Origin of the sequence: Vibrio sp. 10N.261.46.E11 (assembly GCF_041472735.1) — a bacterium.
Classification (GTDB): Bacteria; Pseudomonadota; Gammaproteobacteria; order Enterobacterales; family Vibrionaceae; genus Vibrio.
In genome coordinates, this window is record NZ_JBFRQW010000016.1 from 1 (window position 1) to 57,671 (window position 57,671).

Sequence of the window (57,671 nt, forward strand, 5' to 3'; positions counted from 1 at the left end):
TCTTAAGTGAACGGCATTAGCCCGAAGGCGGTTTTTTATTTCTAGATTGGGTTATCTAATGACTTTTCTAAAGGCTTAGGTGCTTGGGTGACTGCTGGTTGTTTCTCTATCCAGTGTTTCAGCCATTTTTTTCGTTTTGTGTCGTCGTACTGTTTCCACGTTTCTGACGCTGACTTATCCACACCGTTTTTTGTTGGCTCTTTAAAGATAAGCCATGGCATACCACTAAAGAAATTACCGGCAAGAGCTTTATCTGAGCTTAAAGATGGCAATGACACAACAGCATCTCTCCCTTTGTCATAATCATGTGTGCCATCCACTTCAACTTGGTTTAAGTGAGTAACAGATAGTTCAAGGTTTGCTTTGCCTCCTATGACTCCTCCAAACGGTCTTAAACCTTTAAGTTGTGCACCCGTTGGTGCAACATAACCTAAATCAAATTTCATGCAATAAACGGTATAGTCTTTGCTTTTTTGCAAATCATTCTTTTTCTCTAGGCTAGCCACAGCTTGATCAATAAAGGTTTTCATCGCATTGATCTCACTGCGATTTTTTTCTGACGATGATTTCTTCAACTCCCAAGAACCATTATCACAAGAAAACTCACCAATATGGTACATGTCTGAAAAATACCTAGGGCCCTTAACCAACTTACCTTTATTACCTTCTAGTCCAAGCTGAATAGACATATTCACTGAACCCCAGTTCATTCGTGTCGATTCGTACGCTTCTTTATTATGGGTATCACCCAATAGCAAAACATAAATGCTCGCTGGGTCTTCTTGTCCTTTATTACCCCATGAAAACCCGTCGCGTCGAATATTACGAGCAGAATTCAACCATTCCTTACTTTGGAAGAAATTTAGACCTGATGACTGGGTTTCGATAGCGACGACTTGTTGCTTTATGCCTTTGATGACTGGAATGGAGTTCTTCTTACTCTTAGCATTCATTAAGGTAAAGCTCTCGACCATAAGATCTTTCTCACGCAAAAGTAGCGCCTTCTCACCGAGATAAGTATCAAGTAGCACTAACTTTGTTTCGGTACTCAATACTCCAACTTTTAACTCATCTGGCAAGTCGTCAAAGTCTTTACCTTGTGTGTAATCCGCAGGCAGGTAGAAATTGACATCCCCTTTCTTTTTTCTAATCGATAGACTGTAACGCATGTTTTGAAAGCCGCCGCCCTTTACATAGCGCTTAAATGAATCGGTTTCAGAAAAATAATCACTTGGGTTCCCAGCTTTTGCACTTCCAGCAGCAGCAAGACTAAAAATCGCGTCGGCAAACAGTAGCTTAGATTTTGATGTCATAGGCTTCATACCATCAATCATCGCACTCCCGAACCGATAGGATGGGCAATGGTCGATTGCAATCAATGTTGAGTCTTCATTGACACCTTGTTGTTTATAAAACTTAGCAATTTCACCATTTGGATCAACTTCAAAATCAGCGGCCTTTTTAGGTAACATCCAATCTCTGAAAGCGGGACCATTTATGTTTTCAAGACCGTCTACTCGGTTGTAACCTATGGTCACTTCCTGAGCATACTTATGCTCTTTGGTGAGCACTATTTGAACTTTAACTTTATCGTACGGCCCTATATGACCATTATCGGATTGTTTGATCCAATTATCATAAGGTAGCCAATCGGGCTTATCTGATTCTTGAAAGCGCGCCGATTTGACTAAGATTCGACAGAACCCTATCGCCTCTTTTTTTAGTTCACTGTCTTGTGGGTTGAATGCCTGAGTAAAGTTTTCAAACATGCTTTCTTCTGGGTGTTCAAAAAGCATCGTTTGAACAGGAAAAACTCGATTAAAAGCCCCTGAAGCTTTATTTTTATCTCCAACTTGATACCAAGAGTAAGCATTCATCCTGCTGTTCTCAGAGATTGGTGCCGGCCAATATTGTGAAGCCGCAGGCATTTTTTCAGCCAACGCGTCATAAAATTGATTTTCACACTGGTTCTTCCAATTGGCAGCCATAGTATTTCCTTTAATCGTATGAACTGACCAATCATCTCCTAGAATGTAACGCTCAATATAGTCTTTTACTTTATAACGCTTCACCAAAGACTCAAATGACACCAATGAATCAGCATGCGCTTTAACACCAAGATCGGCGAGTAGTAAAACCAAACCATTGATTGCCAAAGCTCTAAGCTGGTAGCGCTTTAGCAATTCCTTTCTAGATTCTTCACTCTCGAAGTGAGCAACAAGCTCTTTGTAGGAATTGATTTCCTTCCTTTCTAAAGCAATATTACTTTTACGTAGTTCTTTAAGTAACTCAATATGAATATTGGATAATCGTTCCAATTCTCGCTTCACATTATGCTTTTCATTCAGCTCATTCAACAAGGAGTCCAGTAGCGCATGGTCGATCATTTTGACAGCTGAAATGGCAGCTTTTTTTCCTTCTTTAGCGACAATTACCCCGCGAGCAACCGGAGCAACAACAGGCACATAAGAAGCAACATCAACCAAACTATCGAATACCGCCATCCGTAATTCGGCTTCAAGTTTGTCTTCTGTATTCATTGCGATTTCAAGAGCTAAACGTGAGCGCTCCATCGCTTGTGAGCCATAACGGCTAGGATGAAAATACACATCGAAAGATTGCATATATATACGTATGACGACTCGTCGGTTCTGTTTTAAGTTTGGATTATTACGGTCAATTTTTTCGCCTTCCACAGGTACATAGATAGGTCGACTTTCCCCAAACGCCTCAACTGAAATTCGGTCTTTAAAAACAGAAGATACCTTTAAGAGCAGAGCTTTCGCATTTTCCGCTCTATCTGCCGCCACCTGCATGTTTTTTTCAGCGGTATCGACTTGGCATGCATGCCCTTCAACGTCCACCCTTAAATTTGATTCCGCTTCTAGCACCTCCGCAAGTGCGGAACCTAGCTCCATAAACACAGCTTCGTTTTCTTTTAGTTCAGTTTCTTTAGAATTAAATTCGAACTTAATTCCAATACCTGCACCGCGAGAATCATTCACCATGTAGGCTGTGATTTGTTCTTTAGACTTCTCGCGCGCTTTTTCTAGAGCCTGATCAATCTTTTCCTCTTGGGCGGTGTTTCTGGTTTTCCAAACAGGGATATGTTTTAAGTAATCATCAGCGACCTCACCAGTCGCCTTGTCTGCCGTTTTTGCTTTTTTGCCCTGTTTTATTACCGCCTTCGCTTTTTTAACCAAGTCGATGCCACTGGTCACGGTACCAAACGCATTAACCCCAATCGATGCTCCCCCAGTAAGCCACGCTTCAGCGACTCGCCCTGCCACCACTTTTCGATTACCCATGGCGGCATCCATTGCCGTGGAAAATGCATTCGCTCGTAGCTCCGGAGTATTAAGCACTTTTGCATGGAGCCATGCATTCCACCCTAAACTTACCGTTTGAGGAGAATGTAATTCACGCAGTGTATCCAAGGCAGCTTTAGTGCTATAAATACCATAGTAAAGTTCTCCAGCGGCTTTCATCGCCGGTGGCATATCTGTTTTCACGGCATCCCAATAGAGTTTCGAGACATTATTAAACACCGCTTGCCTGCCATCACTATCGAGGGTGTCTTGCAGGCTACCACTCATCAGCCCTGCACCTAATTGTGCAGACACATCTCGGATATTCTTAAGTAACGTCAAGCTTCGAGATGCAGGTGTATTGGCTGCTGCTCCTTGTGCATTACCATGAAGATAGTGCTTCATGTTGCTGAAATACTGCGGGTATTGATAAATCAAAGATTCTTCTAGGGAAATCATATCGCCACTGACAATGGCGAGTTTACCTAACGGCGTGCTAGAAGAAAATGAGATATGTTCGCGTAATTCGTATGTGTAAGCAGTATCTAAACCATCAGCATATTGATCGATATGAGCTTCTTTAATGAACTTAGGAATACGATTTGGCATTTTACTGGGTATAAACTCAACACGAATGCTATACAGACCCTCTTTGAACTCAGTTGGGTTCATATGGAACAATGCGCATGGATATTGCTTTTCATCCTCACAATCAGTGTTTGCTGGCAGTTCGGCTTGAACAGCTTGCTTTGTAATAGACTTATATTCTCCAACTCTTACTTGTGCTTCATCTTTTTTATCTAGTTCGAACTTCAACAAGCTAACTGTCGCACCTGCATAGTCCTTGTCTGAAAATACTACTGCGCAACTCGCTACAATTGGTAAAACGAAGCCTTTCAACGGTTGCTTAAGCTCACAAACTTCCTCATACCACTTGTTGTATTGTGCTTGTTCCTCGGTAAGTTGCCCATTTTCAGCTGGTTCATAAGGTTTAGCCAACTGTTCAAGACTTATTTCAGTCAATGTTAGCTGAGTTTCCTCGTCCTCTTTATTTTCTTTATTCTCCAGATTGCCACTCAGTTCAGCGATTTTTGCAGCTAACGCTTTGGGCTCTAACTCAGCAAGTGAAGCAATTAAGGGCAGTGGCGGAAAACGGAAAGTAAAAGTCTGTTCCCCTCCTTTTGGTAAATCACAACCAAGTGAGTGGATAGGGTGTTCAGGTGTCAGAACTTCAAACGCTCCATATTTATCGCGCTCGCCGTTACCTAATGTGCACAACTTAAAATTGTGATCGGTTGCCCATAGCTTAGGGTTTTCGCTATCGGTTACGTTAAGCATCGGTACTTTCGCTAACGGGCGAATGTTGGTGATTTCTTTCTCTACCAAACTCGGGGCTGAGTGCCAAGATGGAAAATCTATTTTTTGAGTATTAGAATTTAATTTCCCCTCATAATAAACGCCGAATAAATAGTAATTCGTATGTAGTGGAATCACTTTACATGTATCAGAGACACTCATAGCTCATCCCCTTTAACAAAATCGCCATTATTAGAAAAAGCGTTGTAAAGAGAAGACCCCTGCGCAAGTTGACCTGTACCCAATTGTTCCCATTTTACATATTCGCCAAACTGGTTATTTTCGGTCAACTTACTCAAGATTACTCTAGCAGCTCCATCTCGAGTGTAGGTCGCGTCTTTACCCAAAACTTCAAAATAGCGAAGATCGCCTATCGCTCTTGGAACAATTTTTTCTTTTTGATATGTACGTCGCTCGATATCAATTAAATAACGAAACTTGCGACTTTCACCCCATGCATACTTACCGTCAGGACTAATACTCCGTTTATTAAAAGCATAATTATTCAAATTGTCTTCATCTGGATTAATTCCAGTACTAAACAGAAATGCATTTTTAGCCTCATCATAAACAGCGACACCAAAGTCATTTAGAACATACCTTTTACCACCTCGAATCACGGAAAACTCGTTAAAGTCGGTTTCTACTAGCTTCTTACCACCTGTCGCTAAGGTGTACTTCCAATCTTTAAATTTATCTGTGTAATATAGATAACTGCTGTCTTCCGCCCAAAGGAATTCGGGGTAACCGCGAGAACGACCTAGCTCAATATACTCACCCGTTTTAAGATCTTTAATAACCTTAATCATGCCTTCATTGGTGGAGTATGCTAGAGCCAAATACCTATTGTCTGGTGATATGCGTACTAAACGCCCTCTTCCATTAAACTCGTCAGCAACCAGACGTAGGTCTGTCCCATCGGTTTTGATACTCCACACCTTAGGACGTTCTTCATACAGGTCGTCGGTACTGTATGTACCATTATCCCAATAAAACACGACTCTTGGTAAATCGTATGAGTCTGGGTTGTTAAGATCTTCTCGCGGCCATTCTTTGGCTTTTACGATATAGTGCTTAGGTTTGCCCGTTTCTGTATCATAAATAATGTAATTATTTTCTGTAATGTACACACGACCATCTTCCCACTGCTGTGCATTTTTTGCCGCAACAGGATCATCTTCAACGGTCTGAGGCTTCACCGCCTGTTGCTGCTCAGGTACTGTTGATTCTACTGATTCGTTGTTGCATCCTGACAATACCAACAACGCAATCAGGCTTAAGCTATGACGTAGTTTCATTCGTTATTCTCTTTATTATTAGGCGTATTTGCATTTAGGTTAAGCAAATACATAACATTCTTGATGTATTGGCATTGACCGCTACTCGCCCGACTTATAAGCCAATAAGTCGGCAATTGGTGTCTGGTGAATTATAACGGTTTGGTTATCACGGTTTTGCCTGCTGTTCCCCAAATAGCCACGTACTAGATCGACCTCTTCAACTTCAACCGGCCAGCCAGAAAAGCTAATTAACCTAGCGCCTTTGTCATTTTTTGCACACTGACGAAGCGATACACGTTGCAACCAATCACCGTCGCACTGCTTGAGTTCGAAATAATCGTCTGACTCGTCCAAAGTTGCATAGCCTGGATACTCAAAAACAAGCTCTACAGGCTTGTTTAAATAAACAGCAGCCACATTTTGGTTTAGTTGACTTTGAAGTACCGCGTATTCACCCTGATTGTCGCTCGCAGCGTTTGGCAAAACAGACAACAATCGAGTGACCCCCTCACCAGTTTTAAAGCTCTGTTCACTACTGTATATCTCAAGGTCTACCAATTTTGTCGCTTGAGCGTCAGGATCCGACGCTAGCTGAGATAACTGGCTGTGACTTAGCTGATTCGAACTGTAAAACATATACACATCTTGGGGTTCACCTTGAACTTTGTACGGCACCCAGATATGAGGCAATGAGTGACCTTTTGCTTCCCTTTCTCCAGTAGTACCGTCGACTGGACTAACGAAAGTTTCAACTTTCATCGATATTGGAGGATCACACTCAGTCAAAACGATTTCAATTTCTTCTTCAACTAGATTGAATATGCGAGCCTCGCCTGAGCCATTCAACACACCTTCACTTACGTTCTCACCGTTTTGTAATACTTTAAAGGGTTCATAAGCATATATACCCCCTGTATCAGAGTCCTCTATATGTATATCGGCATGCCTTCTCGGTCTAGAATCGCTGGAAGCAACATCAATATCGGTATCTGAAAAATAACCATTTTTTTCAACGACTAATTCACGCCATATTTCATTGTTCCAAACAACATATACAAATCCTGAGCCGAGCATTTTGGTCGCCTCATCAGAATGGTCACCAGTAGGGAAATGAAGTGGAACAACAGGCACTAATATATTATCCCACTCGTCCATTTGAGTTTCTTTATCGACGGGTTGGAGATCTTCAATCAATTTCAATAAAATCGGTTGCGGTCGGTCTTTACAAGGAACTCTGATATAGAGCGTTTTACCCTCGACTTCGAGATCTTTAAATGTCGCGAGACTGCGGTGTTTGTTCCCGGTATCGGCCTTGCCTACGGTGACTTTTTCTTTTTGAGCCTCAGTTTTACCCAACATCAAACATGCCGCATTGCTTGACCACTGGCCCGCAAACTCGACCACAATTTTATGTTCTGGGGAAGGTTCAACCGGCGAGAAGCTATAGTGACGTGCCAAAGGTACATCATCGACAACTTGCTTGTAGTTGGCTTTGTGAACACGCTCTGAACTGCTATTACTCACCCTATCAACATGTATCTTCAGTTTAGGGAAGTTTGCTAGCTGCTTACTCGTTAATGGACTGCGTCTCACATTGGGTGAAAGACAAACCCAGTTCGCTTTTGCAAGTTCTACTCGAATAGCATTAAGCAGGCTGTGGACATTTTTTTTAGCCGACGCAGTAATCTGCTGAACCAGAGTGCTTGGTAACTGAGCCAAGATGTCTTTAGGGGTACGCACACGCGAAAATAGCCCAATACACTCATCCGGAGTTAGGACATATTGAAGATCGTTCGTACTGAGAGACGAACTAGATATAAATTTGCAAACTAAGTGCATTTGGATTCTCCACAACCTACAGGTATATATAGTTGCGGTGATAACTAAGCTGATAAGGCTTAAAAAACGATTTGGTTAAATAAATTCTACGCGTAATGGTTATAAATTTCAATAGATTAGAAATGATGACACCCCAAGCTAAAACACTAGCAAAACAGTTAATTAAACAGGGGAAATAGTCAATTTAACTAACAGACTAACGGAGAAGGCAATTACGCATAAACATCACGTAACATTCGTTGTACACGTTAAAGTCAATTCCGACAAAACCGGAAACACGTACATAGTGGCGACATATCTTCGAGTTAGAAAGCTTGTATAAAGCATTATGTATCGATAGTAAAAGAGTAAAAAAAGTGGGAATAAATCCCCACACAAACACAGCTAATAGACAACATGTTTTAATAAACAATTTAGCTAAAAATAGGGGGTAAAATAATTACCCAAAGCAGAACACCACACTAATTACAAAGTGTGATGTGGCTACTATATAGAGTCCCCATCTATTATCAAGATGGTACTTTCATGGGACTCACATCAAAAAACACTATGAAAAATATCGATAAACTCAGCATTTTGATTACATTACTAGTTATAATAATTATCTTAGTTAAATTTCACCTAAATAATGAATTAATTTGAAAGGAAATATTTCAACAAAAATAGACATTAATTAAAAACAACATTCATACTGAACATTATATCGATATTTGTGGAGAAATTAGAGGCGATAGGGATATCGTACACTTAAATATTTATAGCCTGAGATATGTGTATAAAAAGGTCTGCTCAACAGGCAGACCTTTTTCTCATTTCTTGCATAACGATTGGCGCTATGCTACGAATTTTTTATTACTGCCTAACTCAAAAGTTTGATGAAATAGGTTTGGTTTAATAACCGCCGTGGATCTCACGCCCTTATTCAGAGTAAAAACCGATTCAATCACAGCTTCTTCAGCTCCTATCGCTTGGTGCGTGGGGTTAAACGTCGCGCTCGTTAACGTCGGCATTGCTTGCGCAAGCGTAAAGCTTGCGCTTTCGGTGACTTGCACGCCTGAAGCGTTGGTGCCCGACACAATGACGGTGTAGCTGCCGTTCGGTTGATCGCTGATGTCAACGGTACTGCTGCTCCAAGCCCCGCCGTTGGCGACAGTCGCAGAGCCACTTTTTAGCACCGCATCACTGCCCTGCGCTTTCACTTCTAGGCTAAGCCCTTGGCCATCAAAACGCGTCGATGTACCTGAAAACACCAAGTTAGTGGCATTACTGCCGTCCACGCTGCCCACTGGCGTGATAACCAGCGTTGGCGTGACAGGCAGCGAATGTGTGCTGTCTTGCGTGCCCACATTACCCACGAGATCTTTGTACTGGTCTACAATCAGAGCCACAGTTAATTCATTGGTATCAGGCACTTGAACGTTACCCTGCCAAACTTTATTATCAGCCGTGGCAGTTAGTGAGTTGATTTGATTACCACCAAGCATGGCCGTTACTTCTTGTAATTTTTTATCAAATTCAAGGGTTACTTTTACATCTTTGCCTATTTCCTGGTGCATTGGCGCAAATTTCACGCTAGACAGGGTTGGTAACACACCCTCAACCCCCAAAACCAAACTATCCCCTGTGCCGGGGATAGTATTTACGCTTTGATAGCTATCATCATCGACCCGTATCGTGATGGTTTTGTCTTGTTTCCTTGGGGTTATGTAATCGACAGTCCAAGTTATATTGTCTGTTGTTCGCCAAGAAGCCTGCTTCAAAATCCCAGTATCGTTGCCATCACTGGCGTTCACTTTCAAATCCACAAATTCAAAGTTGTTAACCTCCTCGGTGAAGGTAAACGACAGCGGAATTTCAACTCCACCAGCCAAAGGCATTGACGAGGTTGTCGATATGGTAAGTGCTGGAATACTTGCGGCTTCTACTTTTTGATCTATTAATTTCTCAACTTTGTGATTAACTAAATCCACTGCTGTGACTTTTATCGAATAGTCGCCCGATGATAGCAGATAACGGATCAAGTATGGGTCACCGTCATTGGTAGGTTTTGTTATCGACTGAGGATTAACAAGGGTACCCGCACCATTGTCTGCAGTTGAAGTAACACTGCTTAGGTTTTTATCAGTAATATGTGTGCTCACATTCAAGTAATATCGACCGTTCACTGGGGTCATCGAATCCTGACGACCAGTTATACTCGCGATAACTGGAGCTTGGTAGTCAACAATCGATTCAATACCCTGAGCATTGTAACTTCGATTGAACATGTCAAAATCAGTGATGGTCCGCCCTATAGAGTCAGTCACCGTTACTTTGTACTTATACGGTAATTGGTCATCAACGCCAAAAGTCATAGTGTCTGAGCCTTTAGCAGACACGATTTTTCCAGTAAAGCTAATCATGCTACCTGAATTAGGAATCAAATCGATAGAATAGTGCGAAGCCTTTACGTTCGCCCCCTCATTAGACGTAATGTTGAATACCTGGCTATCATTGGTAAAAACAAGCTTGCCTCCTTGCAAGCTTGATATTCCATCAAAAGCCACTCCAATGGTTGGGGTACTTATATCTATATCGATTATCTTGTTTTGAGCCCAACCAACATTATCCGTTGCTTCGACATTGACTCGAATTGAGCTTACTCCTTGTAAGTCAGTTTTTGGAAGCTCAAAATAGAGGTGTGAGCTGTCGCCAACGTCATCTTTATCGAAAACATGCTTAGGATTAATCACTGTATACTTAACGCTTGCCAAACCACTGCCATCATCCCAAGCAGAAAATTGAAATCTAATCATGTTCGCATTATCAAGAGATTGGCTAAGAGTTACAGATCCATCAATATTTGGCTTACTATTATCTACCATTACACTGACTTCATCACTTTTTGACTCACCCCACACGTCAATGACTTGAATTCGTGGCTTGATGATCTGCCCATCAAGCTTATTATCTAATGGAGCAATAAATGTGGAGCAAAAATAACCATTGGCACACGTTGTAAAAGGATAAAATTTTTCCGGGTGATCATTTAAATTGTACGCAGTACCGTACAAGTTCGCGACGACATTTTCAAGAACAGAATTTTGCCTAACCTTGACCTTAAAGTTCATTTCAAGCGTCTCACCTCGAATAATAGAATCTGCAGTAGGACTGCTAATTATGACATCCAAATCACCTTGGGCTGGAAGCAATAATTCTAAAGCATGGTCCGAACCTAAATTTCCAGCAGAGTCAGATAAATTCTTAATGGTGTATAAATGTCGTAAAGCCCCCGAAGGAAGAATATCAGAATACAACTCTGTATACGTACATGTCGTTACGCCCGACGCAATGTTACAGCTCTTTGGTTCAAAAGGCATATTTAAACGATTTCTCACCAATATAGGCTTTTTACCATCACTGATATTTACACCTGAAAGGTTGTCTTTAAAGCTCAAAGTCAAACTCAGCATTTTCTGACCTTTAGCGTTCAAACCAACATCATTACCAGTAAATTGATATGAGTTTTGTTCAACCAAAGGCGCTTCGATATCCATCATATTAAAGCTGAATTTACTTAGGGTTTCAGTGCCATTTGTTCCGACTGTTTTAGCTATCAAAACAACGGGAGAAACCGACATATTCACATTCGTTTTTACACCACATTTATAGCTCTCTTGTGGATTAGTAATGACTCCTGAATAAGCGTTGCTTGAACCATCATTAGGCTCCCCGTCTGAGGTGTAATTTTCTCTAACCCAACATTCTAGTGTTTTTGCTTTCACATTCCCTACAGGTGCGAATTCAACATTTAAGGTATCCCCCGCAATATGACTTTGAAAATCATTTGGCTTAGCGATTGAAAGCACAACACCTTGACGTTGCACATTGATACTTTCTGACCTTTCGGTGACGGGCCTTTCTTGGCCAGAGTTATAACGTACGTTGTTATACACTTTGAACCTCAGCTCATAACTACCATCATGTGATAGCTCAGCTGATGTTAATCGAGCTTGCCAGAGTCCGCCTTTCTGAGAAAATGAAATTTTGTTGGATTGCTCACCATATTGGTAAGTACCCTCCACCAAAGGTATCCCGCTTTGATCTTCAGCATCAATAGTGATAATGACTGGATCATTACGAGTAATTTGGTTCCCTCCACCAGAGGAAATTGGTGTCCCATCTTCATATGTAAAGGTTACCGAATGAATTGTTGGTTCAGAATTCTGAACTTTAACCGCATAATCGACGCTTGTCGTATTCCCCCTAACATCCGAGCCAGCTAGTCTTATTGTGCGAACGGCGCTGACGCCATCATTTTGGCCACCTAAAGGAACCTTCATATCTTCACCGACCGAGGTGCTTGCATCAGAGGCGTTCTCTTTGAAGGTCCAATACTCTAATGTTGCTTTATTAACACCGTCAGTTGAAGCTGTTCCTCTACCATTTAAATCTTGTGCAGATAGATTGAATATATAGCCCCCAACATAATAGCGGTCAGGATCAAATGCATTAAGTTTTAGCGATGGCCCTTCACGATCCAACAAAATAGCTTTCATTTCCGTTTCAGATTCGAACCCATATTCGTCTACAGCTTTAAGATACAAATTCGCCTTGTTATCGTCGCCAATAACAATGTTCCTACTTAGATTTTCTGCAATTTCAATGTCAAACGGTTGCGTTGGATTTTTAGGGACTATTGAACGTATAGCGGCACCTTGACCTTGCTGCCAGAGCTCAACCTTAGATACGTCGGAATCATCAGATATAGAGTTGAGCTTCACAGTAAAGTGGGAACCAAGAACATAACTTTCACCAGAGTTGTTATCTACCATCCATGGTTCAGCTAATTCGATTACGGGCCCCTTGTTGTCAACTTGAAACTCGAATTCACCGCTATTTGTGCCCGATGGATAAGAGCTGTCTGTTGCGGTTACGTAGAATACGTTTTTCTCATTATATTTGAATGCATCTGCCACCAATCTAACTTCTACGTTAGGTTGTATACCTAATAAATATGGTTCAGCACTCGCCGCAGGTTCTGTTTCGTAATGTTGTAAAGTGAAGCGTCTTCCTGATTCTCGTTTCATATCCACTTCCACCGAACGACCAGGGCTTAAGCTCCATGTTATATCTGGAACCCAACTTGAATTCCCGCCTAAATAATTAGTCATTTTAGCCCCATTAACAACCGGACCTTTTGAATCTAGCAAAACGTTAAATTTAGGTGCATTGGGTGTCTGCCGATTAACTCTATTAGACAAATTGTCTTCAGCGTTAACATAGACCGCCCAGTTTCCATCTTCGGGACTAATAATTTTACCTTCAGTACTACACTTATTCCCAGAGCACAGTTTTACCTTAAAATCATTCTCTGTATTACTTGAAAAGTGTGAACTAGCCTCATAATCATGCGTAACACCCGTTACCGAGTTATAGAACGTAAGGCCACGCATATTCAGCTTATCACCAACAATATCGTCAATTTTGAAAGTTAGTTCTTGGACATAATTGGTGTTTAAATAAACGCTCTCGTCGATTGGTTGGCCGTTCCCATCGCTAGGGGAAATATACGTTGCAAAGGGAAACTCGTTATCAATGTACAATCTTACTGTGTGAGGAGCGTGCCCATTGTAGCCATAGCTATTTTGATGTTCATCCATAGCACTCGTTATAAGTGCAAATTCAACCATACCTTTAAGATCTGAAGACTCCGTATTAAGGGTAAATAAATACTCTTTTTTATAGTTATCACCACTACCTGACTCTTGAATATTCACATCAATTGGGATTCCCGCATTGGGCTTGTTTTTTTCATACCACATAGTAGAAAAAGAGGGCTGACTTCCCGCTTTTACAACAATGCCAGACGGGTCTTCCAAGACAACTCGAGAATCAACGACACCAGCCACGTAATGCTTGTTTCCGACCCATGTTTCTCGACCATTTTCGATATTCAGGGATGGTTTAGGCGGTGATTTGTCAATACTTTCACCCTCGCCCTCAATAACTGATTTATTATTTAAATCAGGGTTAGCCATTGATATATGGTCGGCGTACCTTTGAGCGAAGTTAGCCTCAACACCATATTTAACAGTCATAATGTCATAATATGACTGTGCTAAATCATGCCGGTAAGAATCTGAACTAAATTCATAGGAGTCTAGAACTAGTTTTTTTCCACCACTCCCAATGCCATTTGCTAGACCATCATATTGCAAATCATCGTAAATGGCGGAAGCAAAATCAACAGAGCTACTCAAAAGCATATTATGCTTTTGAGTCAGATCGTAAATAGCTTCCACTAAAAATCTGTGTATATAATTATTCGACAATTTTTCTGGAATTGCTCCTTGAAGCATCTCATTCGTTGCGTACGATACAAGAGTTGGGTCAAACCCGAAAAAGGACTGACTACCATCAGCTAGAGCATTTTGGACATCGCCTAAAATTTGGAAAGCAACCTCAGGTGTTTTATTTCCAGCCTCAACTTGATTCCATTGAGAGTCAAACAATCCGGTTTGGTATGCCGATAGTTCAGTAATATAAAATGTCTTGGAGCCATTAAGTTTAAAGTAAGCTCCTAAGTTTGTGCTATTTAAGTCAACTGTCTCTGACTGTGAGTCTGGATTTTTCTGCCATTTATAGTAATAGGGCTGTGTATTACCATCAACACCGATTAAACGTACCCGCATAAAATCGTAGTTCACGACATCAGTTGTCGTATCACATCGTGCAACATCAAGAGCTTTAGTTGCTCCATTGCTTTCTATATGTTGAATCGTGGTGCATCTGCCTAACGAAGTAAATTCACCCTTGGGATTTAATCCCTCTAACAAAACATTAGCGCCAATAAAAGGAGTAACGATCGTCATCGTTGGTAAATCGAAACTGCTTCGAAAATAAACACTTTGTTCAGCGCTTTCATTTTCAGATTCATCAATAGTTTGAATAACTAACTTTTGACTGGTGTTTTCCGACGTTGAATCAAAATTATCGCCCAATATTTCTTTGACGAAGGGAACATAGTAGACCACTTCATTTACATGACCGTCTTCATCCGAAATACTCTCATGTGGAATGTTAGCGCTAGAAGCTACGGTATCTGTCACCTTTTGAAGCACGTAATTATTGTCATTATTTTGGCTAACGTAATATTTTACAACTAACTTAAGTTTTTCGGCACTAGCACCTAACCCTATATCTCCATTACCGTCAGATACCCTTACGCGAATATATGGAATTTTATTTTCTTTTAAAAAATTCACATTGAAGTTGCTAAAATCAACACTGGGAATTGAATTTAAAATCCCTTTACTAGCGTAAAGGTAATCGATCTTCAGATAATCACGACTCGAGTTAACCGACTCGGACGTATAAGTATCTTGCGTATAGATATCTTCTTTTGTTACTCGCTCACCATCGACACCAACATTCACGTAATTCATTGGGGCATTCTCAGGATAACTAATCACTTGTGCCGGTACTTGGTCATCACGAGCAACTTCGTGAAGTTTCTTACCAATATTACCTTTGCTATCACTCGCTTTAATTTCAAATGTTGTTCGTGTTACGAATTCACTTGTTGAATATTCTTTACTAAATTCACAGGTATATCCTCCACAAGCAACGACTTCATCCAAGCCACCTTTAAATGAAACAGTAACTGATTCAACCAGTTGCGAGCCTTCTTTTACGATGCCTTTAAGTACATATTCTTTGGTATTATTATTTATTGAACTGCTTGAAGTGACTTCTATTACCGGCGCATAATTGTCCCATTTGAAGTCGACGTAATGACCAGAATTACGCGTTTTAACTAGCTCATTACCCAATACATCAGTGGTATAAAAAACCAAACGTGCGGCGGTGACATTTGAAATATCAGTTTTAGGATCGATTTCCACATTGTCGATGGCTTTGGTATCTACCCTTACTTTTACGCTTGTTTCACGAAGACCCCCTTGAAAATCGTTGAACTCTATAAAACAAAAGTCACTACCCGAAGTTGTCTTATCATCACATTTATTTCCATAAGACCACTCTCCATTTAATTGGTACTCTAGATACGCGGAGACACCTTGAACGCCAATTTCATCGTTTATCTTTATATCCAGTCTATCAACCCCAGCCAACACACCGCTGTCTGTTCGAGACACTGTAGGAGCTTGGGTATCAATTGCAGTTTCATCACGAGGAGGTAAAACACCCTCGGTTCCTGTGCTAGTACCAAGCTCGTTAACTTTATTACTAAACTCAACATACTCGCCTGCATCCGTGCCTGAAACATTTAAGTTGAGATCATTGACGACAATCAGAACATGCTGAGCTAAATCGTTAGTGTAAATATCACTAGAAACTTTTTGCTGACCAAAGGTTAAAGGGGTTACGCCTCCTGACACTGCACTTATTTCCTGCCCATCTAGAAGACCATCAGCAATCACATCTCGATACTGAATATCCGCTAAATGAATCGAAGTGTAAATATCACTTTGAGTTTCACCGTATTTTTGGATTAGGTCGTTCGCAAATGAAGAATAAGCTGTTAACAAGGCGCCATATTTATGTCCTGATGTAGCAAAGCTACTTTGACCGCCTTTAGTTATGTCAATTGGTTTGGTTTCGTTAACATTGAAACCATACATATCATTTATGCTATTAATTGATTCAGATATAGCATCAGAATCAGATGAGCCCTTACCAATCTTATATTTAGTTAAGCCCGATATGATGTTCGTCAAAGGGGTTATCATTAAGCTCTGGTCACCACCTTCCTTGTAGTTAACCATGGCCTCTAAACGGAGTGTTTTTCCGTTACTAGAAGACACCGTATTTTTTGTTAGAGGGTCAGTATAACTGCCTTCTTTCGCTACGATGAAAAGTGGCATCGATGAAGATTCAAATTCAACCTTATAGTCACCAAAGGCATCGGAAGTTGTACTTGCCAGCTTCCTACCCAAGTTTCCATCCTTGTATTCGAACACCTCTATCTTTGCACCACTTACAGGGGCATCATAAACGTTACCCGAGATGCTTCCTGTATTCCTTGCTGGCGGGATATTATCACCACCACCTTCCCCACCACCACATGCGCTTAAGAAAAGCGATGTAACAATAAGACCTAATGTTGATTTGTGCGTATATTTAGTGAACATAGTATTCTGGCAGAGTATATTTTGTCGCGATTATATTATCGTCTGTAATTTTCTCAACATGACAGAATAACTACTTATAAAGTACAATTTGGCTAAATAAAAAGGTGAAAGGTTTGTTTTTCTATCGTTGAAAAAAAACACCCTACACCTTTAACCAGTCGTTACGAAGGAATTAACTAAAACAACATGATAAAAAAATGAATAAATATTATGATCTAATCCCAACTTTGACCCATTAACTGAATTTGATTGATAGATTATGTACTTTAAAAGAGAGCACCATTTAAGTCTAAATGCCTTAAAATCCGGCTATCTGATGATTTTTATCATCATCCCTCTCGCGATATTTATAGTTATAAGCCATTCAAATATTAATAAAAAACAAATTCCTAACGTAACTAGTTCCGAAAACCGTCCGACCATAACACCTGCTCCTACATCTGAAATGGTTTCAGGTGTAGTTAAATATACTTTTATCAGTTCTGTACTGTCTTCTGGTTTGACGAATAACGAATTAAAATCACTATTGAGTTTATTAGGAGACAATTTTGACATTATCAAATCAGTTAATAACGGTGATAAATTCTCAATAAAAACCCGAAACAACGGAACCAACCACGAATATGTCAGTGCTTTTTACTATTCAGGTAGTGATATAGAATTTTTCGCAATGAGAGGGGCTGATGATAATATCTACAATGAAAATGGCTATAAATTAAACAATGACTATGTATTTCCTCTTCCTCTGTATTTTCGAGTGAGTTCACCGTTCGATTTAAACAGAAAACACCCAATAACCAACCGTATTTCACCACATTTCGGAACAGATTACGCGACCCCTATTGGTACAAAAATTCGTTCACTGTCAGATGGCGTTGTTTTGAAGTCTCGCTATAACCGTTTTGCCGGAAATTACCTAACCATAAAGCATACTGATGGAAACTACGCACGCTACCTGCACCTCTCAGAAAGACATGTTTTGACTGGAGATTTTATAACAAAAGGTCAGATAATCGGTTTGACTGGTAATTCAGGTAGAACAACTGGACCTCACTTACACTTAGAGCTGTCGGTTGCAGGAGTCCCAGTAAACTTTGAACAATATATAAAATCAGAGAAAGGCCATAGCAACCAATTCATATACATGGCTCAAACAGAACATCAACAACTAAAAAGAAAACTTGTTCAATTTATCCAATCAAATCAACCCTCAACATAGGTTTCATCCTGTTATAGCACTTGGTTTCCTTGTTTAGTCGAATCGACCTGATACGATTTAACATTCTAAAAAGACAACCGATTGTTTAAGTTTGGCATTTTCAATTGCGAATTTTTTCTCTGTCGCTGATTTTCGCATCTTTTTGACGGCATTACGTCATCCATAGGTTTTATGGTTCATATAACGATAACTGTCGTGTAGCAGCGACACCGACTTTATCTGCTAACTTAAGCGCTTCGTCTTTGAATTCAGGAGCATGTTTGATTCGTCTTTTCTTGTTGTCATTGTTGACCTTGTTAGTCATTGTACTCACTTAACTCAGTGCCCCAAACTGCTGGTCCGGACATTGTATTCTCAAATAAAAGCACCGACGTAATTGTCGGCGCTTAACTATAAGTATGAATAGGTTAGAGGTTGTCAGCTACTTTGCCAAAGAACTCAAAAACTCGGCTTCGAACTCTTCATCGGCTTCTCGGGTTAGGCACTCCACCAGCCAGTCGATGCTGTGATGGTCTAGCTTACTGTTCACCACGAAGGCTTGCTTCACGCCAAATTGATCTAGCTTGGCAGAGCCATAGTTCTTAAGCGATTTGTTGCCGTGATAATGGAGTGACTTAATCGCCTCTGCGTTGGGCTCTGGTAAGGCATCGAGTGTGTTAGCAAGTTGAATCACCAACTCCATTGGGTTCTTGGATGATGAGATGCGGTACAGAAAGCCGCCCTCCACTCTTTGGCGTACCCAATAATCAAAGCCGCTGCAATCCATCACCTTGTCGCTGACCAATGCGGCTTCACTGCGATAACCACACGGCTCTACGACAACAGGTGTGTGTTTGAATTCTGGCTGACCAGAGGCTGCATCGGTATGAGGTAAGATCAGGTCGCACGGCTTGCTGTCTTTGGCGGTTGGGGCGTTCCAGTGGATAGGCATGAAAACTTGTTCGCGGCGCATCTCTTTGGTTACCACTAAGCGGGCTTGGCACTCCCCTTGTGCACTGCGCACTTTCACCACCGGATTAATAGTGGCGTGGTTGAAGGCATCTAGACCAAATTCATCTAAACCAAGCTCAGCAACCGTATCTGGATGCATGGCGACAAAGGGTTCTGGTGTGTGTTCACCTAAACCTGCGGCTAAGCCCGTGCGGCTCATGGTGTGCCATTGGTCTCGGATTCGGCCTGTGTTCATGATAAGTGGAAATTCGACACTGGTATCGGCAATCGGCTTGTCGTGTTCAACAGCAATAAACTGCGCTTTGCCAGATTCAGTAAAGAACTCGCCATCGGTGAACATGCGCTGTTCAATGATCTCTGGTTGATATTCAAGTACTGGCCATTGCTGTGGAGTGAGTTCACCATAGCCTTTCTCATCTAACTGAGTAAGCCCGATTAAGCACAAGTCACGCGCTTTACCTGTTTCATTACCGAGGGCTGTCATCTCGCAATACTCTTTGAAGATCTCACCTTCGTGGCGGTAATCAAACTGATCTTTGAATCCCATCTTTTGCGCGACTTCTTTTAATATCCACCAATCGGGTTTGGCTTCCCCAGGGCTTGGTAATACGCGGCGCTGACGTGAAATTCGACGCTCAGAGTTAGTTACAGTGCCCGACTTTTCACTCCATCCTTGTGCGGGCAAAACAACATCAGCCAAGCGTGTGGTTTCGGTATCAGCAATGCAGTCCGACACCACCACAAATGGGCACTTCTCTAATGCGGTTTTGATCTTTTCGCTATCTGGCAAACTCACGACTGGGTTGGTTGCCATGATCCATACCGCTTTGATTTTTCCTTCATTCATGGCATCAAACAGGTCAATCGCTTTTAAACCCGCATGTGTGGCTAAGCTATCAGTTTGCCAAAACTCGCTCACGGTTTCGTGTGATTGCGGATCACCAAATTCAAAGTGCGCCGCTAAAGTATTAGCTAAACCGCCCACCTCTCGCCCACCCATCGCGTTCGGCTGACCCGTTACAGAGAATGGCCCCATACCCGGTTTACCGATTTTCCCAGTGGCTAAATGACAGTTAATAATGGCGTTTACCTTGTCGCACCCTTGTGTCGATTGGTTCACGCCTTGAGAGTAAATGGTCAGCACCTTTTCGTTCGATGCAAACAAACTGTAGAACTGTTTTAGCTGCTGCTCTGTTAACCCTGTGAGCTCAGGAACGCTTTTGTCGCCCCAGCCCGATTCGGTATAACGATATTGCGTTGCAGATCGAATCGATTCAGTAAAGCCTTGGGTGTGATTTTCTATGTAGTCGGAATCTAGCTTATCGTTATCATCGAGGTAGCCTAATAAACCATTGAACAGCGCCACATCTGAGCCGGATTCCAATGCCAAGTGAATGTCTGCAATTTCACATGTGTCGGTATAACGCGGATCTATGACAATAACTTTCAATGCAGGGTTGGCTTGTTTCGCGGCTCTTAATCTTTGGAAAAGTACCGGGTGACACCAAGCGAGGTTTGAGCCAGTGATAACGACGACTTCTGCTTGTTCTAAATCTTCATAACAGACAGGAACGGTATCGGCGCCGAACGCGCGTTTATGCCCAACCACACTCGATGCCATGCAAAGGCGAGAGTTACTGTCGATATTGCCACTGCCGATGAAGCCTTTCATCAGTTTATTGGCAACGTAATAGTCTTCGGTAAGCAGCTGACCAGATACATAGAAAGCAACCGAATCGGCCCCAAATTCTTCGATCGTTTGATTGAATTTATCTGCGACTAACTGCGTGGCACTGTTCCAATCCAGTGATTGTTTTTGCTCATTCTGAATATGAGCAGGTTGTGTAAGACGGCCTAAAGGCGTGACGGTGTCACCGAGGGCAATTCCTTTAGTACACAGCTTTCCGTAATTAGATGGATGATCTTTATCACCGCGTACTTCTAGTTTTCCTAGCGATGTCGGTCTCGCTTCTATTCCACACCCTACACCACAATAAGCACAGGTTGATTTTATCCAGCCGCTGTTTGAATCGGTCATCCGTTTCTCGCTCAATTATCCATAATTGTAATAATTCAAACCAAGCAAATAACACGCCACTTCATAGCAATCAACAAGCGAGAAATATTTACCAATAAAAACAAAAGCTTAATAAAATAAAACCTATCAGAAATGATCAAAATAGAAATTAACCACGATAGAAACTTAATTTTTGCACCATCTTGCAGAAAGTTGCACCACAAATGCTCATTTATATAAATCTAACAAAAAATTTACACACCACTTTAGGGGTAATTGCGTGCCACTCGCATTTTTTAAGACATTGAAAAACATGAATTAATTTTTATTTAAATGAACAAACCGTAATCTGGCACCCTCCTTGCTCAACTAAAAACCAAGAGTTAGAAAAAACATTTTTTGTTTTTCTTGATGATTATGAATTGAGTGGAATCTCAACCCGGTATTCATTTACTAACTACTAGAAATTAGATGCTAGTGATGATAACGCCGAGAATAAGGAATGGATTATGAGCAAGAAGAAAATCGTCGTTGTTGGTAACGGCATGGTTGGACACAAATTTATCGACAACATCCTGCAATCAGACAGTGATGAATTTGATGTGATTACTTTTAGTGAAGAGCCAAGGTTAGCGTACGACCGTGTTCAACTGACGGCTTACTTTAATGGTAAAAGTGCTGATGACCTGTCATTGACCAGTGAAGAGTATTACCAAAGTAACGGCGTGAACTACTTGTTGAACCAGAAGGTTGCCAAGCTAGACACTGCCAATCAACAAGTCATCACTGAAAGTGGCCACGTTGAAAGTTACGACAAGCTAATCTTGGCGACGGGCTCTTTCCCTTTTGTTCCCCCTATTCCCGGTAACGACCAAGAACACTGTCACGTTTATCGTACTATTGAAGACTTAGACGCAATTGAACTATCAAGCAAAGGTAGCAAGTCTGGCGTGGTGATTGGTGGTGGTCTGCTTGGCTTAGAGGCCGCAAACGCAGTCAAAAACCTTGGCTTAGAAACCCATGTGGTTGAATTTGCGCCTCGCCTGATGGCGGTTCAATTAGATGACGGTGGCGGTGCCCTATTACGCAGAAAAATTGAAGACCTTGGTGTGCAAGTTCATACCGAGAAAGCGACCTCTGAAATAGTCGATGGCGAAAATGCTCGCTACCGCATGAACTTCGCCGATGGCACCCATTTAGAAACCGATATGATCGTATTCTCTGCGGGTATTCGCCCTCAAGATGAGTTAGCAAGAAGCTCTGATGTCGAAATTGGCGAGCGCGGCGGTATTGTCATCAACAACCACTGTCAAACCAATATAGAAAACGTCTACGCCATTGGTGAATGTGCCCTTTGGGATAACAAGATCTTCGGCTTAGTGGCGCCCGGTTATTCGATGGCAAAAATCGCGGCTTCGCATATTGTCTCTGGCGGTACTGACGACACTGCATTCACTGGCGCAGACATGAGCACTAAGCTCAAACTGCTTGGCGTCGATGTTGCTAGTATTGGTGAAGCACACGGCAAGACGGAAGGCGCTCAATCGTATACCTATAACGATGAAATCGAACAAGTATATAAGCGCCTAATCATCTCAGCTGACGGCACAAAGATTGTCGGTGCGGTATTGGTCGGTGATGCAGAAGCTTATGGCTCGCTACTGCAAATCAAGCAAAACGATATGCCCCTTCCTGAAAACCCATCAGTGTTGATTTTGCCTAATGTGGCCGATGATTCAGGCTCTGCAATGGGTGTTGAAGCTCTGCCTGATAGCGCTGTGATTTGTTCATGTTTTGATGTGACTAAAGGCGACATTAAAGACGCGGTATCTGCTGGCTGCACCACTATGGCTGCACTGAAAGAAACCACCAATGCTTCAACAGGTTGTGGCGGCTGTTCTGCTCTTGCGAAACAAGTTCTCGATAGCGAACTGAGTAACTTGGGTGTTGAAGTCTCTAACGATATCTGTGAGCACTTTGCTTACTCTCGCCAAGAGCTGACTGACATCATCCGCGTCAACAAAATCAAGACCTTTGATGAGCTGTTAGATTCTCACGGAAACGGATTAGGCTGTACCGTGTGTAAACCAGCTGTCGGTTCGATTCTGGCTTCGTACTGGAACGATTACATCCTTGAAGATCAACACATCGAACTGCAAGACACCAACGACATCTACCTTGGCAACATGCAAAAAGACGGCACCTACTCAGTGGTTCCGCGTATTGCTGGCGGTGAAATCACACCGGATAAATTGATCGTACTTGGTGAAGTCGCTAAAGAGTTCGACCTGTACACCAAAATCACCGGTGGTCAGCGTGTCGACTTGTTTGGCGCACAACTTAACGAACTGCCTATCATCTGGAAAAAGCTGATTGATGCAGGTTTCGAAACGGGTCACGCCTACGGAAAATCGGTTCGTACCGTGAAATCGTGTGTGGGTAGCACTTGGTGTCGATACGGTGTCGACGACAGTGTTGGCTTAGCGATTCGACTAGAGAACCGCTACAAAGGCCTGCGTTCACCACACAAGATCAAGTTTGCGGTTTCTGGCTGCACTCGTGAATGTGCAGAAGCGCAATCGAAAGACATTGGTGTTATCGCAACAGACAAAGGTTGGAACCTTTACATCTGTGGTAACGGCGGTATGCGTCCTCGCCATGCAGACCTATTCGCCACTGATTTGGACGAAACCACACTCCTTAAATACATCGACCGCGTTTTGATGTTCTACACACGTACCGCAGACCGCCTACAACGCACATCAGTATGGATGGAGAACCTTGAAGGTGGCATCGAATACCTCAAGCAAGTCGTGATTGAAGACAAGCTCAACGTTGCTGAAGAACTCGAAGCGGACATCGCACTCAACATCGAGAAGTACCAGTGTGAATGGAAAACCACCATTGAAAGCCCTGAGAAGATGAAGCGCTTCCAGCACTACATCAACAGTGAAGAAATGGACACTAGCCTCTCCTTCATCAAAGAGCGAGAGCAACGCTTTCCTAAGCCGAGCTTGAGTGATTCTTCGAATTCACAACGTGATGAACAGCTTGCTAAAGCCGACCAAATCGAAGTTACGGAAGTTTCGTAAACCGAATGGACGGTGAGTGAATCAGTAACAACTAAACCAATATCGATAGTCGACAGTCGCGCAGCCAAAGAAAACTGCTGTCGGCTATCACCCTAATTAAATTGATTATTAGCTTTATGTTTAGACTAGGAGAAAGTCATGGAAAATTGGACAACCGTATGCAGCACCCGCGACCTAACCCCAAACGGAGGAATTTGCGCCAAAGTAGACGATAACCAAGTGGCTATTTTTTACTGCAAGCGTAGCGACACACTTTATGGGCTCTCTAATTACGACCCCATCGGCAAGGCGAATGTGATGTCACGTGGTATAATTGGTTCATTAAGCGGTGAGCCTTACGTGGCCTCACCTCTGTACAAGCAGCATTACCACTTAGAAACTGGCGAATGTCTTGAACAGCCTGAGCTCAAGCTCGTGAAATTTGAAGTTCGCAAGCAAGGAGAACAAGTTCAAGTTCTCGCACCTCTTGCTATCGCCAGTTAACTCAAACGCCGACACCATCATGCAAACGCTTATCGGCGTGCGCAATTTCGGCACAGGGTTTATGCACATAAAAAGCGTTCGAAGTTCGGAAGTAACGCAGGTGCTAAAACCGGGTAATTTTCCAGATTTAAAGGATTTAAACCATGGATAACACAAAATTTTCGCTGCTTTCATTTACGGGTAAGATGAAGGTCTTACACCTAAGTTGGATGGCCTTTTTCATTACCTTTGTTGTGTGGTTCAACTTTGCCCCACTACTGCAAATGGTGAAAACCACACTTGGTCTTTCTACTGAAGAGATTAAAACACTCCTGATCCTCAACGTTGCATTGACCATTCCAGCGCGTGTCGCGATAGGTATGTTAACGGATAGATATGGGCCGAGGTTGGTCTACTCTTCACTTCTCGCTGTCTGTTCTATCCCTTGTTTCATGTTTGCTATGGCAGACTCTTTCATTCAAGCGGCAATCGCTCGTTTCCTACTCGGTTTCATTGGTGCAGGATTCGTTGTCGGTATTCGTCTTGTGTCTGAGTGGTTCCCACACAACGAACTGGGTACGGCAGAAGGTATTTACGGCGGCTGGGGTAACTTCGGCTCTGCAGCAGCAGCGTTTACACTTCCAACTCTTGCGTTAGCGTTTGGCGGCGAAGATGGCTGGCGTTATGCGGTCGGTATTACTGGCGTAATGAGCTTAGCGTTCTCGTTTATCTTCTACAAAAACGTGTCAGATACACCAAAAGGTTCAACTTACTTCAAGCCAGCTCAAGTAACGGCAATGGAAGTGACATCCAAGGGTGACTTTTTCTTCCTACTTATTATGAAGATCCCGATGTACGCGGCACTGGCGCTACTGACATGGAAGCTATCACCAAGCAACATCAACATGCTTTCTGACATGGCCGTCTACTCTGTATATGCAGGTTTAGCTGCACTTTACGTGTACGAAGTGTCGCAAGTTTGGAAAGTAAACAAGAACGTATTTAAAGAAGAAGTGCCAGAGATTCACCAGTACAAGTTCAAGCAAGTAGCGGTACTTAACGTATTGTACTTCGCGACATTTGGTTCTGAACTGGCTGTGGTTTCTATGCTGCCACTGTTCTTCTCTGAAACCTTTGAATTAACACCGGTTCTTGCAGGTATGGTTGCATCGGCTTATGCCTTTATGAACCTAATGTCTCGCCCAGGTGGTGGTTGGATTTCAGATAAATTCGGTCGTAAGCCAACACTGCTTATTCTAACGATTGGTCTTGCTGTGGGTTACTTTGCAATGGGTCAAGTAGACAGCACATGGCCTGTATGGCTAGCGGTTGTCGCGGCGATGGCGTGTTCATTCTTCGTGCAAGCGGGTGAAGGTGCAGTATTCGCAACGGTTCCTCTAATCAAGCGCCGTATGACAGGTCAAATTGCAGGTATGACGGGTGCTTACGGTAACGTGGGTGCGGTAGTTTACCTAACTGTGTTGTCATTCGTGAGCTACCAAACATTCTTCTTAGTGATTGCTGCAACAGCGGTACTAGGCTTTGTGACTCTACTGTTCATGGAAGAGCCTAACGGTCAAATCGCTGAAGTAAACGACGACGGCAGTGTCACGCTGATTAATGTTTCAAGCTAGGGTCTGTACTAAGAAGCATTGATATTATTGAATCGGGAGAGGCACCTTAGCGGATACATCAACGCTAGGTGCTTCGTTCAAAGGCTCTACGTTCACTAGAGCTTTTGTTCTTCCTAGGATGTTCTGTCAAGGAAGCGGGAAGAAGAACAGTTAAAAGAAGACCAGTTATGACAATTTCATTCAGCCAAGGGCAAGTCGTCACGCCAGAATCCAATAACCAACTGACTTTGAAGTTTGGCGGCTATTCGAATAAAGGCATACGTGATGAAAACCAAGACGCCATCATTGTAAAGCACCCCAAAACTCGTACTGAGCAAGAGCTAAAAGGCAGCGTTGCTTGTATAGCAGACGGGGCAAGTTGCAGTGAACACGGCCAGAAAGCCAGTCACACCAGCGTGATGCAGTTTATCGACGACTATTACGCCACTCCAAATAGCTGGAGCATTCAACGTTCGGCACAAAAGGTCTTAACCTCACTCAATTCTTGGCTCTTCAACACGTCTGTTTCTAATATTCATCCCGCGCAACAAGTGAACCACAATGCCCTCGTTTCGACGTTCAGCAGCGTGATATTAAAATCGAACACCGCACATATATTCCACGTTGGCGACAGTCGCATTTACTTACTCAGAGATGGAGAATTACGCCAACTGACCCGCGACCACACCCGTAAAAATATGGGGCAGAAGCATTACCTAACGCGAGCTTTGGGGATGGATAATCAACTCAACGTTGACTACCAAACCCTGCCTATCAAGAAAGACGACTGCTTTATCCTGACTTCTGACGGCGTGCATGAATTTGTTGCTCCCAATACTTTCAAAGAACACATCAATAGACCTGGAGCGGATTTCGAATACGCCGCACAAACGATCTGTAACACCGCTTTAAGCCACAACAGTTCAGACAACGTGAGCTGCTTGATTGTGCAGGTCAGTCACCTACCTACACCTTCGCTCATCGAGTTCCATGAAAAACTGGCTAAACGTGCTATCCCACCCGCTTTAAAGCTCGGGCAAAGTATCGACAACTTTATGGTACTTGAGGTGTTGTATGCAGGCTCTATAAGCCATGTGTATCGTGTGATGCAGAAAGAGACACAAACCGAGTTCGTGCTAAAAGTCCCTTCCGTTCAATACCACGATAGCCCGTCGCAACTGAGAGCCTTCTTTAATGAACAATGGGCGGGGATCTTACTGAACAATAAGAAAGTAATGAAGGTCTACCCAACGCCAGAGAACTCGCAATTCTTATATCAAATCTGCGAATGGGTTGAAGGCATCACGCTAAGACAATGGATGTACGACAATCCAAAACCGTCACTCAATGAAGTGCGCGAAATATTAGAAAAGATCACGCAAGGCATTCGAGTATTACAACGCGCAGACATGGTGCACCGAGATTTAAAGCCCGAGAACATCATGCTTCAACGTGATGGTGAGATAAAAATCATCGATCTCGGCGCTGTATTAGTGAGAGGACTTGAAGAAGGAGAGCTCGCAGACAAAGACGACACTCCATTAGGTGCGGTCAATTACATTGCGCCAGAGACCATCAAACATAGCACCGCGACAACCACCTCAGATTTGTTCTCTATCGCTGTGATCGGCTATGAGATGCTAACCTGTGAATTGCCCTACTCTGAAATGACCGCACAATCACTTAAGCAATCTCGTCATCATCAGTGGGAATACCAACCCATCACACAGAAACGAGCTGACTTACCAAGCTGGGTGGATTTGGTATTACAAAAAGCCTGCGCGGAATCACCAAGCGAACGTCATCAAGTGTTGGGGGATTTTGTGGCAGACCTTTACACGCCAAACCAAAGCTTGGTCAAAAGCCAAGCCAAGCAACCTTTGATAAACCGAAACCCAATCCAGTTTTGGAAGGTGTTGGCTTTGTTGCTCGGCATTGTTGCCATTGTAGAGTTTGGCTTATTGCTTAATTCAAGTTAAGTGTCCAAGTTCGAGCTAAGTGTCCAAATCTAACCTAGCTTGTTTAAACTAACTGGAATTAGCCTCGTCTCACTAAACTTCTCGGCACGAGTTCAATACCCGCTTGGTAACGCTTAGCTGATGCATTTAACGCCAAGGCAAAAGCACTATCGGCAATCACTTCAAACTGCTGAGGCAGTGAATGGACTTTAAATGGCAAGAAGTCGAGCAGTCGGTTATCACCAAAGGTTGCCAATTTGACTTGATTGATCAGCTCTGGTTTTTCGACCATCACATCCAGCACACCCTCTAATAAGGTGTAAGACATAGTCACGATCGCATCTGGAACTGTGCCTTTAGCTATCCACTCTTCAAAAACCTCACGTCCAGATTCTCTATCAAAGTGCTCACCATACCCCACAACCATCGGCTTGTTTTCTGTCAGTCCTGTTTGTTGAGTATGTGCTTTATTCGCCGCTTCAAAACCTAGGTGACGTTCGCGTGAGATATTGAGATCAGGAAGTGCACCTATCAAACCAACACTATGAATACTGTCATCAAGAATCGAATGCGTCAGTTCAAACGCGGCTTCAAAATCTTCACTGAGTACGCAAGCAAAGTGCTCATCATCTAACGGACGGTCAATTGCGATCACAGGCGTTCCTGAGTTTTGCAACTTTAAGTAGAACTCGTTGGCGTCTGGCATTGAGCTCGCAACCAGCAAGGCATCAATACGACGACTTACCAAAGCTTCAGCCACTTTTCGTTCGGTTTCAGCATCATCATCAGAACAACCAATCAATATCTGGTAGCCCACTTTGCGTGAATTCTGCTCTATCAATTTTGCCAAACGCGCGTAACTGCTGTTTTCCAGATCCGGAATAATCAAACCAAATGAACGGCTATTACCAGCGCGCAACGACGAAGCGGCATGGTCTGGACGGTAATTATATTCTTCTACAACCGCCATGACTTTCTGTTGAGTCTTTTCACTGATTCTGTATTTCTGCGCCTTGCCGTTGATGACATAACTGGCAGTGGTTTTCGATACTCCAGCCAACTTAGCGATTTCATCAAGTGTCATATGAGTGACCTGTATTTTGTGCGTAGGATCATATAACGAATGATCTGATCCCTAGATTAGTTGAATTATATGCTGAATCGATTCAGTATAAAAGCTGAAAGGATTCAGCAAAATCTTAAAAGTGACTTCAATCATCCTTTTGAATGGATTGAGCGTCATTTGTCGTGATTCAGCTTCTTGTTATTAACGAAACTGGAATTACGACACGCAGCAAAACTATTTTGAAAACCAAAATCGGCTTTGCTGAATTTTTTTACACTGAATGCTGAACCGATTCAGCAAGCATAAAACAACGGGCAAATATTGCTCTAGACTGAATCGTAGCGATACACAAATTCTCAAGCGATACGCTAAAGAGGCACCATGCTTAAATTATCAAAATCTAACATTACTCTAGGCCAAACGGCCAATGATAAGTTCCAAGCAATCCAAAACATTGCTGGCGACCTAACAGCTAAAGGTTTAGTTGACTCTGGTTACGTTGAAGGAATGCTGAACCGTGAAAACCAGAACTCTACGTTCCTAGGTAACGGCATCGCGATTCCACACGGAACGACGGATACTCGTGGTCTAGTGAAAGAGACAGGCGTTGCGGTACACCACTTCCCTGAAGGTATTGATTGGGCAGACGGCAACCGTGTTTACGTTGCGATTGGTATTGCAGCTAAATCTGATGAGCACTTAGGCATTCTTAAGCAACTGACCAAAGTGCTAGCGGCAGACGGTGTTGAAGAGAAATTAAAGCAAGCAAAATCAGAAGACGAAATCATCGCCCTACTTAATGGCGAAGTTCAGCTAGAAGCAGACCTAGACGCTTCTTTAGTTCAGCTGCTGTTCCCTGCAAGCGACATGATTCAAATGTCGGCAGTTGCGGGCGGCCTACTTAAGAACACAGGTTGCACAGACAATGCATTCGTTGCTGACTTAGTAACAAAAACACCGACTCACCTAGGCCAAGGCTTGTGGTTGTTGGGCAGCGATAAAGGCGTAACTCGCACTGGCGTATCTTTCGTTTCAACAGCGAACGATTGCGAATACGAAGGCACACCAGTTAAAGCATTGGTGGCATTTGCTGCTTGTAACAGCGCTCACCAATCTATTCTGGCAAACCTAAGCAAGATGGTTTTCGAAGGTAAACAGCAACAACTGTTAACCGCTGACGCAGCACAAGTGATTGGCCTTCTAAAAGGTGAAGCGGTTTCTACAGCTTCTCAAGACGACAACTGCGCGGTATTCAAAATCAAAAATGCACACGGCCTACACGCTCGTCCGGGCGCAATGCTAGTCGCTGAAGCGAAGAAGTTCGAATCAACTATCCGCGTATCAAACCTAGATGGCGATGGAAAAGAAGTGAACGCGAAGAGCTTGATGAAAGTAATCGCGCTTGGCGTTAAACACGGCCATCAGCTTCAGTTTGTTGCTGAAGGTGAAGATGCAGTTCAAGCACTTGAGTCTATTGGCAAAGCTATCGCTTCTGGCCTTGGCGAAGGTTAGGAAATCGATATGTCTGATAAACAAATCAAAGCCGTTACCGTAACCCTAAACCCTGCTCTAGATCTGACAGGTAGCATCGATGTGCTAAACGTAGGTTCAGTTAGCTTGGTGAACAAAAGCTCACTGCATGCAGCGGGTAAAGGCGTAAACGTAGCAAAAGTACTTTCAGAGCTTGGCGCTAAAGTCACCGTAACAGGTTTCCTTGGTCGCAATAACGAAGAACCGTTCTGCCAACTGTTCGAACAGATGGGCGCAACTGACCGCTTTATTCGTGTCGACGGCGCAACTCGCATCAACGTGAAGTTAGTAGAAGAAAGTGGTCAAGTTAGCGACATCAACTTCCCTGGCGTAGCGGTAACACCGATTGCCATCGAGCAGTTTGAGCGCACTCTATTCGGGTTAGCTGAAGACCACGAATATTTCGTGATTGCAGGCAGCTTACCTCAGGGCATTTCACCTATGTTATGCGCATCGTGGATTCAGAAACTTCACGATATGGGCAAGAAAGTGTTATTCGACAGCAGCCGTGATGCACTTAAAGCGGGGCTCGATGCACAACCATGGCTGGTCAAGCCAAACGATGAAGAGCTATCTCAGTTATTCAACGCCGAACTAACTACACGCGACCAATGCCAACACGCAGGCCAAGCCCTAAGTGAAAAAGGCATCGATAACATCGTTGTGTCACTTGGTGCTGAAGGTGTGATGTGGCTTAACCAAGGTGAGTGGTTACACGCTCAACCTCCGCGCATGCAAGTAGTAAGCACGGTAGGTGCAGGTGACACCTTAGTTGCTGGCCTATGTTGGGGTCACATGCAACAGATGCCAAAACCAGAACTTATTCAATTCGCAACCGCCCTATCTGCTCTAGCAGTTTCACAGGTAGGTGTGGGTGTAACCAGCCAACAAGAGCTGGATTCAGTACGACAAAATATCCAATTACAGGCGCTTAGTGCTCCAACTAGTCAGTTAGACACAAGTAAATAGGACAAAGGGATTATTATGAATATTACCATCATCACAGCTTGCCCAAGTGGCGTAGCAAACAGCATCATCGCAGCAGGCTTGTTAGAGCAAGCTTCAAAAACACTGGGTTGGAACGCCGCTATTGAATGTCAATCTAGCGTATTACCTAACTCTCCAGTATCACAAGACACGATCGACAGCAGCGACGTTGTTGTTATTGCTGCCAACACAAACGTTGATAAAGCGCGCTTTGTTGGCAAAAAAGTGTACCAAGCAGCTATCTCTGAATGCACAGCCGATGCAAAAGCATTTCTAGAGAAAGCGGTAGCAGAAGCAACAGTATTAGACGCTTCTCAAGTTGAGACTACAGTGGAAATTACTGGTACTTCAGCAAACTCTTCTACAACAGCAAGTACAGGCAGCAAAAAGATCGTAGCTATTACCGCTTGCCCGACTGGTGTTGCGCACACCTTTATGGCTGCTGAAGCGCTGGAAGCAGAAGGCAAACGCCTAGGTCACCAAATCAAAGTGGAAACTCGCGGCTCTGTAGGTGCGAAAAACCAACTGACAGACCAAGAAATCGCAGACGCTGATCTTGTTATCATCGCTGCCGACATCGACGTTCCACTGGATCGCTTTAACGGCAAAGCGCTATACAAAACGACAACAGGTCCTGCTTTGAAGAAAACAAAGCAAGAGATGGAAAAAGCATTCGCTGAAGCTAAGCCATACCAGCACACAGCGTCTTCAAATTCAGCGCCTGCTGATGAGAAGAAAGGTGTGTACAAGCACCTAATGACAGGTGTATCTCACATGCTTCCTGTGGTTGTTGCCGGTGGTTTGATCATCGCACTGTCTTTCGTATTCGGTATCGAAGCGTTTAAAGAAGAAGGCACATTAGCAGCAGCATTGATGACTATCGGTGGTGGTTCTGCATTCGCACTGATGATTCCTGTTCTTGCTGGTTTCATTGCATTCTCTATTGCTGACCGTCCAGGTCTGGCTCCAGGTCTAATCGGCGGTATGTTGGCTAGCTCAACAGGCGCAGGTTTCCTAGGTGGTATCGCAGCGGGTTTCATTGCGGGTTACGCAGCAAAATTCATTGCCGACAAGGTTCAACTTCCACAATCCATGGAAGCCCTCAAACCAATTCTGATCATTCCGTTTATCGCGAGTTTGTTCACTGGTTTGGTCATGATTTACATCGTTGGTGGCCCTGTTTCAGGCGTGATGAGCGCAATGACAGACTTCCTAAACAACATGGGAACGTCTAATGCGATTCTTCTGGGTGTGATTCTAGGCGCAATGATGTGTTTCGACCTTGGTGGCCCAGTAAACAAAGCAGCTTACACATTCGGTGTTGGTCTACTGGCTTCGCAAACTTACGCACCAATGGCAGCAATCATGGCTGCTGGTATGGTTCCAGCTCTAGGTATGGGCCTTGCAACTTTCCTAGTGAAAGACAAGTTTGAAGCAGGCGAGCGCGAAGCAGGTAAAGCATCATTCGTTCTTGGACTATGTTTCATCTCTGAAGGTGCAATCCCATTCGCAGCGAAAGACCCAATGCGTGTTATCCCAGCATGTATGGCAGGTGGCGCACTAACGGGCGCTCTATCAATGATGTTTGGTGCACAACTAATGGCTCCACACGGCGGCTTGTTCGTACTGCTAATTCCTGGCGCTATCTCTCCAGTGCTTATGTATCTAGTGGCGATTGCAGCAGGTACAGCGGTAACAGGTTTTGGTTACGCCGCTCTTAAAAAGATGAGCGATTCTAAAGTGACTGCAGAAGCTTAATCCCCCTACTCTGTTTAACGGTTAAAGCTGACGAACAGAGGCTCTTGATAGAACAGTTCCTTGCTAAACTGTTCCTTAGTAAAACAAAGGCTCCTAGATTAAGGAGCCTTTTTATTATTCGTTGTCTTAGGGGGGTTAAAACCGGCAGGTTCCACAAAGGATAATAAATGAACTTCGGAGAGGTTTATGACTGAGAGAGTAAAGTTTATCGAGGTGGGAACCTGCGATAATTCACCCGACAGCAGAAACATTGATTAACTTATGTTTATTCTAGACGCACTGTTTATTAAGCTCGCAAACTGTCGGGCGCAGGATTAAAATTAGCTAGTCAACGTTTCTTCAAACACACCCAGCTCACGACCAAGCCAAGTCGCACGTACTGTATGGTCTAGAGTTTCTTCACCGCCGGTTACTGGGTGAATCAACACCGACATGTCACCGCGTTCTTTTTCAAGCCATTCCACAATGCCCGACTCTTTGTTCGCAAAGTGAATCTCAAACATCGGCATCTTATGTGGGCCAACCAAACGCTGTATTAGTGGAAAAACCTCTAATACATCTTTACGTTCCGATAGAATTTTCTGACGCAGTGTTTCTGCCTGCTCTGCAAATCGCAGAGGGAAATAGATATGACCGTGGTACATGGCACCATCCTTTAGAATTATGATGTCGCAGATTTTATACCTAAACCGCATTCAATAGCTAAGTCTTAATAGGTGTACTTGATTGGTGAGGGCCGATAAAAACAAAAAACTAGAGCCTGTGATTCGAAACAATCGAACACAAACTCTAGTTATTTACAGTGAGTTGGTGCTTGGAACGACTAAGGCTTGAGCTTCAATACCGAATCAATATCTTCAGCAGAATGGCGCTCTGGCACTTGCTCCCACTCTTCGCCAAATGAACGGTTAACCACTCGGCCTCGTTGAAAACCTTCGCGCGCCTCTAGTTGTTTAGCCCAGCGCATAACGTTGGTGTAAGACTCAACTTGTAAGAACTCTGCAGCATCATAAAGATTGCCTAATACAAGGTTGCCATACCAAGGCCAAATTGCGATATCAGCAATGCTGAACTCTTCGCCCGCAACGAAAGTGCTATTGGCGAGTTGCTTGTCTAACACGTCTAATTGACGCTTAGCTTCCATCGCAAAACGGTTGATTGGATACTCTTGCTTTTCATCTGCATAAGCGTAGAAGTGACCAAAACCACCACCAAGGAAAGGTGCTGAACCTTGCGCCCAGAACAACCAATTTATGGCTTGTGTTCTCGCAGCCCCTTCTTTCGGCAAGAAGTGACCAAACTTTTCAGCTAAGTGCATCAAGATAGAAGCCGATTCGAATACATTCACATCTTCGTTGCCTGATTTATCGAGCAGCGCTGGGATCTTCGAATTTGGATTTACATCAACAAAGCCCGAAGAGAATTGGTCTGACTCACCAATGTTGATCAAGTACGCATCATATTCAGCTTCTTTAACACCCGCAGCTAACAGCTCTTCAAGCATGATAGTGACTTTCTGACCGTTAGGCGTACCTAGAGAATACAGTTGCAAGGCGTGTTCACCCACAGGGAGGTCTTTATCAAAGCGAGCGCCAGATTCAGGACTATTGATATTTGCCCACTTGTTACCACCAGCAGTATCGTTAACCCAAACTTTTGGCGGAGTGTATTGTTCTGACATGATGTTTCCTTATTTATATAGGGTCTCACAGACTGATATTAGGTCACAGACATTAGGTTAAAACCCCTGAACACGATTTATTTTCAAACTGTTAAGCATGGCTTATTCCAGAAAGACATAACCTGATTTACGAGATGGCTCATGTCAAAGGTAGGCATCTATTCGCACCTGATTTCGAACCTCATTCAATGTTGGTTAATCTACTGCACCATTTAGCAACGACAGCCCTACCCGTTCCAGAAAGCTGTGATAAAATCGGGGCATTACAATAAATAGGAATTTGGCAATGTCTTCAGATTACACAGGTTCGAGTGCAGCGTATGCTCGACAAGAGAAAGGCTATCGCGAAAAGGCACTAAAACTGTACCCATGGGTTTGTGGTAAGTGCGCGCGTGAATTCGTTTACTCGAACTTAAGAGAGCTGACCGTTCACCACGTGGATCACGACCATACAAACAACCCTGAAGATGGCAGTAATTGGGAGCTATTATGTCTGTACTGTCACGATCATGAGCATTCAAAATACACAGACCATGAGCGTTATGGTGTGGATGCAAAAGCGACTTTAGATGATCACCAATCAGCGACACACAACCCGTTCGCCGACCTCGCAAAAATGATGAAGAAGTAACACATTTTCAGGACTGTCTTTTGTAGATGGTAACTGCTAGATAAATAACAAGAAACCCCAGTATGTCCCCATACTGGGGTTTCTTTTATCTGCCATCATAACCAAACAATAGAGTTCAGGTAAGCAGGCTCAAAAAAGCCTTCCGAAGAAGGCTCTTTAAGAAATAAATCGAATTATGCTGCCGCTTGTTTACGAGACTCTTCTACCTGTTTAGCGCGTTTTTTCATCGTCAGCTTATCGCGGTACGCAAACCAAACGTAAGACACAACCACTAAGAAGAACAGGTATGACAATGAGAAAATGAACGGCGATTGAATGATATCGTTCGAGATACCCCAGGAAACACCGATAACAGTCACTGCAATTTTCGCAAAAAAGCCACACATCAATAGCACTAATGCCAACTGTGGGAAACGCGTACTGCGGAATGCAAGCCAGTAGCAACTACCAACTGCTAGAGCCGCAACATAGAAGCCGAATAGGAAAGAGTGAATATGGTCAGCTGCCGCTACACCACCAGAAATTGACATCAATAAAATTAAAAACAGTTTCATAATACTCGCCTCACCATAAGTTGGAAACGCATCCTTTCAAATTTGGAATCTCAGTTTGCATACTATTTTCCCACTTTTTAGAGACAACACAACCCCTCCGATCGAACAAAATGTAAGCAAAAGTACCAGCAAAAAGCACCCTTAACAATTGATTAACATTCTGTTTTTAATAAAACTCCGTTACTCCTTGTCTCATATGAACAAAGCGCCGTTTCGATTTATTTTGTTACACAAATTTAACCTTGGAAATTAATTAAAATTATTTGTAACTCTGTGATATCCGCACGGAATACGTGTCTATTCAAAAACCATCACCTCAAAAGCCCTGAAATAATAAGAAAACAGAGCGAAAAAGAACAAAACAGAAAGGTGTTGAATACATTTTAAAAACCAACAAAAAACAACCTATTAACAAACTGAATTTAATTTACCGAAAATGGAAAAAGAGATTCCAATCACATTTTTATTGGTTATAATCCGCGCTCTTTTGCGTTGTCTGTTGATAAACGCAAACTAATTTTGAAGAAACAATCACAATAACCCGTCTTTAGTTAAGTGGCTCTCCACGAACCGATGACAAAACTGAGAATAAAAATGAGCAAGATTGATAAAGCAACACGTATCCTGCTAGCAGGCTTCTGTATCAACCTTTGTCTTGGCATCCTGTATGCTTGGAGTGTATTTAACAAAGCGCTAGTCACTGAAGCTGGTTGGAGTGCTGCTGAAGCATCTTCACCTTACGCTATTGCAACTATCACATTCTCTGTTTGTCTTCTTGTTGCAGGCATCCTACAAGACCGTATGGGTCCACGTAAGATCCTAATCCTAGGTACGGCTCTAACAGGCCTAGGCATGATTGCTTCTGGTTTCGCTACAACGCCTATGATGCTGAACATCACGTTCGGTATTATGACAGGTGCTGGTATCGGCTTCGGTTACGCATGTCTTTCTCCATCAGCAATGAAGTGGTTCCACTCTTCTAAGAAAGGTATGGTAAACGGTCTAATCGCAGCGGGCTTCGGTCTTGCAGCTATTTACCTAGCACCACTAACTTCTGCGCTAATCGACAGCATGGGTATCCAAACAAGCTTTATGATTCTTGGTGTTGGTGTACTTGCAATCGCAGTACCTCTAGCAGCAACAATCAACAACCCACCAGCGGATTACACGCCAGCTGAGCCTAAAGTAAAAGCAGGCCAAGCACCTAAAGCGGTTAAGAAGACTGAAGACCTAACGTGGAAAGTAATGCTGAAGACTCCTCAGTTCTACTCTCTATGGATCATGTACGCATTTGCTGCATCTGTTGGTCTAATGATCATCGGTAACATCACTACAATCGCTAGCGTTCAAGCTAACCTGCCAAACGCTGTTTACCTAGCGTCTATCCTTGCAGTATTCAACTCAGGCGGCCGTGTTGCTGCGGGTATGCTTGCAGATAAAATCGGTGGTGTACGTACTCTACTTCTAGCGTTCATCCTTCAAGGCGCGAACATGGCTCTATTTGCTACGTTCAACTCTGAATTCACGCTAATCATTGGTACGGCAATCGCAGCTGTTGGTTACGGTACGCTTCTAGCAGTATTCCCAACACTAACTGCTGAATTCTACGGCCTGAAAAACTACGGTACTAACTACGGCGTGCTTTACACGGCATGGGGTATCGGCGGCGCTATCGGTGCAGCAGTTGTTGGTTTCTCAATGGCAAACGGCGAAGGTTACGGCCTAGCTTACACAATCTCTGCAGTTATGATGGCAGTGTGTATTGTTCTAGCAATCATCACTAAGCCAATCTCTGAAGCTAAAGTTGCTGAACTAAAAGCATCACAAGCTTAATCATCAGAAAAGATTGAATTTGTTACTGAAGAGCTTAACCTTAGGGTTAGGCTCTTTTTGGATCAAGCGACTTCTCCATTGACGATAGAAACCACTCCTCAGCTCTCCCCTACTTATTATCTCGACAACTTCAATCGACTGGTTGAACACGCGCAAACGCTCTACCCTGATCTTCTGAGTGACGATGAGTGCCGTTGGTTATCTGAATACAAACGTCTTTCTGTTGCAAGCCAATGCTTAATGGTGCGTTTACTTTCTCGTAAAGGCTGCTGGTTTCGCAGTGACAAGCTCACTTATGTTGAAATCCCAAATATCGATACTGCATTACAAGAGCTAAACTCATCACGCTTCATTACGTTAAGTCACCCAACGGACCAGCATGACTTGGAAATTACCCAGCTCGAACTTGGATTGAACCTGCTCACCAAGCCAGAGCTGCTTAATGTATTCCCATCTCTTAAGAGCAATAAATCTGCTAAAAAAGACCAACTGTTAGCGTTGCTTGAATCACAAGTTTTTGATCAGTTCCAAAGCCTATCGTTCGATTGCATTTTCGTGGTCGAATCTCAGGTGATTGATGTATTACTGTTGCTCTTTTTTGCCAATACTTACCAAGACCTAAGCCAGTTCGTGTTAAGCGACCTTGGACTCAACACCTTTGAAAACTACCCGTTAAGCAAACAACGTCGGTTCTTCACCGCTAGAGAACAGCTCAATCAATTGCTTCAGATGCGTGAAATTCAACACCAATATTACGAAGGTGATCGTAAAGACCCTGAGTTTATTGAGCACCTTCTGCACTCGATACCCGAAGAATCAGAGCACAAAAGTATTGCTAGAAAACGATCGCGATTGATCAACGACCTCGCGCGCGATCTAGAAAGGCTTAATCAAAATGACCAAGCTGTCTTTTGGTTCAAGCAATCAATACTTTCTCCGAGCAGAGAACGACTTGCGCGCATCTATGACAAACAAGACGAGTTAGACTTAATGTGTGACATTGTCACGAAAATGCAAGAGAATCCATCGGATGTGTCAGAGCTTGAGGTCGCAGCTAAGCTTGAACAGAGGCTACTGCGAAAACAAAAGTTATTAGGAAAGCAGGGCCACAAAGTTTCACGTGCCATAAAACCAAACTGCAAAGAGATAAAACTGGTATTAGACCTTAGCCAAACCAGAGTTGAGCTTGCAGTAAAGCAGCACTTTGAATGCCAAGGTTGGGATGTCTATTTTTCTGAGAACAGTTTTCTGTGTGGCTTGTTCGGTTTGGCTTTCTGGGATGTCATTTTCTCTGATGTTGAAGGCGCTTTTATCAATCGTTACCAACATCGGCCACTGGACTTGTATCACTCAGACTTCATAGACAAACGAGCCGAGCAAATTGAAGCTGTGTTCCAAACCCTATTCGAGCACGGGCTGAATCATTTGCTTGAGACTTACGATAGCAAGCAAGGCATCGCTAATCCTTTTGTTCATTGGAATCATTTCCCAAAAGCACTCATCGAGCACAGCATGGCTGCAATTCCAAACACCCTACTTGTTGATCTCTTCAAGGTGATATTGAGTGACCTGAAGCTATTCCGAACTGGGATGCCAGATTTGATTGCCTTCAAGGGGGATGAATTTCATTGGATTGAAGTCAAAGGACCGGGAGATAAATTGCAAGACAACCAGTGGCGTTGGATCAAAGAGTTTGAACGCTTGTCTGTTCCCTTTTCGGTGTGCTACGTCAATCAATAAGCCTTAGAGCCTTAGCTAAGCTACATGAACCTTGTTTTAATTATGGGGTTGACGCGATAAGTGACTCAGCCCCATCAATATCTTGTCTACAAAATTGTTAGAACATGAGCATTTTCGATATAATTAGAGAAAATGCCTAATATTTAAATACGTATGAATTTGAAAAAACTCTTCATCTTGGCTTTTGTTAGCGTCTTCTCAGGTTGTGCCGTGTACGCGGGTTTAAACTTTGACGAGCTGTTTGGTGAACAGCAAGTACGCGATCGCCAAGCCCCTATTCTTTCGGCTCAATCACAACACTTCATCAACGAAGTGAAGCCGATCATTGATAACCGATGTGTGGTTTGTCACGCTTGTTATGATGCGCCTTGCCAACTCAAAATGTCTTCAGTTGAAGGTATCGATCGTGGCGCAAGCAAGGCTCTCGTTTATCAAGGTACGCGTTTAACGGCATCTGCCCCGACTCGCCTATTTGAAGATGCATTGACCACTCAAGAGTGGCGTGAAGCCGACTTCCACCCCGTGCTTAACGAGCGTATGCAAAACTCAACCGCCAACCTCGATGCGGGTCTTGTATCTCGAATGCTGATTCAAAAAGAGAACCATCCGCTTCCAGACCAAAAGCAGTTGGAAGGTTTCGACTTTTCGATTGATCGCGACCAACAGTGTCCGACTATCGAAGAGTACGCTCAATACGAAAAAGATTACCCGACGTGGGGAATGCCTTATGGCATGCCGAACTTAGATAAAACGGAATACGCGACTTTAATGAGTTGGTTGGAAAACGGCGCGTTAATGAATGACCATATTCCGTTGAGCGAAGCTGAGCAAGAGCTGGTTAATGTCTACGAAAAATTCCTCAATAAGAGTTCGAGAAAGAGCCAACTCTCTGCGCGTTACATCTATGAGCACCTATTTTTATCTCACGTTTATTTTTCTGATTTAGGGCAACCAACACGCTTCTTCTCGATCGTTCGTTCTACAACACCTCCAGGCGAAGCAGTACAACGCATTACGACTCGTCGACCTTATGACGATCCAAAAGTGAATCGGGTTTATTATCGCCTGATTCCAGAGCAAGGCACCATAGTCCACAAAACACATATGCCTTTCGCTTTAAATGAAGAGCGCCTGAACAATTGGAATACATGGTTTGTTGATGCTAATTACGCTGTCAAACAACTTCCTAGCTACGCGATTGACGTAGCGGCGAATCCAATGACGTCGTTTGAAGCACTGCCAGTAAACTCGCGCTTCCACTTCATGTTGGACAATGCACAAAACACCATCATGGCCTTTATCAAAGGGCCAGTGTGTCGAGGTCAACTTGCTCTAAACGTGATTAACGATCGTTTTTGGATTTTCTTCATTGACCCCGAGAAAGCCGACTTACCAGAAATAAACGCCTTCTACGCGAGCCAAAAGAAAAACTTAAAGCTACCTAGTGAGCTAGACAGCAATACGGTTCCTGTCACTAATTGGGTAAGATACGCGAAGCAACAAGCACGATACCTAAATGCCAAATCAGACTTCACCAACCAATGGTTTGAAAGTGGCGTAAACCTGGACACTGACATCATTTGGGATGGCGATGGCGTCAACCCAAATGCAGCCCTCACCATCTTTAGACATTTTGATAGCGCATCTGTTGTGCAAGGGTTAGTTGGCCCACACCCCAAGACGGCATGGATTCTTGATTACGCCCTTCTAGAACGTATCCATTACCTTCTCGTTGCTGGTTTTGATGTCTACGGTAACTTCGGCCACCAACTGATTACCCGTATGTTTATGGATTTCTTGCGCCTTGAGGGTGAGAGTAACTTCTTGACCCTTCTTCCAAAAGACGTACGACACATTGAACACTCAAGTTGGTATGAAAACCAAAGCTCACAGTTGAGCGACTACTTGCAGCGTAATATTGCACCTTTTGACCAGCCAACCAACGTGATATACAAAACGACAAATCCTAAGCGTGAACTGCTTAATATGATCAAAGATAAGCTCGCGCCGATCCTCGATAATCGCTTTGATATTGTCGAAACAGGTTTCAGTCGGAAAAACGAAGCTCTGCTCAAACAAGTGAATTTGATTAAGGGAGTCGGTCTGCGTCATGTGCCTCAATTAGTGACGATCATGATTGAAAGCGAGAACGGCGATGAGCAGCTGTTCACCATGATTCACAATAACGCTCACAGCAACATTTCAAGCCTGTTCAATGAAGAGGGTAATCGAGATTACGCCAATGACGACTTAACACTAGTACGTGGGGTTGTAGGTAGCTACCCTGCCGCTTATCTGTCATTAACTGAGCGCGATATACCGACTCTGGTTAAAGCACTGCAAAGCTTGGACACAGAAAAAGATTACGTCGCGTTGCTGGATAAGTTTGCAGTACGACGCAGTTCGCCTGAGTTTTGGCCATTCAGCGACCGAGTTCACCGTTGGTATCAACAAGATCAACCGATTGAGTTTGGTTTATTGGATTACAACCGTTTCGAGAATAGATAGTAAAAATAGATAGCCAGTAAGCGCTAGGCCTTGGTTCTAGCTTTTGAACATTGAGCACATTGCCTCGAGCGTCGGCTATATTGCCTTGAACGTCGGCCATATCACCTTAATCGTCGGCCATATTGCTTGAAATCTTGGTAAGTCTTTCTTAAAGAACCATTGGTACACATGCTATAAAAAATCCTCTGACGAATAGTCGTTCAGAGGATTTTTTATTTGGCTTGCAGATTAGGTATAAGCTTAAAACAGGCTCACATCGTTAAACTGAAACATAGGGCACAAGTGCCTTCAACGAGTCTTTAACTAGTTCCGATAAAGCTTGGTCGTTATCTCGATACTGCAATAATGGTTCTTCGCTTGCTTCAATGCTCTGACACAAGCTGTACAGTGCTGATAGACCCAAACTACCCGCTGATCCTTTAAGTTTGTGCGCCAAGGACTTCACTTCTCGCCCATCATCCGCTTGACTCGCCTCAGCTAATTCATTCAAGGTCAGGTCACTGCTTTCATCAAACAGCGCCACGATCTGTTTCATTTTCTCTAATCCAAGAATCGACAGATCACCCTCTATCACTTTGGAATCAATCAATTTCACCGGAGCACCTCCTCTGTCTCGGGAATCAGTTGTATCATATTGAGCATCAATGGTAGCCGTGTGATTAGCCAATACATCTGCCATCAGTGTGGCGTTCCGTTCATCACTGTTACTCTCAATTACGCGTTTATAGTTTTGTTTGCAAACAGCATCGTTCGGATCAGGCTGTGGTAACAACAGTGCTTTACCATCGAGTTGAGTAACGATGAGCTGAGAAAGAGCCTCTTTCTCCAACGGCTTAGGCAAGAAACCATCGAACCCTGATGCTAAATAGCTTTCGACTTCTTCATTGAATACATGCGCCGACACCGCCACCATAGGTGGTATATTTATCGGCTCAGCCGTGGACGTTTGTTCTAGAATCGCTTTTAACTGTTGAATCAGCTCTATGCCATCACAATCGGGTAGATTGATGTCTACCAGCGCAATATCAAACGCCTGCTCACTGAATATAGCTCTGGCCTCTTCTCCTGTTGTCGCCATCACAACGTCATGGCCTAGGTTATTCAGAAATCCTTCAGCAACAATGCAGTTAACAGGGTTATCTTCAATCAACAACACTTTGGCACGGATACAAGCTTCAATAGTCGGTGCTTTCATTTCAATCTTCTCACCAGCTTCCAGTGGCAGTGAAAACCAGAACTGGCTCCCCTCACCTTCTTCAGAATGAACGCCAATATCACCCTTCATTGCCTGCATGATACTTTTGCTGATCGCTAGTCCAAGCCCTGTACCACCAGCTTTGTTACGACCACTACCGGTTTGGGTGAATGCATCAAACAGACAAGCTTGCTCGTTGTTATCAATGCCAACACCTGTGTCTGAGACTTCAAACATCACTCGATTTTCATCTTCGATATCTAAGCTGATAAAGATATCGACCGAACCACTTTCAGTAAATTTAATTGCATTGCCAACTAGATTATTCAAGATTTGACTGATTCGTGTCACGTCGCCACGCCAATAGCGTTGTACGTTACTTTCAATATGGAAATCAAAATTAAGTTTCTTCTCAGCAGCGCGCCCTTCCATTAGTTGGTAGGTATCTTTAACCATTTGGTAGAGATCAAACGAAGCCGTGCGTATTTCTAAATGCCCCGCTTCTATCTTTGAGTAATCAAGCACGTCATTCAAAATAGCGAGTAGATTCTTACCACTGCGGTTAATGATGTCAGCGTAACCCGATTGCAGAGGATCTAACCCTGTATCTTTTAGTAACCGCGCCGTACCTAATACACCGTTCATTGGTGTTCGAATTTCATGGCTCATCGTCGCAAGGAAAGCGGACTTCGCACGGCTTGCTTGTTCTGCGGCATTACGAGCCTTAGCGTGATTTTCCACCTCGACATTCAACTTCTCATTGGTTTTTTGTAGTTGATAAGTTCGGTCGGTGACCAACTCTTCTAAGTGCTCTTTATGTTCTTCGAGCTCACGTTTCGCCTTCGCTTCTCCAACGGCAACCACTTGTAGCGCCTGTGCCGTGTTTCTCGCTGTAATAATAGCCTCACCCATATGAGCCAGTTCATCATTACCTTTAACCGAGATATCGATATTCAGACGCCCCTGAGCGATAGACATCAAAGCTGAAGAGTATTCAGTTAGGCGCTTAACCACCGAGATATACACCACTCGCCACACGATAAATGCGACGATTACCAAACCAATAACCGAAATCACAGACAAAGACCATTGAGCCAAGTTCAGCGTGCTAGTCAGCTCATCAACCGCTTTTTTGGTGCTTAGATTTGAATCATCAACCAGTTGGTTAACCGTTGTATTAAGCTGAGAGAACAACTCCAGCGTATTTTGCATCAAAAACTCGGACTTCTTGGTGTTCTCATATTGTTCTAACGAAATATCGAACACGACTTGGCGTTTTCTTAGTTCTTCTAGAAGCTGAGACATCTGCGCTGAACGAGTCGGATCTTCGACCGCTTTAACGCGGCGTGCCATGATTTTTAGGTTGGATTCAAACTCAGATTGGATTTGATGGATACGTTCAACGTTAGTGACCGTCTGCGTTTCTTCAATTTGATTAAGCATTTTGTACGCCAACAAATGCAATTCATGTAGGCGTTCAGACAAATCAAGGTCAACCTCAACAAGCGCATCTAAGGCTTGGTAGGCTTTCTCAGTTTGCTTAGTTTCTAGTAGATCATAGATGTGTGTTACGTTGGCAACTGCGATGGTGGCCGTGTTCAACACTTGGGTTCGGGTTAACTGTTCGAGCTCTTCCGCGAGTAACCGCATCTCTTCGACACGAGAAGACAGTTCCTTGTTTAACCAAAGCTTACGTTCAACTGACACACCCAACTCAGCCAGTGTATTAATAACACTTTGGACATTGTTTTCGAGTTTATTAAGAAGCTGGGAATCAAAGCTGTCGACGCCAAGTTCTTTGATATGCTGAAGAAGCGACTCAAGTTGACCGAACAACATAGTGCCAGCTTCTTTTCTTTCTGCTTCATTTCTCGCATTAGAAAGCGTTTGTACCGACGAAATAATACGGTTACTCAACTCAGACACTTGACGAGCTTCGATCATGGCAGGAAGAGCAGAATCGACGACGTTTCTTTCTGTCTTTGCTACAAAGCTAAAACCAGAAACACCGATCAATGCAGACAATAAAACCAACAGGGCCATCACTAAGAATGAGGCCAGTAGCTTGCGTCCAATACTCGCTGAAGCTAACAACATAAACTCTAAACCTTAAAACGTTCTTCTTTACCCAAGCAGAATACGCTATATTTTGCTGTGTTTCTTATCTAAAACCAATAAAACGGCAATTCATGCTATCTAGACCTTTAACTTCAAAAATTCTTCTCTCATTACTAGCATCAGTCACCACTGCAGCAAGTGCTAGTGAGCCTTTGAGCCCAATTAGACCGGCAGAAGCCACATCACGAAAAGAAAAAATTTGTGCCATTTATCCGCACCTAAAAGACTCTTATTGGTTATCGGTTAACTACGGAATGGTCTCAGAAGCAGAAAAGCAACAAGTCGAACTTAGAGTTTTGGAAGCTGGCGGTTACCCCAACGTAGCCAAACAGGCCTCACAACTGGTGCTTTGCACGCAATGGGGAGCTGATGCCATTATTTTAGGCACAGTTTCGCCTGACGCTTACCATGAGAATCTGACCAACTGGGTCGGAGCAACCCCTGTGTTTGCCACCGTCAATGAGTTAACCGTCAATAAAGAGCAACAAAGAGTATTAAAAGGCACGGTCGGTGTCGACTGGTATCAAATGGGCTTCCAAGTCGGAGAGTTTTTGTCGAAAAGACATCCAAAGGGATCCGGCGAAACGCCTATCGCCCTGCTACTTGGCCCTCAAGCAAGTGGCGGTACAAAGCCTGTTGCACTTGGCTTTTATGATGCGATCAAGTCGAGCGATATCAAAATTGCGATCAGCTATTGGGCAGATAACGATAAAGAACTACAGAGAAACCTAGTACAGCAAGTCATTGAGCAGCCGGATATTAAATATATTGTGGGAAGTGCCGTCGCGATTGAAGCTGCGATAAGCGAACTAAGAGCTGCGGGGAAAACCAAAGAAATTGGATTAATTTCAAGTTACCTAAGTCACGGGACCTACCGCGGTTTGCTTCGTAACAAGGTGCTTTTTGCACCAACAGATAAAATGGTTGAACAAGGTCGCTTGTCGGTAAAACAAGCCACCAGTTACTTACGCGGTCAACCTTATGAACAACACAGTGCGCCCATGATTGAGGCACTGACACCAGCAACACTCAAAGATCAAATTATCGCTGACTCATTGTCACCTTCTGAGTTTCGTCCGGTATTCAGTGTGAATCCTTAGTGCTATATTGACTAAAGAACTCAAAACAATAAAAAACGAATCAATCATTTAGGGAACATCCATGCAAAAAACGACGCGTACTATGCCAACGCATAAGAATATCGCTTTGGTCGCTCATGACCATTTCAAACCTGAGCTACTAAGATGGGTCAAAGAGAACAAAGAAAAACTACAAAAGCACTTCCTTTATGCAACAGGCACGACGGGTTCTCTACTCAGTAAAGAAACAGGCTTAGCGATCAAGAGCATGATCAGCGGCCCAATGGGCGGCGATCAACAACTTGGTGCGCTTATCTCTGAAGGAAAAATTGATATGATGATTTTCTTCTGGGATCCATTGAATGCCGTACCACACGACCCGGACGTAAAAGCACTGCTTCGTATCGCAAGTGTTTGGAACATCCCTGTAGCAACCAACCGCGCTACCGCTAACTTCTTGTTTAACTCTTCACTGCTTGAAGAAGAAGTGATCATTGAGATCCCAGACTACGAAGCGTACCTAGCTGAGCGAACTTAATGGTTCAGCGCTCTTAACTAAGCAAATCGCTTCGCTAAGAACTAAGCAAATCGCTTCGTTAAGAGCCAAGATAACGTCACAGACTAAAAAGCCTGCTTCATCGCAGGCTTTTTGTTCACCAGAATCTTAACTCGCTACTTGTCACTCCATACCGCCATTTCATTGCCACTTGGCTCTCTAAAATGGAAACGTCTGCCACCGGGGAAACTAAATATCTCACGATTTACTTCTCCACCAGCATCCATCACGTCACGCTCGGTTTGCTCAAGATCTTGGCTATAGAAAACCATCAGCGCTGCGCCGTTATCTGTATTCGATGCCAGATTCGCCAAATAGAAGCCGCCCATTAAGCCTTTACCTTCAAAAGCAGAATACTCAGGGCCATAGTCTTCGAAGCGCCAACCAAACACTTGGCTGAAAAACGCCTTAGTTGCTGCGATATCTTTCGCAGCAAATTCAATGTAGTTAATAGAGCCGTGTTCCATAGCAAACTCCTTATGCTTTATGCGTCTGCCTTGTGATATTAAGGCAGGGCTTGAAGATCTAAAATTGGATAATCTCGTCAAATAACATCACTTCTTACGAACGACTGGGTAATCAGAGCCATGCAGTTCTTGCACAAAGCCAGAACCGTCACCGCTGTGCGTGATCCAAACTTTCTCTTTCGCTCGCGTCATTGCCACGTAAAACAAACGACGCTCTTCCGCATAAGGGAACACATCCGAAGATTCAGTCAACGCACCATCAATGTGCAGTTGTTTCTTCTTCGCGGGGAACTGTCCTTCGTCAACACAAAGAATAATGACAAAGTCCGCCTCTTTACCTTTACTCGCGTGACAAGTCATGAAGCTTATATCAATTGAGGTATAGATTTTTTTCCAGTCATCCAACAGTTCAGGTTTGTGGTAATGATTTCTCCCAAGCAGCATCACAGATTTATTGGCTTTGCCTTTTGCTTGCCTGTTTATCTGATCGAGGATCTTCTCAACTTCTTTGCTTGGCGCACTGTACACCGCCTTTTGCTTCTGTTGCTTGAAGCTGTTCAGTTCTTTCGGAAGCTGAATCGGGTTTTCCTGCACAAAGCGATTGGCAACTGCACCTAACTGATTGTTAAAGCGGTAGGTAGTATCTAGGTGGTGAATGGTCGAGCTTTCAAAGCGATCCTTAAAGCCCGTCGTTAGATCAACATCTGCACCCGCGAACTGGTAAATTGACTGCCAGTCATCACCTACCGCAAAAATAGAGGCTTGGTGTTGCGCTTTCGACTGGTTACACAGAGCTTCAACCAAGGCAAGGCGATCTGGCGAGATATCTTGATATTCATCGATCATGATGAACTTCCAAGGCGAAATAAATTTCCCCTTCTCGACATACTGTGTCGCTCGGCTAATCATGATTGAGAAGTCGATATGATTCTGTTCTTTCAATTCCTTTTGCCACGCGGTCACACACGGCCAACACAATGAAAGTTCACTGTTGAGACGCGTGTAGTCTCGGTGGTCGATCAGCTGTTGTTGCACTTCTTTCTTCGATAAACCAGATGCATTCAACTGTTCAAGCTGCTTCTCAAGCCAAGCTATCAGCTTGAGGTTTGAAACATGGCTACCTAGCTCATCGTCACCGGTTAAATAAGCAATTGGCCATTTAGACAAGTGCTTTTGCCAACGTTTAAAGTTGGTCGGCGTCATCCAGTGCTTCTTCAACCAATCAATGCACCATGCTTGGCGTTGATTGTCATCGAGCGCGAGCGGTGAAATAACCACGCGTTCAGGTTCAACCTGATTAAGGATCTTTAAACCCAACTGATGGAAAGTGCTCACTTGCACCTTCTCTGCTGATAAGCCAATTTTGCTATTAAGGCGCTGCTTCATCTCTTCCGCGGCTTCACGACCAAAGGCGAGCAGTAACAACTCTTCAGCTTGAGCTTGGTGGCTTTGCAATAAATACGCTACGCGAGCGGTGAGAACACTGGTTTTACCTGAACCTGCGCCCGCAAGAATCAAGTTATGGTCATCGTTCATCAAAACCGCGTATTGCTGAGATAAGTTCAGGGGTGACGACTCACATTGAGCAAACAATACTTCCCAGTTTTGTCTTTCTGTCTCTAACCACTGTTGATTCCTCTCGGCTTGCTTAATTTCCGTTTCAGACAACCATGGCTGCATTCGAGCGATGCGGTTTGGCATGCGCTGTCCCGCTTCTTCTAGAGTCATCGTCATATTTTCCAGACCTGCGTTGACCATATCGACCCAAGTCTTCACTTTAGAATGCGGTAGGAAAGCAGGAAGTTGCTCAAGACGTGTCAATTCAGCTTCCCATTGAGGAACGTGCTCTGCCAGCTGTTCACATTGTCTGTCATGCCACTTCTGATAAGCAGCAACCGATGCGCGCGCAAATTGACGACATTGTTCCCATGGAAGGCCTTGGACTAACCAGCTTCGCTGTTTGCCATCTTGTTGATTAGCAAAAAACTGCAACGATCCCCAAAACAATCCGCGCTTTATCGCGATCTTGCCACTCCAAATAGTGAAAGGGATACGTTCTTCACTGCCTACTGAAGATAACAGCAGGCGTGAGCCATCAAGCTCAACTTGATGATATTCATTTTGAATAAAAAACTGTGCAGTCTTATTAGCGCTTAGCTGCATTGGAGCGTGCTCTTTAATTGGGAATATTGAATTTATATCATGATGCAGTGAGAATTAATAATGTCTCACTGCTTATCGACGCTTTCATGACCACCTAGGGGCAATTATGGATAAGTATCAAATTCTTGTGCTTGATTTCTGTTAGGATTATGGTTTTAGTGTGTCAAGTGAGCGACTGTGGACTTCTCAGCAAAACTACGCCTTTATTGGGCAAATAAAACCATAAATTACAGCGTATTAATTCTCATCACTCTGCTCGGTGTTGTAGTACCTGCTTGGTATTATGGTCAAAACACACTGATCACACCATTAATTTTAGGGGTTATTGCTGCGGCTCTTGCTGAAAGTGATGACAGCTTTACCGGACGTTTGAAAGCACTCACGCTAACCTTTATCTGTTTTGCCGTTGCAGCCTTCTCTATTGAAATTCTCTTCGACACCCCTTGGCTGTTCGCGATAGGGCTTTTCGTTTCAACCTTCTCTTTTATTATACTTGGGGCAATTGGTCCTAAATATGCCAGTATCGCATTTGGATCATTACTTGTGGCTATCTACGCCATGCTTGGGGCTCACGAGAGCACTAACCTTTGGTTTCAACCTCTACTACTGTTAACGGGCGCAGCTTGGTACTACTTCATGTCGATGATTTGGCAGATCGTATGGCCAATGCAACCAGTGCAGCAAAACCTAGCAACAGTATTCGATCAAATCGGCAATTACATCGGCTCTAAAGCAGAGCTCTTCTATCCAGTTTCAGATTTGATTCCCCAACCACATCGCATTATTGAAGCCAAACTCAATGCTAGCACTGTTAACGCGCTCAACATGTGCAAAGCGACGCTACTCAACCGCTCTAAGCGTGGACACATTGACGGTCCGAGTGACCGATTCCTTAATACTTACTTCATCGCACAAGACATTCATGAGCGCGTGAGCTCTACCCACTACCGCTATCAAGAACTGGCAAAGCACTTTGAGCGCTCAGACGTATTGTTTCGATTTAAGTATTTACTTGAAGCCCAAGCTACCGCTTGTAAAGAAGTTGCCGCTTCATTGAAAGTCGGGGCGGAATACCAACATGGCGAAAAATCGGTTCTGGCACTGGATGAACTAATGTCTTCACTTAATCATCTGCATCAACAGAACAAACCAGAATGGAAGTCATTACTCAACCAGTTGGATTACTTATTTAATAACCTAGCTACCGTCGAAAAACAGCTATCAAATATAAGTAACCCAGATGCAGAAAAACTAGAAGAAGGCGTACTGGACGATACCAATCCTCATACTTTGACGGCGATGTGGCATAAGATCAAAGCCAACCTGAACACCGATTCGATGCTATTTCGCCACGCGATTCGTATGGCGATCACTTTGACGCTCGGTTACGGTATTATTCAAGGTTTTGATATCGAACGTGGCTATTGGATATTACTAACGACACTGTTCGTATGTCAGCCCAACTACAGTGCCACACGCCAAAAGCTGACAGCCCGTGTCATTGGCACCGTCGCAGGCTTGTTGATTGGCGTACCGTTACTGACCTTCTTTCCGTCTCAAGAAAGCCAATTGGTCTTTATTGTCATCAGTGGCGTGATGTTCTTTGCTTTCCGTATCAATAACTACGGATTCGCAACCGCCTTTATCACCTTGCTTGTGCTCTTCTGCTTCAATCAATTAGGGGAAGGCTACGCCGTTGTTTTGCCGAGATTAGCTGATACTTTCATTGGTAGTGCGCTCGCTGTTTTAGCGGTTAGCTATATTTTACCGGACTGGCAATCAAAACGACTTCACAAAGTGATGGCAGATGCACTTGATTCCAATAAAGATTATCTCGCTCAGATCATTGGCCAATACCGTGTCGGCAAAAAAGACAGCCTCAATTATCGTATCGCTCGCCGCAGTGCACACAATAACGATGCAAACCTGACTGCCGCTATCAGTAGCATGCTGGTTGAACCGGGCAAGTATCGCACTTCTGAAGATGAGAGCTTCCGATTCCTAACACTCAATCATGCGCTACTCAGCTATATCTCTGCTCTGGGGGCACACAGAACGCGTATCGATGACGAAGCGACACACAAACTCGTATTAGATGCGCACAGAGTAATCCACGAGCATCTCGACGCTCTCAACGACCAGTTGTTTTGTCATCAAGAACAATGCGAAGTAAAAAACGCTTACGATCCTGAACTTGATAAACGTTTAAGCGAATGGCGAGAAGAGGATGAGAGCTCTGTTAGAATGGTTCTACAACAGCTACATTTGATTTATCGAATGCTTCCAGAACTGCATACCTTAGCCACAAAATTTGCAGTTAAAGTTAAGATTGAAAAGCCGCTTGAAAAAGAAGTTTCTAGATAAAAAACAAAACAACTGTAAAAATAAAAAGATAACAAACTGGTCATTTATTAAACATCACGAAAATCTATACATTGCTCTACCAACTGACTCTGTCCGGTAGAGCAATCTCTCACCTATCCTTTATTTACAAGGGCTAAAGAAATTTCAAACCGTACAAATCGGCTGACTTTGATTGACTCACTCATAACTTTGTCTAACATTCCTCGGACAAAAAACAACCAAATGGATTTATAGTTGTCTTAGTTTTAGGAAACTTCAAACTTCATTTAATATTCGCTTAATCTTGTTTGATTTCCTGAACCAGTAAGCTATGCTCTAATGAGCATATGGATTTGAACTAGGGTCACATTATGAATACACAGCAATTTGAAGCATTTAAGCAAAAAATACAGCTTCTTAGCCCACAGCAATTGAAAGCACTTCAAGGCGAAATAGATGGCAACCTTGAAACAGAGCAGCGTTCTCTTCTAACAGATGAAGAGTTAAACGTACTTAGCGAGCTGTTCAATTAATAGACGGCTATCACTATTTTAGCTTAAATCCACCTGTTCTTAGTAAATTGTACCCGTTCTCCATTGCACTCAAAATATCGTCCGCCTAGACTCATTCCATACGTCAATAAAAGGTTCTGTTATGTCGATATCTGGTATTCAATCTGGTTACGCCATTATTCAGCAGTCAACCAACATGGCTGAAGAAGCCGCTATCGATCTTGACCAAAACTCCAAACAATCTCTAAAATCCGACGACACTTTCCAAACTAGCGATTTGAGCTTCAATCAAATAGAACCTGAACAATCCATTTCGTTTAAAGACAAAGAATCGAAACCCGTTTCATCCTCAACCGACTCCTTGATTAAACTGACACAAAGCGCAAATTACAATCGAGTTGGAGCGAGCGTCGTTGATCGTCAAAACGAAGCCATTGGGAGCCTTCTCGATATCCATATCTAAATTTCGCTCAAATACAGCCTATGTTTTGTGAAGCTTCGCTACTTTTGACTTCAACAACCACACAAACTGTAACTCATTATATCTGATGCTTGTTTCTGGTTTATTACTCGGTAGAATCAGCGCAAACTATTCCTGCAGCACAAACTTTACTTCATACTATTTATGCCAAAACTAAATCTGCATCGCCGTGACTATGTTTCTATTTTAGGAGGCGACATCTCCGCAGACGAATTAGAAAAGAAGCTTCAGCCTCATTTTGAGAAGCCCGTAAATAAGCTGACACCTAGCCCCTACCTGACAGAAAAAAATCTAACGCGTCGTTGGACGGCTCTCGACAATCCCGACTCACAACAAGAACTGCTCGACCCTCATACTCAAAGCCAGTTTCAGGCCTATGAGAAAAACATCGAGCACTTTATTGGAACAGTGAAAGTCCCTGTCGGCATCTCTGGTCCTTTAAGAGTTAATGGCCTATTTGCTACGGGTGATTACCTAGTCCCACTAGCAACCACTGAAGCCGCGCTTGTCGCATCGTATAACCGTGGCTCAAAGCTGATTACGGCTTGTGGTGGCGCAAGTGCAATGCTGCTCAATGAAGGGGTAACACGAACTCCAGGTTTCGCATTCCAAGGTTTAGTAGAAGCAGGACAGTTTGTGGCTTGGGCAGTAACCCAATATGAACAATTTAAAACCTTAGCTGAATCAACCACATCACACGGCAAACTTACCGACATCAATATCAACATCGAAGGTAACCATGTTTACTTGGTGTTTGAATTTCTAACCGGAGACGCTTCTGGTCAGAATATGGTGACTATCGCGACCAATGCCGTGTTTGAATACATCATTGAAAATACGCCAGTGAAACCCGATCACGCCTTCCTAGATGGCAACTTATCGGGCGACAAAAAAGCCAATACCCAAACCTTGCGCAGTGTTCGTGGTAAAAAAGTCACAGCCGAGGTCAACATCTCAGCAGAGCTTGTCGCTAAATACTTGCACACCACGCCAGAGAAGATGGTGCAGTTCGGGCAAATGACCACAGTCGGTGGCGCTCTAAGCGGTACGATTGGTATTAATGCCCATTATGCCAATGCACTTGCTGCGCTCTACATTGCTTGCGGCCAAGACGCGGCGTGTGTTGCTGAGTCTGCGATTGGTATGACTCGTATGGAGCTCAACAAAGAAGGTGGTTTGTACGCGAGCGTAACGCTTCCTAACTTGATGTTAGGAACAGTCGGTGGCGGTACAGGCCTACCAAGCCAAAAAGCGTGTCTCGATTTACTAGGGCTACACGGCAATGGTAAGTCACAAGCCTTAGCTGAGGTTTGTGCTGCTTTATGTTTGGCAGGTGAACTATCGATTGTGGGTGCATTCTGTGCGGGTCACTTTTCGCGAGCTCATCACAAGTTGGCGCGCTAGTTTCTGTTATAAAACCTTAAACCGACCGTTGTCACGTATTGAGTGAGTTGTGTATGGATTACTTACATTTATCGCGAGTGAGCCTTAAACACCTCACAGCGCTTCATATTATGCTGAACACACACAGCGTCACTCAAACGTCAGAGCAACTCTTTGTCAGCCCTTCGAGTGTCAGTAAAACTTTGTCTCAGCTACGTGACATCCTTAACGACGAGCTTTTCTATCGGGACGGCACTAAGCTGATCCCAACTCCCTTTGCCCTGAAAATAGCGCCCACTGTTCACGCGATTCTTTCCAGCATGAACGGGTTACTTCACCAAAAGAGTTTTACTCCTCACGAGTACCAAGGCAGCTTTTCACTTTCGATGCGTGAAAGTACCTTCGAAGTGTTTGCCTCGAAGATCAGCAAAATCACCACGGAACTTGCACCAAAAGCCAAACTTAATATCTATTCGAAACAGGAACTTGGATTCGATGCTTTGCTCAGTGGTAAGGTCAATTTGATCCTGTTGCCACACGATATCTCTCAACCTCCAACGGATAATAAAGAGCTGGTGTGGGAAACGATTCTTCCTGATGAAATGGTTTGTTTGATGGGCGCACACCACCCTCTCGCGCAGAAAGAACTAACGGTTGAAGGCTATTTAGATTACAAACACATTGGAATCTTAGATAACGAACTGTCTAAGCCTTACTTTGAGCAAAACTTAGTGCAATGTCATAAACCTAGAGATATGGCGATATCGGTAGCGGATTTTGGCGCGGCGGCGGTGCTGTGCCACCACACACCTTTCTTGTTCACTTGCTCAAAACAATGGGCGGAGCATGCCAAACAAGCACAAGGTTTGGTAAGTAAGCCGCTTCCTTTTGATTACGGAAAAGTAGCGTATAGTTTGGTATGGAACAAGCCAAACATGAACGACCAAGCGATTAAATGGTTGTGTGACTTGTTTTTAGAAGCCTAGCTATTCTCGTCATTGTTGACCGAAAATATTAGGTATAAACCTCGGGCGTTTGCATTGGCCTTTGAACAATTGAGTAGAGCTTATCGTGAAAACTCTGCATTTGTTGTTCTGTGCATTTAGGCCACTCTAAAGCTTCACCAATTACCCCATGATGTTGAAACGCATTCAGCCGAATTCGAACATCACTTGGCAAACCCTTCAAGTAATACCCGACCTGCTCTACCTCGATATCTAGGTCACTTTTATTAGGAATATGCAGCAACCGGACTTCATGTAACTTACCTTTATCAGCTAAGTAGTTGATGGTTTCAAATACTCGATGGTTTCCTCTACCCACCAACCATTGGTGCGTTTCAGACTGCCATGATTTTAGGTCGATCATCGCACCATCAAGGTAAGGTAACACTTTGTCCCACCCTTGCATCGACAACGAGCCGTTACTATCAATAAAACACGTTAAGTGTGCCAATTGCGGATCGCTTTTGATCGCTTGAAATAGCTCGAAGAGAAACGGCAATTGCATAGTCGCCTCGCCACCCGAAACGGTAATACCGCTCAGGAAGAATTGATTGTGCCTAACCAGTTCAAGCACATCTGATACCGTCATCGTGGTGATTTTGGGGCTAGACTTATGATCACAGATATCGACGCACTGATCGCAGTTGGTACACGCTAACGGATCCCACTTCACTTTGCCTTCAATAAGACTCAGAGCACTGCTCGGGCAGCCACTCACGCAGTCTCCACAATGGTTACAGTGGTTGATGGTGTGTGGATTATGACAAGTGATGCAATCGAAATTACACCCCTGTAGGAACAGCACCAAGCGATTTCCTGGTCCATCAACACAAGAAAAGGTCAGCACACGGCTGACCTTCGCTTGTTTTTCTGTCTTATTATTTTTAACCCTAGCCATTTGAGTTGTTAGATCAGAAATTTTCATAATTCACATTGTTCGTATTCGAGAAACACATAACATGCGTACGTTAAAGCTATTCGTATGTCAGCGACATCTCTAAGCTCGCCACACGAGGCTTACGCTCTAGAATGCCCGTATTTTTTGCAGCCTCAGCGCCAAGGAAAGTGGTATTGGTACGTGAACCTTGCTCGTCGTATTTAGCAATATCAGATAGCTTGATCATGTAACCCGTCACGCGAACCAAATCGTTCGATGCTACGTTAGCGGTGAACTCACGGTAACCCGCTTGAATCGCGCCTTTACACAAGTTGAACATCGCTTCTGGGTTGGACTTCACTGTTTCGTCGATGGTCAGAATGTCGCTGATGCCCGACGTGTAGAACTTATGGTGACCAGCTGTCGCACGAACGTAAGAGACTGGATCCGGTTCTGTCCCATAAGGGATACGAACACCGGGTGTCACATCTTCATCTAGACTGATACCACCTTGAGCGTGTAACAGAGCCTTACCTTCCAGCCCATATTTCACTTCCGATTTTTCAACAATCTCAGCCAGCTTTTCAGAAATACGATGGCCTAACTGATTTGCTTGTTCATCGTGACCATAGCGCCCTGCTTTGCCTTCTTTTTCCATTAAGATGTTAACCGCCTCAGCCATGCCATAAATACCAAACATTGGCGCAAAGCGACCTTCTTCAATTAAGCCTTCTTTGGTTAAGAAGCCTTCGAAAAAGTTAGACTCTTCATGTAAGAAGCGGCTACGTGCATTCATCAATTCGATCATGATGCTACTGTAGTTAGGTAGTACTTGCTGTAAGAAGTCTACGCTGTCCTCAGATTTCAAAGCTACTTGCTTGAGGTTCATGCGTACTAGCGTGTTTGAACCACCCGCTAGAGGCAAAGAGTTATAGCAACTCACGATGCCAAAACGCTTATCTCCGTAGGCAGCGGT

Annotated in this window: 34 protein-coding genes and 1 pseudogene (1 of these 35 running past the window's edge); 19 read left to right on the plus strand and 16 right to left on the minus strand. The window is 43.6% G+C overall.

Annotated elements, in window-relative coordinates; all coding sequences use genetic code 11:
* Window positions 1-41 precede the first annotated feature (41 nt).
* The 4 genes from AB4407_RS05070 to AB4407_RS05085 form a co-directional block, all read right to left on the minus strand.
* Window positions 42-4,826, minus strand: a complete 4,785-nt coding sequence (locus AB4407_RS05070) for an OmpA family protein (RefSeq protein ID WP_372119287.1) — start codon at window positions 4,824-4,826, stop codon at window positions 42-44.
* A complete protein-coding gene (locus AB4407_RS05075) occupies window positions 4,823-5,962 on the minus strand; it encodes a Tricorn protease domain-containing protein (protein WP_372119289.1) in 1,140 nt (379 codons plus the stop codon). Before AB4407_RS05075 ends, AB4407_RS05070 begins: the two co-directional genes overlap by 4 nt.
* A gap of 81 nt (window positions 5,963-6,043) precedes the next feature.
* Window positions 6,044-7,783: a hypothetical protein gene (locus AB4407_RS05080; RefSeq protein ID WP_372119292.1), complete on the minus strand. Its 1,740-nt coding sequence runs from the start codon at window positions 7,781-7,783 to the stop codon at window positions 6,044-6,046.
* A gap of 833 nt (window positions 7,784-8,616) precedes the next feature.
* Window positions 8,617-16,917 carry a hypothetical protein gene (locus tag AB4407_RS05085; protein ID WP_372119295.1) on the minus strand — a complete coding sequence of 2,767 codons (8,301 nt, stop codon included), beginning with the start codon at window positions 16,915-16,917 and terminating at the stop codon, window positions 8,617-8,619.
* A 259-nt stretch (window positions 16,918-17,176) separates the two neighbouring features.
* Here AB4407_RS05085 and AB4407_RS05090 point away from each other — a divergent pair, with 259 nt between their 5' ends.
* A complete protein-coding gene (locus AB4407_RS05090) occupies window positions 17,177-18,136 on the plus strand; it encodes a peptidoglycan DD-metalloendopeptidase family protein (protein WP_372119297.1) in 960 nt (319 codons plus the stop codon).
* A gap of 175 nt (window positions 18,137-18,311) precedes the next feature.
* Here the strand turns inward: AB4407_RS05090 and AB4407_RS05095 are convergent.
* Both AB4407_RS05095 and AB4407_RS05100 read right to left on the minus strand, forming a co-directional pair.
* Window positions 18,312-18,440: pseudogene (locus tag AB4407_RS05095) on the minus strand (IS3 family transposase); the annotation flags it as partial.
* A 117-nt stretch (window positions 18,441-18,557) separates the two neighbouring features.
* Window positions 18,558-21,140, minus strand: coding sequence for a molybdopterin oxidoreductase family protein (locus AB4407_RS05100; RefSeq protein WP_372119299.1), 2,583 nt, complete (start codon window positions 21,138-21,140; stop codon window positions 18,558-18,560).
* A 473-nt stretch (window positions 21,141-21,613) separates the two neighbouring features.
* Here AB4407_RS05100 and nirB point away from each other — a divergent pair, with 473 nt between their 5' ends.
* The 4 genes from nirB to AB4407_RS05120 all read left to right on the plus strand — a co-directional run bounded on the left by nirB (window position 21,614) and on the right by AB4407_RS05120 (window position 28,250).
* A complete protein-coding gene (gene nirB, locus AB4407_RS05105) occupies window positions 21,614-24,196 on the plus strand; it encodes a nitrite reductase large subunit NirB (protein WP_372119302.1) in 2,583 nt (860 codons plus the stop codon).
* A gap of 138 nt (window positions 24,197-24,334) precedes the next feature.
* The gene (gene nirD / locus AB4407_RS05110; protein ID WP_055319440.1) at window positions 24,335-24,679 is read left to right on the plus strand and encodes a nitrite reductase small subunit NirD; all 345 of its coding nucleotides are present in this window, start codon (window positions 24,335-24,337) and stop codon (window positions 24,677-24,679) included.
* A 143-nt stretch (window positions 24,680-24,822) separates the two neighbouring features.
* A complete protein-coding gene (locus AB4407_RS05115) occupies window positions 24,823-26,292 on the plus strand; it encodes a NarK family nitrate/nitrite MFS transporter (RefSeq protein ID WP_102479073.1) in 1,470 nt (489 codons plus the stop codon).
* A gap of 167 nt (window positions 26,293-26,459) precedes the next feature.
* Entirely contained in the window at window positions 26,460-28,250 is a 1,791-nt protein-coding gene (locus AB4407_RS05120; RefSeq protein WP_372119305.1) for a protein kinase domain-containing protein, read from the plus strand.
* A 58-nt stretch (window positions 28,251-28,308) separates the two neighbouring features.
* On the opposite strand, the gene cra is transcribed toward AB4407_RS05120, so the two are convergent.
* Window positions 28,309-29,313, minus strand: a complete 1,005-nt coding sequence (gene cra, locus AB4407_RS05125) for a catabolite repressor/activator (protein WP_372119307.1) — start codon at window positions 29,311-29,313, stop codon at window positions 28,309-28,311.
* Window positions 29,314-29,676: 363 nt separating this feature from the next.
* Between cra and fruB the strand changes: the two genes are divergently transcribed.
* The 3 genes from fruB to fruA are packed head-to-tail and all read left to right on the plus strand — an operon-like array spanning window position 29,677 to window position 33,570.
* Window positions 29,677-30,807, plus strand: coding sequence for a fused PTS fructose transporter subunit IIA/HPr protein (gene fruB / locus AB4407_RS05130; protein ID WP_372119309.1), 1,131 nt, complete (start codon window positions 29,677-29,679; stop codon window positions 30,805-30,807).
* Window positions 30,808-30,816: 9 nt separating this feature from the next.
* Window positions 30,817-31,794: a 1-phosphofructokinase gene (gene pfkB, locus AB4407_RS05135; RefSeq protein WP_372119311.1), complete on the plus strand. Its 978-nt coding sequence runs from the start codon at window positions 30,817-30,819 to the stop codon at window positions 31,792-31,794.
* Between the two features lie 15 nt (window positions 31,795-31,809).
* On the plus strand, window positions 31,810-33,570 hold the full coding sequence (gene fruA / locus AB4407_RS05140; protein WP_017103388.1) for a PTS fructose transporter subunit IIBC: 1,761 nt from the start codon (window positions 31,810-31,812) through the stop codon (window positions 33,568-33,570).
* Window positions 33,571-33,890: 320 nt separating this feature from the next.
* Here fruA and AB4407_RS05145 read toward each other — a convergent pair whose 3' ends face one another.
* Together AB4407_RS05145 and yghU are read right to left on the minus strand one after the other, a co-directional pair.
* Window positions 33,891-34,214, minus strand: a complete 324-nt coding sequence (locus AB4407_RS05145) for a DOPA 4,5-dioxygenase family protein (RefSeq protein WP_372119313.1) — start codon at window positions 34,212-34,214, stop codon at window positions 33,891-33,893.
* 179 nt (window positions 34,215-34,393) lie between these two features.
* Window positions 34,394-35,251 carry a glutathione-dependent disulfide-bond oxidoreductase gene (gene yghU / locus AB4407_RS05150; protein ID WP_372119315.1) on the minus strand — a complete coding sequence of 286 codons (858 nt, stop codon included), beginning with the start codon at window positions 35,249-35,251 and terminating at the stop codon, window positions 34,394-34,396.
* A 286-nt stretch (window positions 35,252-35,537) separates the two neighbouring features.
* Here yghU and AB4407_RS05155 point away from each other — a divergent pair, with 286 nt between their 5' ends.
* Window positions 35,538-35,882, plus strand: a complete 345-nt coding sequence (locus AB4407_RS05155; RefSeq protein WP_372119317.1) for a YajD family HNH nuclease — start codon at window positions 35,538-35,540, stop codon at window positions 35,880-35,882.
* 173 nt (window positions 35,883-36,055) lie between these two features.
* Here AB4407_RS05155 and AB4407_RS05160 read toward each other — a convergent pair whose 3' ends face one another.
* Complete coding sequence (locus AB4407_RS05160) at window positions 36,056-36,436, minus strand: hypothetical protein (RefSeq protein ID WP_019825798.1); 381 nt, start codon at window positions 36,434-36,436, stop codon at window positions 36,056-36,058.
* A gap of 594 nt (window positions 36,437-37,030) precedes the next feature.
* Between AB4407_RS05160 and AB4407_RS05165 the strand changes: the two genes are divergently transcribed.
* From AB4407_RS05165 to AB4407_RS05175, 3 genes are all read left to right on the plus strand, one after another.
* A complete protein-coding gene (locus tag AB4407_RS05165) occupies window positions 37,031-38,269 on the plus strand; it encodes an OFA family MFS transporter (RefSeq protein WP_372119320.1) in 1,239 nt (412 codons plus the stop codon).
* A gap of 57 nt (window positions 38,270-38,326) precedes the next feature.
* Window positions 38,327-40,009 (plus strand): VRR-NUC domain-containing protein, encoded by a 1,683-nt coding sequence (locus AB4407_RS05170; RefSeq protein WP_372119322.1) that lies wholly within the window; start codon window positions 38,327-38,329, stop codon window positions 40,007-40,009.
* A 153-nt stretch (window positions 40,010-40,162) separates the two neighbouring features.
* Entirely contained in the window at window positions 40,163-42,517 is a 2,355-nt protein-coding gene (locus AB4407_RS05175; protein ID WP_372119324.1) for a fatty acid cis/trans isomerase, read from the plus strand.
* A 259-nt stretch (window positions 42,518-42,776) separates the two neighbouring features.
* Here AB4407_RS05175 and torS read toward each other — a convergent pair whose 3' ends face one another.
* A complete protein-coding gene (gene torS / locus AB4407_RS05180) occupies window positions 42,777-45,809 on the minus strand; it encodes a TMAO reductase system sensor histidine kinase/response regulator TorS (protein WP_372119326.1) in 3,033 nt (1,010 codons plus the stop codon).
* Window positions 45,810-45,873: 64 nt separating this feature from the next.
* Window positions 45,874-46,038, minus strand: a complete 165-nt coding sequence (locus AB4407_RS05185; protein ID WP_372119328.1) for a hypothetical protein — start codon at window positions 46,036-46,038, stop codon at window positions 45,874-45,876.
* On the opposite strand from AB4407_RS05185, the gene torT reads away from it, so the two are divergent.
* Both torT and AB4407_RS05195 read left to right on the plus strand, forming a co-directional pair.
* Window positions 45,983-46,930: a TMAO reductase system periplasmic protein TorT gene (gene torT / locus AB4407_RS05190; protein ID WP_372119330.1), complete on the plus strand. Its 948-nt coding sequence runs from the start codon at window positions 45,983-45,985 to the stop codon at window positions 46,928-46,930. The two genes, AB4407_RS05185 and torT, sit on opposite strands and share 56 nt — an antisense overlap.
* A gap of 61 nt (window positions 46,931-46,991) precedes the next feature.
* On the plus strand, window positions 46,992-47,447 hold the full coding sequence (locus tag AB4407_RS05195; protein WP_009844869.1) for a methylglyoxal synthase: 456 nt from the start codon (window positions 46,992-46,994) through the stop codon (window positions 47,445-47,447).
* A 134-nt stretch (window positions 47,448-47,581) separates the two neighbouring features.
* Here the strand turns inward: AB4407_RS05195 and AB4407_RS05200 are convergent, their stop codons facing one another.
* Window positions 47,582-47,932, minus strand: a complete 351-nt coding sequence (locus tag AB4407_RS05200; protein ID WP_372119332.1) for a VOC family protein — start codon at window positions 47,930-47,932, stop codon at window positions 47,582-47,584.
* Between the two features lie 87 nt (window positions 47,933-48,019).
* Window positions 48,020-50,095, minus strand: a complete 2,076-nt coding sequence (gene helD, locus AB4407_RS05205; RefSeq protein ID WP_372119334.1) for a DNA helicase IV — start codon at window positions 50,093-50,095, stop codon at window positions 48,020-48,022.
* Window positions 50,096-50,272: 177 nt separating this feature from the next.
* Here helD and yccS point away from each other — a divergent pair, with 177 nt between their 5' ends.
* From yccS to AB4407_RS05230, 5 genes are all read left to right on the plus strand, one after another.
* Entirely contained in the window at window positions 50,273-52,459 is a 2,187-nt protein-coding gene (gene yccS / locus AB4407_RS05210; protein WP_372119336.1) for a YccS family putative transporter, read from the plus strand.
* A gap of 350 nt (window positions 52,460-52,809) precedes the next feature.
* A complete protein-coding gene (locus AB4407_RS05215) occupies window positions 52,810-52,971 on the plus strand; it encodes a hypothetical protein (RefSeq protein ID WP_372119338.1) in 162 nt (53 codons plus the stop codon).
* 121 nt (window positions 52,972-53,092) lie between these two features.
* Complete coding sequence (locus tag AB4407_RS05220; RefSeq protein ID WP_372119340.1) at window positions 53,093-53,413, plus strand: hypothetical protein; 321 nt, start codon at window positions 53,093-53,095, stop codon at window positions 53,411-53,413.
* A 162-nt stretch (window positions 53,414-53,575) separates the two neighbouring features.
* Complete coding sequence (locus AB4407_RS05225) at window positions 53,576-54,835, plus strand: hydroxymethylglutaryl-CoA reductase (RefSeq protein ID WP_372119342.1); 1,260 nt, start codon at window positions 53,576-53,578, stop codon at window positions 54,833-54,835.
* Between the two features lie 53 nt (window positions 54,836-54,888).
* On the plus strand, window positions 54,889-55,800 hold the full coding sequence (locus AB4407_RS05230) for a LysR family transcriptional regulator (RefSeq protein ID WP_372119344.1): 912 nt from the start codon (window positions 54,889-54,891) through the stop codon (window positions 55,798-55,800).
* A 28-nt stretch (window positions 55,801-55,828) separates the two neighbouring features.
* On the opposite strand, the gene AB4407_RS05235 is transcribed toward AB4407_RS05230, so the two are convergent.
* Entirely contained in the window at window positions 55,829-56,743 is a 915-nt protein-coding gene (locus AB4407_RS05235) for a YjjW family glycine radical enzyme activase (protein WP_372119346.1), read from the minus strand.
* Between the two features lie 49 nt (window positions 56,744-56,792).
* Window positions 56,793-57,671: the 3' portion of a YjjI family glycine radical enzyme gene (locus AB4407_RS05240; RefSeq protein ID WP_372119348.1), read on the minus strand. The gene runs 687 nt beyond the window's last position; the window shows 879 of its 1,566 coding nt (coding positions 688-1,566); its start codon lies beyond the right edge, outside the window; its stop codon occupies window positions 56,793-56,795.

What these genes read in the sequence shown, in the direction of transcription:
- AB4407_RS05070 (WP_372119287.1), bottom strand. Translation starts at nt 4,826, where the DNA reads ATGAGTGTCTCTGATACATGTAAAGTGATTCCACTACATACGAATTAC.
- AB4407_RS05075 (WP_372119289.1), bottom strand. Translation starts at nt 5,962, where the DNA reads ATGAAACTACGTCATAGCTTAAGCCTGATTGCGTTGTTGGTATTGTCA.
- AB4407_RS05080 (WP_372119292.1), bottom strand. Translation starts at nt 7,783, where the DNA reads ATGCACTTAGTTTGCAAATTTATATCTAGTTCGTCTCTCAGTACGAAC.
- AB4407_RS05085 (WP_372119295.1), bottom strand. Translation starts at nt 16,917, where the DNA reads ATGTTCACTAAATATACGCACAAATCAACATTAGGTCTTATTGTTACA.
- AB4407_RS05090 (WP_372119297.1), top strand. Translation starts at nt 17,177, where the DNA reads ATGTACTTTAAAAGAGAGCACCATTTAAGTCTAAATGCCTTAAAATCC.
- nirB (WP_372119302.1), top strand. Translation starts at nt 21,614, where the DNA reads ATGAGCAAGAAGAAAATCGTCGTTGTTGGTAACGGCATGGTTGGACAC.
- nirD (WP_055319440.1), top strand. Translation starts at nt 24,335, where the DNA reads ATGGAAAATTGGACAACCGTATGCAGCACCCGCGACCTAACCCCAAAC.
- AB4407_RS05115 (WP_102479073.1), top strand. Translation starts at nt 24,823, where the DNA reads ATGGATAACACAAAATTTTCGCTGCTTTCATTTACGGGTAAGATGAAG.
- AB4407_RS05120 (WP_372119305.1), top strand. Translation starts at nt 26,460, where the DNA reads ATGACAATTTCATTCAGCCAAGGGCAAGTCGTCACGCCAGAATCCAAT.
- cra (WP_372119307.1), bottom strand. Translation starts at nt 29,313, where the DNA reads ATGACACTTGATGAAATCGCTAAGTTGGCTGGAGTATCGAAAACCACT.
- fruB (WP_372119309.1), top strand. Translation starts at nt 29,677, where the DNA reads ATGCTTAAATTATCAAAATCTAACATTACTCTAGGCCAAACGGCCAAT.
- pfkB (WP_372119311.1), top strand. Translation starts at nt 30,817, where the DNA reads ATGTCTGATAAACAAATCAAAGCCGTTACCGTAACCCTAAACCCTGCT.
- fruA (WP_017103388.1), top strand. Translation starts at nt 31,810, where the DNA reads ATGAATATTACCATCATCACAGCTTGCCCAAGTGGCGTAGCAAACAGC.
- AB4407_RS05145 (WP_372119313.1), bottom strand. Translation starts at nt 34,214, where the DNA reads ATGTACCACGGTCATATCTATTTCCCTCTGCGATTTGCAGAGCAGGCA.
- yghU (WP_372119315.1), bottom strand. Translation starts at nt 35,251, where the DNA reads ATGTCAGAACAATACACTCCGCCAAAAGTTTGGGTTAACGATACTGCT.
- AB4407_RS05155 (WP_372119317.1), top strand. Translation starts at nt 35,538, where the DNA reads ATGTCTTCAGATTACACAGGTTCGAGTGCAGCGTATGCTCGACAAGAG.
- AB4407_RS05160 (WP_019825798.1), bottom strand. Translation starts at nt 36,436, where the DNA reads ATGAAACTGTTTTTAATTTTATTGATGTCAATTTCTGGTGGTGTAGCG.
- AB4407_RS05165 (WP_372119320.1), top strand. Translation starts at nt 37,031, where the DNA reads ATGAGCAAGATTGATAAAGCAACACGTATCCTGCTAGCAGGCTTCTGT.
- AB4407_RS05175 (WP_372119324.1), top strand. Translation starts at nt 40,163, where the DNA reads ATGAATTTGAAAAAACTCTTCATCTTGGCTTTTGTTAGCGTCTTCTCA.
- torS (WP_372119326.1), bottom strand. Translation starts at nt 45,809, where the DNA reads ATGTTGTTAGCTTCAGCGAGTATTGGACGCAAGCTACTGGCCTCATTC.
- AB4407_RS05185 (WP_372119328.1), bottom strand. Translation starts at nt 46,038, where the DNA reads ATGGCACAAATTTTTTCTTTTCGTGATGTGGCTTCTGCCGGTCTAATT.
- AB4407_RS05195 (WP_009844869.1), top strand. Translation starts at nt 46,992, where the DNA reads ATGCAAAAAACGACGCGTACTATGCCAACGCATAAGAATATCGCTTTG.
- AB4407_RS05200 (WP_372119332.1), bottom strand. Translation starts at nt 47,932, where the DNA reads ATGGAACACGGCTCTATTAACTACATTGAATTTGCTGCGAAAGATATC.
- helD (WP_372119334.1), bottom strand. Translation starts at nt 50,095, where the DNA reads ATGCAGCTAAGCGCTAATAAGACTGCACAGTTTTTTATTCAAAATGAA.
- AB4407_RS05215 (WP_372119338.1), top strand. Translation starts at nt 52,810, where the DNA reads ATGAATACACAGCAATTTGAAGCATTTAAGCAAAAAATACAGCTTCTT.
- AB4407_RS05220 (WP_372119340.1), top strand. Translation starts at nt 53,093, where the DNA reads ATGTCGATATCTGGTATTCAATCTGGTTACGCCATTATTCAGCAGTCA.
- AB4407_RS05225 (WP_372119342.1), top strand. Translation starts at nt 53,576, where the DNA reads ATGCCAAAACTAAATCTGCATCGCCGTGACTATGTTTCTATTTTAGGA.
- AB4407_RS05230 (WP_372119344.1), top strand. Translation starts at nt 54,889, where the DNA reads ATGGATTACTTACATTTATCGCGAGTGAGCCTTAAACACCTCACAGCG.
- AB4407_RS05235 (WP_372119346.1), bottom strand. Translation starts at nt 56,743, where the DNA reads ATGAAAATTTCTGATCTAACAACTCAAATGGCTAGGGTTAAAAATAAT.